The organism is Flavobacterium tiangeerense, assembly GCF_007830355.1.
Lineage (GTDB): Bacteria > Bacteroidota > Bacteroidia > Flavobacteriales > Flavobacteriaceae > Flavobacterium > Flavobacterium tiangeerense.
Genome location: NZ_VLKO01000012.1, coordinates 1 through 57,671, shown reverse-complemented (window position 1 = coordinate 57,671; position 57,671 = coordinate 1). Strand labels below are relative to the sequence as shown.

Sequence of the window (57,671 nt, the reverse complement as noted above, 5' to 3'; positions counted from 1 at the left end):
TCTATTTGAATTTTTTCTTTGCTAATGGTGTCACTGGGTTTCGTTTTAATTTGGTTTAAGAATTTTAAATATAATTCATGAGAAATATTTACGTAAGCCTGAATGAATTTCATGCGGGTGAGTTGCTTCTCACTAGTGCTGTGTTCTTTTTCCAGTTCTTGGTATAACTGAAGTACAAGTTTGATGAGGTCATTTTCTAAAAAATCAAATTTTAATTTTACGAAATTTTCTGAATCCTGAAAAAGTTCCTCCTTCATGGCTTGCAGTTGTTTGTTATTTCTGCTTTGCCAATAATTAAGATTTGTTTTAAGATAGTCTATGTTTTCACCCAATATATAAGCATATAAGGATTCATTTATGTCTTGGTTTTTTGAAAAATCAAATACTGCTTCATATTTTGTTAATGGTATTTTTTTTAAAACAGCTTCGTCTGCTAGTGTTTTTGTTACCGAAGAAGAGATCTCTTTTTCGAAGTCTTTAGCTGTCCAAGTCAGAAAATCATCCTCAAGACTAGTAGTATTAGTTCTATTGTATATCAAATAGGAGTTTTTATTTTTATAAGCTATTAAACACTTCGCATACACTAGGTTCAAAATTGCTTTTGAAGGTATAGTTGCAGTATTTATTTCGGCTTTAAGATTGCGAATGATTTGGCTTTGTGCATCTTCTTCAAGAACTTGCAGGTATTTTGATTTGTAAAAAAAACATTTAATGATTTGAACTTCATTATTCTCTTTTTTTGCTTTTTTGTAAATCGCATCAACAAGTTTACTTGCTGTTTTTATTTTGCCTTTATTTTCTTGGACTAGGATTTGTGACCAATTCTTTTCATACTGCTGCGAGAAGGCGGTTACTGTCATAAAAAATAAAATTAAGATGTATTTTTTCATGGTAAATAGCTATGTCTATTGAAGTTTTATCTTGGTTGAATTGCGCTACAAATTACACTTTTTTTGAATGCAATTTATAAAGAGTTTTACTAGTTTTTTTGGGAATACTAGGCATAAAAAAACAGCAACTGTTTTATTTTAAGTTGCTGTTTTGTGAGATACTGTTTTTTTCTATTTATGCTGTAAAGAAACGAAGTAGAAAAATATCTTTTTTATTTGGTGCTAAACACCGAATGTATTACCCATGCTGGGCCAATTAATAAAAATTGTAAATCCTTGATAAAGGATGGTTTTTTACCTTCGATTTTGTGTCCATAAAACTGACCAATCCATCCTACGGTGAATACACTTATAGAAAACCAAACTAGTGGTACGTATTGGGATACTAAATAATTTCCGATGAGACAAATAGCAGTAAAGAAGGTCATTTTTATTCCCATTATTAAGGAAAGCCTAAAATAGAAAAACAAAACAAATAGCAATATAACAAAAGCCCAATTGGCAAGTGCTGGATGTAGTGAGGCAAGGGGAGATAAAGCGCCACTTGGGATGCTCATGAACAAACCTACCACCGAAAAAAAGATAAGAGGTACACAGATATAATGAATCTTTTTATTGGTCAGGTTCTTGTGGCTTACGCTATATTCTTCAAACCATTCTGCTAATGTTTTCATAATTTATTTTTTACTAAAGTAATAAATAAATTAGATTTTGCTTAAATATTTTATTTTTTCAGTTTAGCTTTCGGATTGACTTAACTATTTAAAGCAGTGCTGAATGAGGGATAGAAAGGGGAATCCTTTTTTGCATTTTTTTCGCAAAAAAGATTGTACTGTATAGCCCGACCCGCTTTTTTTGCGGGGCATTCCCCAAAATTAATTTTAATCTCGATAGGTATCAAAAAGGTATTGAAGCGTTTCAGGAATATTATTGGCCTGCATTTCGGGATAGGTAATTTTGAGGTTTAACCAGTTTGAAATTATAGTATCAAATTCTTTATCAACGGTATACACTACCGGAACCCCAAGTTTTTTTAGTGCTGCGGCGTTACATTCCTGCTCGTAATGATTGCGAATTGGTATACTCAATACTTTCTTCTTGAGGTATAGTGCTTCGGCTGGAGTTTCAAAACCTCCGCCCGTAATAATTCCGTCACAAGTGATGAGGCTCTTATTGAATTGTTTTTGGTTTACAGGATAATAGGTAATATTTTGAATGGTGTGTTTGTGAGTTACGCTACTAAGGAACCAATGAAATGTTACATCGTGTAACTTTTGAAACGCTTTTTCGAGACAGTCTTGGTCAAAAGATGGTAAGTAAACGGTGATGTGTTGTAAATTTTGGGGATTGGCTTCAATTATTTTGTCCTTGATTATGGGAGGCCTTATGAAGCTGTCGTAGTTTTCAAAGTGCAAGCCAATGTTCTTAGGAGCTTTAGCGTAATGCTGTAAAATGAGTTCGCCCATGATGTTTTTTTTATCGGGTCTGGGAGTGTTTTTAGAGAGGAAACTGGCTTGATGTCCCAATTGAACTGAATGGACGTTTTGCATTTTACAAGCTAGAGATGTGATGGCGTCAAAATCATTGATTACCACATCGTAGTCTTTAAGTGGTAGTGCATCAGCGTCTTTGTAGATTTGGCGGGGTTTGATATTTTTTGTAATATTCCAGTAATCGAGTCCACCGCACTTGCTGTAGTATAAGCTGCAGCCATTGCTTTTATATCGAATAGGTATTTTAAGATCTAAGCTGGCATTGTTACCGCTCAAGAAAAAATCTACTGTTCCGTGTTGAAGTAAATAAGGATATAATTGTGTAGCTCTACTAATGTGGCCGTTTCCTGTGGCTTGAATGGCATAAAATATTTTCATATTGTTTTTTTGGTTGCGAAAAATAGAGTCTTTTTACTAATTCATTTATACTAAGTTGACTTTGTGGCAAGAACTTTGTTTGTGAAATAGCAGTGTAAATAACATTGCATGTAAACTCTAGCTAAAGTAAGAGCAGCATGTTATGGGAAAGTTTTTTTAAGTTTTCTATTTCATTATACTTTTAGTTGCAATGTTGGCTCATAATCTTTTCACATCCTTATATAAATTTCTTATTTTTGAAAAATGAAACAAATTCTTTATTCTTTTTTATTGCTGCCAATGATGATGTGGTCTCAATCCAATTTTGAAAAAGCAGAGAAACTTTTCAAGGAAGAAAAATACAGTCAGGCAGAAGTTCTTTTTGAAGGCATTTTGAAAACCAATCCTGCTGATACTAAGGTTATAGAATACCTAGGCGATATTGCGGGTCAATCTAAATCATGGGACAAAGCTATAGTATATTATAAAAAGCTCAAAGTGCTAAAGCCATCAGAGGCAGATTATTATTATAAATATGGTGGTGCGCTTGGTATGAAAGCCAAGACCGTGAATAAGTTTAAAGCGCTTGGAATGATTGATGAGGTTAAATCTTCATTTGAAAAAGCCATTGTATTAAACCCAAAGCATATTGACTCCCGATGGGCATTGATAGAATTGTATATTCAGTTGCCTGGAATTGTTGGCGGAAGCGAGTCTAAAGCAATTAAATATTCAAATGAATTAGCAAAATTATCACCTGTAGACGGCTACCTTTCAAGAGGGCATATAGAAGAATATTTTAAGAGATACACCGCTGCAGAAAATCAATATAAAAAAGCCATTCAGGCGGGTAGTACAAAAGTAGGTTCCCAAAAATTAGACAATTTATACAAACATAAATTAAAGAAAACATAATAATCTCACTCCGTTATTTGGCTGTGGCCAATGAGTAAATAAAATTCAGAAAAATATAAATATGGAAACTAAACATCCAAATTCTAACCCATCGGTATTAAGTTCAAATACATCTAACCATCTTCATTTTATAGCAATAGGAGGTAGCGCCATGCATAACTTGGCACTTACTTTGTACAACAAAGGATATAAAGTTACAGGTAGTGATGATGCAGTTTTTGAGCCTTCTAAATCAAGGTTAGAAAAAAAAGGATTACTTCCGCAAGAGATGGGTTGGTTTCCCGAAAAGATCACCCAAGATATAGAAGCAATTATTTTGGGTATGCATGCCAAAGCTGATAATCCTGAATTACTACAAGCGCAAGCTTTAGGGTTGAAAATATATTCTTATCCAGAATTTTTATACGAGCAGTCAAAAAACAAAACCCGCGTAGTGATTGGTGGTTCTCACGGAAAGACAACTATTACCTCAATGATCTTACACGTAATGCATTATCATAACATTGCTGTAGATTATATGGTAGGAGCACAACTCGAAGGTTTTGATACGATGGTACATCTGACCGAAGAAAATGATTTCATGGTACTTGAAGGAGACGAGTATTTGTCATCACCTATAGATAGGCGTCCTAAATTTCATTTGTATCAGCCTAATATTGCGCTAATTTCAGGTATTGCTTGGGATCACATAAATGTTTTTCCGACTTACGAAAATTACGTAGAGCAATTTGAAATTTTTATTGATAAAATTACTAACGGTGGCATATTAGTATACAACGAAGACGATGCCGAAGTGAAGCGCGTTGCTGAGGCTGCAACTAATCCGATCCGTAAATTAGCCTATGCTACACCTCAATATACAGTGAGCGATGGAGTAACACTTCTTGAAACTCCAGAAGGGGATATGCCAATTGAAGTTTTTGGCGCGCACAATTTAAATAATTTGGCTGGTGCCAAATGGATTTGCCAAAACATGGGCGTTGATGAAGCTGATTTTTACGAGGCAATTGCTAGTTTTAAAGGTGCGAGTAAACGACTAGAGAAAATAGCCGAAGGAAAAGGAAAAGTGGCCTACAAAGATTTTGCACACTCACCTAGCAAAGTAGCTGCCACAACTAAAGCGGTAAAGGAGCAATACCCAAATCGTAAATTAGTAGCTTGTTTAGAATTGCACACCTACAGTAGCTTGAATGCTGAGTTCTTAAAAGAGTATGAAGGAGCATTAGAATATGCTGATGTAGCAGTTGTTTTTTACTCCCCTGATGCTGTAAAAATCAAACAACTTGAAGAAGTAACTTATGATCAAATAGCCAAAGCTTTTAACAGAGAAGATTTGATTATTTATACCAATCCACAAGATTTTAAAGACTATTTGTTTAACCTTGATTTAGACAATTCGGCGTTGTTGTTGATGAGTTCCGGTAATTATGGCGGATTAAATTTTGATGAGGTCAAAAATCTAATGCAGTAATAAACTTTAAGGCGCCATTATTATGGTGCCTTTTATTTTTCATATTGATAGTGTCCTACTATTTTGTATTTAAATAAACAGTCTTCTAGTACTTGACCTGATCCTACGTTATGTACAAGTAGTGGACGCATGCCGTCACTCGTTTTTTTATGAGTTACAATACCTATGTGAGGAAGTTTTCCGTTAATTATCCAAGTTACAATAGCACCTGTTTTATAATCTTGAGCTTTATCTGATACTAGTAGCTTTCTACCTTTTCTTTCAAAGAAAACTTCTAAGTTTGGAACTCTTCTGTGATCTATATTTGTATCAGTCCCCTTCATGCCCCATTTTTTTAAGTTGGGATATTTCGAAAAATGATTTTTCATATCCTCATGTACTTCTTTTTGTAAATCAATATTTAATTTTCGGTAGGCTCTAATGACTACATCCGTACAAACTCCTTTGTTTTTAGGTACATCGCCTTTAGGATAGGGTATGGATTTATACGTTGGATCATAAATTACATTGGGGTTTATAATGGATAAAGCTGCTTTTGAAAGTCGTGTTTCAAACGGAATATTTGGTCTGCCTTACTGTGCCTTTAATTCATAAGGCATTAAAATGCTAATAATTAGTAAGAAATAAATAGCTTTCATATTTTTATCTTTAATTAAAATAACGTTATTTTTACTTTTGTATTACGCTTAATTTTAAAAAGTTACGACTTGGAACAAACTAATTTTCCCATCACAAATTGGTCCGAAGATGATAGACCACGTGAAAAATTGATGCTCAAAGGTAAAAGTGCTCTTAGCGATGCGGAGTTGATAGCTATATTGATAGGATCGGGTAGTCGGAATGAGTCCGCAGTTGATTTAAGCAAACGAATTTTATCCAGTGTTGACAATAATTTAAATGCATTAGGGAAATTATCCTTAGCACAATTAACCACTTTTAAGGGAATTGGTGAGGCAAAAGCAATTGCAATTATTGCGGCTCTTGAATTGGGTCGACGACGTAGAGCAGAGGATACTGTGGAGTTAAAAAAAGTAACCTCAAGTAAAGTGATTTTTGAAATCATGCAACCCGTAATAGGAGAGCTACCACATGAGGAGTTTTGGATTATTTTTTTGAATAACTCTAATAAAATTATTGCCAAATCTCAACTGAGTAAAGGAGGTATTACCGGGACACTAGTTGATGTGCGAATCGTTTTTAAAACAGCCTTAGAAAATGGTGCAACAGCTTTAATTTTATGCCATAACCATCCTTCAGGAACACTTGTGCCCAGTGATGCAGATAAACACATCACCAAAAAATTAAAGCAGGCCGGAGAAAGTTTAGAAATAAAAGTACTAGATCATCTTATAGTGACTGAAAACAGTTATTTTAGCTTTGCCGATGAAGGCATAATTTAATTACAAATTATGAAACAAAAATTAACGGATGTTTTTTTTGATCTGGACCATACATTGTGGGATTTTGATAAAAATTCAGAACTTACTTTCAATACTATTTTTAAAAACAATCACCCTGATGTTGATCCTAAGCTATTCATTGATAAATATGTACCAATAAATCAAGATTGTTGGAAATTATATCAGTTTGACAAAATTACTCATGAGGAATTGCGTTACAATAGATTGAAACATTCTTTTGATGCTATTGATTACTCCATTTCGGATGCTCAAATCAATAAAATCTCCGATGAATACATCAGACTTTTACCAGATAGTAATCATCTGTTTGACGGAACATTTGAAATTTTGGAGTATTTAAAGCCAAAATACAATTTGCATATCATAACAAACGGTTTTGCAGAAGTTCAATCCAGAAAAATGTACAATGCAAAAATTGAAAGTTATTTTCAAACAGTAACAAACTCTGAAATGGCTGGTGTTAAAAAACCAAATCCAGGCATATTTAATTTTGCACTTCAACGTGCTAACGCTGCTGTTACATCCAGTGTCATGATAGGAGATAGTTTTGAAGCTGATGTTCAAGGGGCACTTAATGCAGGATTAGATGCTATTTTTTTTAATGAAAATAGTATGGAAGTCGGCGGCGATATTAAACAAATTAACCATTTATTAGAACTCAAAAAATATTTATAATAATGAAAAAATCACTCCTATTTTTGTTTATGCTCCTTGTTAACTTTTCGTTTGCACAGTCCATTAATAACTACAAAGCTGTAATTGTACCTCTTAAGTTCGATTTTCTTAAAGTGGAGAATCAATATCGAATGAATACGCTAACAAAGTACAATTTTGAGAAAGCTGGTTTTGTAGCATTTTATAAAAAGGCGGAACTGCCGCAAGAGTATTATAATCGTTGTGATTTGCTCTTTGCAGATGTTGTTAAGGAAAATGGTTTTTTAACCACAAAATTGGTTGTCGTTTTAAAGGATTGCAATGATAAAATTATTTTTCAATCCGTAATGGGATCTAGTAGAGAGAAAGAGTATCAAGTAGCCTACGCTGAAGCACTCAACAAAGCTTTTGTATCAATACTTAATTTGAAATATAAGTATAATGGAACTAAAGCTATTGCTCAAGATCAAGTCGTTGAGCCAGCCTCAAAAGATCGTGTGATGATTCAAAAAAACACGAATGAAGTTGTAACAACAATGAGTCAATCTATAGGGGCAGATTTGTTGTATGCACAAGCAACATCAACTGGTTTTCAATTAATTGATAGTAGTCCAAAAGTAGTAATGAAATTGCTTAAAACTTCTCAGAAGAACTCATTTATAGCTATTAAGGGTGATATTCAAGGTTCTTTAATTTTAAAAGAGAACCAATGGTATTTTGAATATTATAAAAGCGATGTCTTAGTTTCAGAAAAAATCAATGTAAAATTCTAGAAAACAAAAGTACTTCCTATTCATAGAAAAGCCTTGATTCGTCAAGGCTTTTCTGTGAAGTTTAATATCCATATTTATCTTTCCAGCGGTTTTTTAAAAATTCCCTAATGGTATTTTCTCTTGAATTATTCCCTGGTACATAAATAGGTGTTTTTGTAATAGTATCTGGAAGAAATTCTTGTTCGGCAAAATTGTTTGTGTAATCATGTGCATATTTGTATTCTTCACCATATCCTAGTTCTTTCATGAGTTTGGTTGGTGCATTGCGCAAATGAATAGGTACTGGTAAATCTCCCGTTTGTTTCACGAGTTGTTGTGCAGTACCTATAGCCAAGTAGGATGCATTGCTTTTAGGTGATGTGGCAAGGTACACTGCACATTGACTCAAAATGATTCGGCTTTCCGGATAACCTATCGTAGCCACAGCTTGAAAAGTGTTGTTGGCCATGATAAAAGCAGTAGGATTTGCGTTTCCAATATCTTCGCTACTTAATATGAGCATTCTTCGGGCTATAAATTTTACATCTTCACCACCTTCAATCATTCGGGCTAGCCAATACACAGCTCCATTAGGATCGCTACCACGAATCGATTTTATAAATGCCGATACAATATCATAGTGCTGTTCTCCTGTTTTGTCATAAAGCACCGTATTTTGTTGTACAACTTCAAATACACGATCGTTAGTAATGATAATTTTGTCATCAAGAGATGCATTCACAACCAGTTCAAAAACATTCAATAATTTTCTGCCATCCCCGCCCGAAAGCCTTAATAAAGCTTCGGTTTCTTTGAGCTCAATATTTTTTTGAGACATCAATACATCTTTTTTCATGGCACGTTCCAGCAAGGTCTCCAAATCTATTTTTGTAAACGGATTTAATACATAGACTTGACATCTTGACAGTAACGCGGGAATTACCTCAAAACTGGGGTTTTCAGTTGTAGCGCCTATTAGGGTTACCCAGCCTTTCTCTACCGCAGCGAGTAAGGAATCCTGCTGCGATTTACTAAAGCGGTGAATCTCGTCAATAAATAAAATAGGATTTTTGGCTGTAAACAATCCGCCACTCTGTTTTGCCTTTTCAATAACTTCTCTGATGTCCTTAACCCCAGAATTAATAGCGCTTAATATATAAAACGGACGTTTAGATTCCTGAGCGATAATTTGTGATAAGGTTGTTTTTCCAGTGCCTGGTGGTCCCCAAAAAATTAATGATGGGATTATTCCTTTAGCAATTTGCTGTGTCAATGATCCATTTGGCCCTACAAGATGAGACTGACTCACATAATCATCCAGTTTTTGAGGGCGTATTCGTTCTGCAAGTGGTGCTTCCATTTTCTTAATTTGGTTGACTGTAACTAGCTTTTTATGGGTGTAAAATTACAGCTTTATTTGGAGCTTTTTCCAGCTGTACATTCTATCTTTTACATCTTGTAAAAAACAAGATATAAAAGGATGCCATTTCCATCTGGGCTAGGGCGTGTTGCTTTATGAAATAACAGCTTTATCATGACAAAATTACATCTTATGTTTTTTGGTTGCATTTTTGTACTTTAATCGTATTCGTTAATATGAATTAGCTTTTTAGATCAATCGAGTCAACATCTATGGACAAACATTTTAAGTTTACAAACTCAGTTCTATTATTTCCATTTTTTAGTGTAGTACTATTGTGGTTTGTTTATTGGTTGCAAATAAAATTTGACTTTGATTTTTATCAAAACGGTATCTATCCCCGAACCTTTTCAGGACTTCAAGGTGTCTTTTTAAGTCCATTCATTCATGGTGATGTAGAGCATTTGTACAATAATAGTATACCGCTGTTTATCTTGCTTGCAGCTTTGCAATTTTTTTATGCAAAAGAGTCTGTTCCTGTTGTTGTATTTGGAATCCTTCTATCAGGAATGATAACATGGTGCATCGGTAGGGAAAGTTATCACATAGGTGCGAGCGGATTAATTTACGTGTTGTTTAGTTTTATTTTTTTCAAAGGAATCCAAACCAAAAATCAAAGACTTGTTGCCCTATCACTTACAGTCATTGTTATTTATGGTGGATTAGTATGGTATGTTTTTCCAAGTCCCGAGATTGTAACTGAAAAGTCAATTTCTTGGGAAGGTCATTTGGGTGGTCTTATTTCAGGAATTGTATTGTCTTTCCTTTGTGATACCCCTCAGTTAAAGAAGCCCATAAAATACGATTGGGAACACCCGGATTATGATGCTTCGCAAGATAAATTCATGCAACGGTTTGATGAAAAAGGAAATTTTGTCAATTTACCCGTTGCGGTTCCTATCGAGCAATCTCCAATCTATGAGTATTATACGTCTAGTGTACCCGTGCAATATGAGTTGATTCCAAAAAAAAATGAGTTAAAACTATAGTTTCAACTCATTTAAATTTTAAAAATATTTATTGCGTTAAGATCGTTGTCTAACAGCTTCATATAAAAAGGCACCACACGCTACGGAAACATTTAAGGAACCAATTGTTCCAAACATTGGTAGCTTTGCTTTTTCATCTACAATTTTCAATACAGATGGATTTACACCTCTGTCTTCTGATCCCATAATAATTGCAACAGGTTCGTTCAAAGAGATGTCATATATGTTTTGCTCCGTCTTTTCAGTGGCAGCAACTGTTTTAATTCCATTGGCTTGCAATAAAAATATAGCATCCTTGATGTGTTCCACTTTACAAATTGGAATATTAAAAACTGCTCCCGCAGATGTTTTTACAGTATCTCCATTCACAGGTGCCGATCCAGCCTTTTGAACAATGATTCCATTTACCCCTGTACATTCAGCAGTTCTAATTATGGCACCAAAATTTCTAGCATCTGAAATTTGATCCAGAATCAAAAACAATGGCTTTTTACCGTTTTCAAGCACTGTATCTATTAAACTTTCCAAATCAAAAAATGAAATAGGAGAGATAGTAGCTACAGCTCCTTGGTGATTATTTGGAGTTAATCTATTTAGCTTTTCAACGGGTACGTAGGAGAAATTGATGTTTCCGCGTTTCATCACTTTCATCAAGTCTTTCATCAGTTCACTACTTGCCTCCTTTTGAATATATACTTTGTCTACTGTTGCGCCAGATTGTATAGCTTCGATAATCGCTCTAATCCCAAATATTTGATGTTCTTTTTCCATGGTGCAAATATATAAAAAAAAACCACCCCAAAAAATGGGATGGTTTTAGTAAAATTTATTAGGTTTAAAGATTATTTATCCCAAATTAATTTAGTAGTAAGTAAATCTCCACCAATTCTTTGAGCAGCTTCAGATACATTAGCACCGTTAAGTTGACTTAAATTAGCAGGATATGTAAAACGAGAAGGCATTGCGCTTAATCCTCTTAATGCTTCAAATTTATAAGTTGTTGAATTATCATCAGGATTTGGTTTGTTTAATGGGTAAGTTTGTCCTGGCTGCAATAAAGTAGTTGGGAATCCAGTTCTTCTGTACTCTGCATATGCTTCGTATGGTTGCATAAAGAGTGCAATGTATTTTTGTGTTAATACATTAGCTTGATTAGCTGGAGCTAAAGTTGCTAAATAAGCTGTGATTTTCACTGGAGAAACACCCCAACGTTCCATAGATGCTCTTACACCGTTTTGGTAGTTAGTGTTATTCCAACCATTTTGTTCAGCTAATAAGAATTCAACTTCTGCATATTCCATTAAAATTTCAGTATAGTCCTGTTTTAGAACGTTTGAACTCCAAAAAGAAGTGCCTCCTTGCTGTGATGCTGTTAGTGAACTTGTAATACCATAAGGCATACCAACATACTGAGTCAAGTCATCTGTTTCTGTATAACTAAAAGTTTTTACAGCTGTCTTAGATGCTGTTATTGGAGCGGCATATTTTTGTAATCTTGGGTCAACTCCAAAAGTGCCTAGGTTTCCTTTCAATAGATCAACTAAAGTGTTAGATATAGCAAAATCAGTTCTGTTAGATAAATAAAAATCTCTGTAAAAAGCACTTGGATTAATATCATCTTTTTGAAATGTCAAGCCTACGTTGTCAGCATTCGAAGTCATAACTCCAGCAGCTATAGCCTCTGTAGCATTTGCTTCTGCTCCAGGAACAACACCTTTAACTCTAGTTGCAATACGTAAACGTAATGAATTTGCAAATTTTCTCAATTTAACTGGACTTTTAAACAGGTTGTCACCTTGTGTAAAAACTGGCTCAGAAGTAACAATCATTGCTGAAGCCTCTTTCAGTTCTTTCATTAAGTCAGCATAAATTTTTACTTGAGTTGCAAATTTTGGTTTGATATTTCCACCATTTAATTGTAATGCTTGAAAATCAGGGTCATTATTTCCATAAGAATAGTATGGTACATCTCCGTATGCATCTACTAACTGTAAGAAAGTATATGCTAGCATTACTCTCGCAGCTGCAATTTGGTTATTGTTGTTACCATACGCTGAATTGATGACTTTCGTTTCGGGATTGGTGTTGAGGTCAATAACCGTTTTTAAATCTACTGCAGCAGTGTAATAATCCGTATACAAACTTTGATTTGTTCCTTCTCTAAATTGAAATCTATCCTCTTCAGTATAGTTTCTTTGAGCAGAGTATTGAATCCAAGGTAATGCCATTCTTCCTGATGAAAAACTACCACGAGAATTTGTCATTAAAGCGGATACAGCACTATTAAATACACCGTATGCGGGTACATTAGCAATGTCTGGATTGTTTGGACTAACGTTTGTTTCTTCCAAATTATCAGTACAGCTTACTGTCGTAGTAAGTACTGTAGCGACGGATAATAATGATATAAATATTTTTTTCATTTTATTTTTTGTTTTAGAATTTAAATTCTAGGTTCATACCGTATGTTCTAGTCGATGGTAATGAACCTCCTTCAAGACCTTGTGTGTTTCCACTACCGTATGATGCCATCTCAGGATCCATTCCATCCCAATCAAGTCCCCAAGTGAATAAGTTTCTTGCAAAAAGAGATAGTCTAATATCAGAGAATACTCCTCTGTGTTTTTTAGGAAGACTATAACCTAAAGTCACTTCTCTTAATTTAACGTAGCTAGCATCAAATACGTTCAATGCATCTAATCCATAATGTTGTTGTGCCCAAGCTTGTCCAGGTAAAACAGATGTATTAGGTGTACCGTCTTCGTATACAGCATCTACAACAATACCATTTTCTCTTATTCCATTAGCTGCAGTAGCTTCTAATACTCCAGAATATGTACCCCACATGTGTGTTGTAGAAAAATAGCTTCCTCCCTTTTGTATATCAATTAAGAAACCTAAACTTATGTCTTTATATTTGAAAGAGTTTCTAATACCCATGTTGTAATCAGGTGTTATATCCCCTAATGATTTTCTTGCTGTTGGTATGTAGTACCCATCAGCATCTACAACTTTTTTTCCATTAGCGTCATAAGTAAAGTCTGTTCCGTAAATTTGACCATATTGTTGTCCTGTAACCGCTAATAAAGTAGCTTGAAATGGAGCAGTTCCAATAATTAATTCATTTACACCAGGTAATAATTCAACTAATTTATTGTTGTTTTTTGCAAAATTCCAAGTAATATCCCATTTGAAATCAGTAGTTCTTATAGGATTTAAATTTACAGTTGCCTCAATACCTTTGTTTTGTAATTTTCCAGCATTGAATAACTTAAAGTTGAAACCAGTTGATGGGTCAATTTGTACTGGGGTAATAAGATCAGTTGTAGCAACATCATAATAGGTTAAGTCAATTCCAACTCTTCTATCGAATAAACTCAATTCAAGACCAATTTCTTTTGTAGTTTTTAATTCAGGTACTAAAAGTGGATTGTTAGCTGTTCCTGGTTGACTGTATCTTGGCTGTCCTTGGAATGGAGTTAAAACATCTGCATAATTGTCTAGTCTGTATGGAGTTGTAGCATTTCCTGCTTGTGCCCATCCACCGCGAATTTTACCGTAGTTTAACCACTTGTAATCTGTAAGTAATTCAGAGAAGATAAAACTTCCATTAACAGAAGCGTAGTTTACTGGCTCGAAAACAGTACTAAACCAATCTTGTCTGTCTGTAGCTTCAATAAATAACATATTGTTATATCCTAGCACAACAGATCCGTAAGCACTATTTGTTAATGTTTTTTCATCGTAATTAGTAGCTAAAGCAGGACTTTTACTATTTGATAAGTTGTACTGATTTGGTAATGATAGTCCACCTACAGTAGCACCTGTTAATCTAGAGAAATTATAACTTCTTCTGTTTGCTCCAGCAAATGTGTTGATGCTAAATTTACCAAAAGTTTTGTCATAATGCAAACGACCTTCGTAGTTAAAATCAGTAAGGGTTCTAGTAGATGTAGTGTAGCTTGGTGTAGCTTGAGATCCAATAGCCACTCTTTCGTTGATATTTAAAGAGTAAGTATCTCCGTAAACGTTACCTACTGCATATAAATCTTTAGTGATGTTGTAAGTTATTTTTCCGTTCCCGTAAAATCTATTTCTTTTATCTCCCGAAGTATTTTCGTTTATGATCCAGTATGGATTGTCTGAATAATTTGGTGTTGCATTATTCCAAGCAATTCTATTCCAAGATCTTTGTTGGCCGTTAGGTAATTTATAGTCTTTCAAATCATTATAATCCAATTGTCTTTGTGACCATTGGTAGAATTTTTGAGCAAGACCATTGTCTCCGTATCCAACTTCTGGTCTGTTAAAACCTCTAGTTTGTACGTAAGTCATCATACCTTCAACTTTTAATTTATCACTTAGTTGAGTATTTGCATTAACAGAAAAAGTATTTCTTGTTAATGAAGAGTTTGGAACGATACCTTCCGTTTTTTGATTTGCGTAAGAAAATCTAACACCAGTATCTTGTGTTGATTTTGTAAACGATATAGCGTTGTTTCTTGTTATTCCTGTTCTAAAGAAAGAATCTACATCATTATTTGGTGAAAGCCATGGTTTTTCTACTAAATAATCTTCAGCAAATTCTGGATCAAATGCATTCCACGGCAAGTGAAGTAAATTGGCATCATATTTTGGTCCCCAACTTTCGTCAGTTTTATAATCTGCTAAATTGTAAGTTTTTCCGTTTATTACTTGCTTCACAAATGTAGATGAACTACCACCACCATATTGTTTCTGTAATTTTGGGCTTATGTAAGCTTCCTCAAAAGTTATTCCAGAGTTGAAAGAAACTTCAGCTCTTCCACCTTTTTTGCCAGATTTTGTAGTGTATAAAATAGCACCGTTTCCAGCTCTATTCCCGTAAAGCGCTGCTGCAGGTCCACCTTTTAAGACAGTAACAGACTCTATATCATCAGGGTTGATGTCTGCTGATGCATCTCCGTAATCTCTACCTCCAGCTCCTCTTTCTGTATTTGCTGTATTGTAGTTTCCATTATCTAAAGGGATTCCATCAATTACAATTAAAGGTTTATTTTCTCCTGTTACAGATCCAATACCTCTCATAACAATTCTTGTTGACCCACCCATTGTTGAAGGTGCAGTAATTTGTAGACCAGCTACGTTACCTGATAATGCAGATACAGCATTATTTGAACCACCTTCATTAATTGTAGCTCCTTTTAATTCTTGAGTTGCATAACTCAAAGATTCTTTTTTTCTTGTAATACCAAGAGCCGTAACTACTACTCCTTCTAGTTCAACTGAGTCATCTTTAAGATTTACATTTAAACTTGTTGAACCTGCTGATAATTCTTGAGTTTTCATTCCAATGTAGCTAAATACCAAGATTTGGCTTGGTGTCGCCTTGATTGAATACTTACCATCATAATCAGTTTGCGTTCCAGTTTTAGTTCCTTTCACTAATACACTCACACCTGGTAAAGGCATTCCTGCATTATCAGAAACAGTTCCCGAAACAGATCTTTCTTGGGCAAATGTAATTTGCGCCACTAATACTACAAGGAGTACTAGTAATCCATTAAACTTTAGTTTCATTTTTTAATATTTTGAATTAGTTTGACAAACATCTTAATATTTTCTTAACATTCCTAATGTAAAATCGTTTTAAAATGTTAAATTTAGAATTTGATGTTGTAATTTAAATGTAGGATTCCGTTTTCAGTTTTAATTCTCTGAGAATTTAAAGCGCCACTTGCCAGTGCAATGCGTAATAATCCGTTTTTTGTTTGTGCACCAAAACCTAGTCCGATGCCTATTAGTTGGTTGTTTCTTAATGCTTTAGGGGTGGTTCTTTTGAAGTAAGCGAGATCCGCGATGGTATGGACATAAAATTTACTATTCAATGCATAACGATATTCTGTTAAAAATGCAGATGTCCAAAATGCAGCAAGACTATTTTCTCGAAAACCTCGAACACTATTAAATCCTCCAAAGCGATGCAACTCATTTTCTAAATATTGAGAACTAGCCAGGTAATGATTTTGATTGTTGATATAGAAGGAGTTCTTGGAGTTAATTTCAAAAAGGAGAATGTTTTTTATCTCTATTTGAATTTGTTTGGTCGGTTTTGGATCTGTTTCTATCTCTGCTATTCTCTTGCCTGCTCCAAGTAAAGCAATAAAACCAAAACGTGGTATAAACCTATTTTTTCTGATGAAGAGATCTTTATTTTCATAACCTATTGTTAGGAAATTGTTGTTAAATCCCGCTATGTTTGAGTTACCGTCTTGGATTACGCTGGACTGTGTGGAATGGTATCCTAACTTTATTTCAGAATTGTTTTTCAATCTATAATTTAACCCTAAAGTTGTTTTTGTATTTTGAAATGTACTGTCTTGCCTGAAAATTTGTAAGTCTGTTTGGATTCCTATCGGAGAATTAAAAAGATAGGGTAAAGCTAAACTCGCTTTGAAAGTTTTTTGATCATTGCCGTCGCTTTTCCAAAAAATTTGTATTTGTTCTCCCTTAGTTAAAATGTTTTCAAGTTGAATGTCCAAGTAACCATTTAAGGTAAAACGATTTTCATTATTGCTAAAGCCGATAAACCCATCAAAGGTATTCGAATTTTTCTTTTCTAGATACACATATACCTTGGTCGTATCTTTGGTTACTAAAAATTCAGGGTATTTTATTTGATTGACAAAGTTGAGTTTATTAAAATCAGAATGGATTTGTTCAAGACTTTTTAAATTAAATAGTTTGTTTTTATATTTTCGGTTTATTTGAGTGAGATGACCTCTTGGAAATTTATTTTTTCCTTCCTGTTTTATGACTATTGCATTGATGTTTCGGGTGGAGTTTTTTTGAATGTCTAATTCTGCAAGTAAAAGAGATTGCTTTCTTTTTATACTGATGAGTTTTACTTTTGCAAAAGCATATCCGGTATCTTCTAGAAGGTGTAGTGTATGATCTAGAAACGTCTCGATTTCTGAATAATGTATTTCAATTGTTTTTTTTTGTAGTTTTAATAGTGTCACTGTTTCTAGATCCGGAATGGTGACGATAATTTTTTTTATTTGTTGTCCTAAATCAATTTTATTTTGAAAAGTAGAGTCGTTAATTTTATTTAGTTGAAATGTTTTTACTTCAATATAACCTATAAAAGAAGCTTTTTTGAGAAAGCCTTCTACTTCATCATTTATAGAACTTACATTTTTATGTTTGGTTTGGTAATTTAAGGAGTCTATTTTTTTGGTTTCTTCTTTTGAATTTCCAATGATTTGTAATCGAAACTCTTGAGCGTAACATGTGCTTTCTAATATTAGAAATAAAAATAAAAGAAGTGTTTTTTTTTTATTGCTCATTGTGCAAATTTAGTGATACAAATATGAGATCTTTGTAATGATTTTCAAAGTTCTAAATAATCTAATTGAAAATTAATAGTTTAACGTTTGTAGAGTAAAAAATATTTTCTACATTTGCAACCCCGTAAAAAGCGGGAATTTAATATAATAAGAAATTTTTAGTATTAATTATGCCAACAATTCAACAATTAGTAAGAACAGGAAGAACTCAGATAACTAAGAAGAGTAAATCGGTTGCTTTAGATTCTTGTCCTCAAAGAAGAGGGGTTTGTACGCGTGTTTACACTACAACACCTAAAAAACCAAACTCTGCAATGCGTAAAGTAGCGCGTGTACGTTTGACAAATGGTAATGAAGTGAATGCGTACATCCCTGGTGAAGGACACAATTTACAAGAGCACTCGATAGTATTAGTTAGGGGTGGAAGGGTAAAAGATTTACCAGGAGTTAGATATCACATCGTTCGTGGTGCACTTGATACGTCAGGAGTAGCAGGAAGAACGCAAAGAAGATCTAAGTACGGAGCTAAACGCCCAAAGGAAGTAAAAAAGTAATTTAAAAAGTTAATTGCTTGTAACTGAGTTAGAATTTTTAATTCTATATCTAAGTTATGTGTTAATGACAAAAAATTAAAAAAAAGACATGAGAAAAAGAGCGGCAAAGAAAAGACCACTTTTACCAGATCCAAGGTTTAATGACCAACTGGTAACACGTTTTGTGAACAACTTAATGTGGGATGGAAAAAAATCTACAGCGTTTAAAGTATTTTATGATGCAATTGATATTATTGAATCTAAAAAACAAGATGCTGAAAAACCATCATTAGAAATCTGGAAAGATGCGTTAACTAATGTTATGCCTCACGTAGAAGTACGTAGTCGTAGAGTAGGTGGAGCTACATTTCAAATTCCAATGCAAATTCGTCCAGATAGAAAAATTTCTATGGCGATGAAATGGTTAATTCTTTATTCAAGAAGAAGAAACGAAAAGTCAATGGCACAAAGATTAGCATCAGAGTGTTTAGCTGCTGCTAAAGAAGAAGGAGCTGCTGTTAAGAAAAGAATGGATACTCACAAAATGGCTGAAGCTAACAAAGCTTTCTCTCACTTTAGATTTTAATCCGTAAGAAATGGCTAGAGAACTTAAATATACAAGAAACATAGGTATTGCTGCTCATATTGATGCTGGTAAAACAACAACAACTGAGCGTATATTATTCTATACAGGAAAATCACACAAAATTGGTGAAGTACACGATGGTGCTGCAACAATGGACTGGATGGCACAAGAGCAAGAAAGAGGTATTACTATTACTTCTGCAGCTACAACTTGTGAATGGAATTTTCCAACTACTCAAGGTAAAATTTTACCTGAGACCTTGCCTTATCACTTTAATATCATTGATACCCCAGGACACGTTGACTTTACAGTTGAAGTAAATCGTTCTTTACGTGTACTTGATGGTTTAGTATTCTTGTTTAGTGCTGTTGATGGTGTTGAACCTCAATCAGAAACGAACTGGAGATTAGCAGATCAATATAGAGTTCCTCGTATTGGTTTTGTTAATAAAATGGATAGACAAGGATCTAACTTTTTGATGGTATGTCAACAAGTAAGAGACATGTTAAAATCTAATGCTGTTGCGATTACTTTGCCAATTGGTGAAGAAAATGATTTCAAAGGTGTTGTAGATTTAGTAAGAAACCAAGCTATTGTTTGGGATGATGCTGGAATGGGAGCAACTTATGAAGTTGTTGATATTCCTGCTGATATGGTAGACGAAGTTAAAGAGTACAGAGACATTCTTATTGAGGCAGTTGCTGATTATGATGAAAACTTACTTGATAAGTATATGGAAGATCCAGATTCTATCACGGAAGAAGAAATCAACATCGCTTTAAGAGCAGCTGTAATGGATATGGCGATTATCCCTATGATTGCTGGTTCATCTTTCAAGAATAAAGGAGTTCAATTCATGTTAGATGCAGTATGTAAATACTTACCATCTCCAATGGATAAAGAAGGTATTGAAGGTATTCACCCTGATGATGCTGAACTTTTAGAAGAAGATCAAACTAAAATCTTGCGTAAGCCAGATGTTAAAGAGCCATTTGCGGCTTTAGCATTTAAAATTGCTACTGACCCATTCGTAGGTCGTTTAGCTTTCTTCCGTGCTTATTCAGGACGTTTAGATGCAGGTTCTTACGTTTTGAACACGCGTTCAGGTAATAAGGAAAGAATTTCTCGTATCTACCAAATGCACGCAAACAAACAAAACCCAATCGAGTATATCGAGGCAGGAGATATTGGAGCGGCAGTTGGCTTTAAAGATATCAAAACTGGAGATACATTGTGTGATGAAAAACACCCAATTATTCTTGAGTCAATGAAATTTCCTGCGCCAGTAATTGGTATTGCTATTGAGCCTAAAACTAAGGCTGACGTAGATAAAATGGGTATGGCTTTAGCTAAATTAGCTGAAGAGGATCCAACGTTTACTGTTAGAACTGATGAAGCTTCTGGGCAAACGATTATTTCTGGTATGGGTGAGCTTCACTTAGATATCTTGGTAGATCGTATGAAACGTGAATTTAAAGTTGAAGTAAACCAAGGTGAGCCTCAAGTTGAATACAAAGAAGCGTTTACTAAAAAAGCACAACACAGAGAGACTTACAAAAAACAATCTGGAGGTCGTGGTAAATTCGGTGATATCGTATTTATTCTTGAGCCTGCTGATGAAGTTGATGGTAAAGCTCCAGTTGGATTACAGTTTGTTAATGCTGTGAAAGGTGGTAACGTTCCAAAAGAGTATATACCTTCAGTTGAAAAAGGTTTCCGTGAGGCAATGAAAACTGGTCCTTTAGCAGGATATCAAGTTGATAGTTTAAAGGTTACTTTATTAGACGGATCTTTCCACCCTGTGGATTCTGATGCGCTTTCTTTTGAGTTAGCAGCAAGAATGGGTTATAGAGAGGTAGCGAAAGCTGCTGGTGCTGTAATTTTAGAGCCAATCATGAAAATGGAGGTTATTACACCAGAAGAAAACATGGGAGATATCGTTGGTGATATTAACCGTCGTAGAGGTCAGGTGAGTGACATGGGAGATAGAAATGGTGCTAAAACTATTAAGGCTGATGTGCCTTTATCAGAGATGTTTGGATATGTTACAACATTAAGAACATTATCTTCTGGTAGAGCAACTTCTACAATGGAATTCTCTCATTATGCAGAGACACCTTCTAATATTTCAGAAGCAGTAATTAAAAAAGCAAAAGGAAACGCTTAATCTTTAAGAAAATGAGTCAAAAAATCAGAATAAAATTAAAATCTTACGATCACATGTTGGTAGACAAGTCTGCTGAAAAGATTGTAAAAACAGTAAAAACTACTGGTGCTGTTGTAACTGGTCCTATTCCGTTGCCAACTCACAAAAAATTGTTTACAGTATTGCGTTCACCGCACGTAAACAAAAAAGCTAGAGAGCAGTTTGAAGTAATGTCTTACAAGAGATTGATTGATATTTACTCTTCTTCATCAAAAACTATTGATGCTTTAATGAAACTTGAATTGCCAAGTGGAGTAGAAGTAGAGATAAAAGTATAATTATTTTATATTTTAACAAAAAAAGCGAAACAGAAATGTTTCGCTTTTTTTATGTTTAATTATGTTTTTTTTTATTATATTTCTTTTGGCATTAAATTTCGTAATACCTTGTTATTCGGGTGTTTTCATTTGTTTTCTGTCATTGATTGTGTGTTTCTTTTGACTGACAAATACTGCTTTTTACACTTGATTTTTTATTGTAAAATTTTTTGTTTTCTGTTTTTAGCTTTCTTTAATTGTGATAATGAGGGATTTAATTTTTGTAACTGTTTGGTATATTCGATTTTAATGTATACTTTTGCACTCCCTGTTTGAGAACAGCTGTTGTTTTTAAATTGAAGGGAGTTTTAGTAATTAATAATTAATATTTATGTCTGGGTTAATTGGTAGAAAAATCGGCATGACTAGTATTTTCGACGAAAACGGGAAGAATATTCCTTGTACGGTAATCGAAGCGGGTCCATGTGTTGTTACCCAAGTCAGAACCAAAGGTGTTGACGGGTATGAAGCGTTGCAACTAGGTTTCGATGACAAAAACGAGAAACATTCCACAAAAGCGGCTTTAGGTCACTTTAAAAAAGCTGGAACTGTAGCTAAGAAAAAAGTCGTTGAATTCCAAGATTTTGCAACTGAACAAAAATTAGGAGATCTTATTGATGTTTCTATTTTTGCTGAAGGTGAATTTGTAGATGTACAAGGTGTATCTAAAGGTAAAGGTTTCCAAGGGGTTGTAAAACGTCACGGTTTTGGTGGTGTTGGTCAAGCAACTCACGGTCAACACAACCGTTTAAGAGCGCCAGGTTCTGTGGGAGCTTCTTCTTATCCATCTAGAGTATTCAAAGGAATGCGTATGGCTGGACGTATGGGAGGAGACAATGTAAAAGTTCAAAACCTTAGAGTTTTAAAAGTGGTGGCTGAAAAGAACCTACTTGTTATTAAAGGATGTGTTCCTGGTCATAACAACTCTTATGTAATCATTCAGAAGTAATGGAAGCAAAAGTATTAGATTTCAACGGAAAAGATACTGGAAGAAAAGTGCAACTTTCTGATTCAGTATTTGGTATAGAGCCAAACAATCACGCAGTATATCTTGATGTAAAGCAATATCTTGCTAATCAAAGACAAGGAACGCACAAAGCTAAAGAAAGAGCTGAAGTTGCGGGAAGTACTCGTAAGATAAAAAAGCAAAAAGGTACAGGTACAGCCCGTGCTGGTAGTGCAAAAAACCCTTTATTTAAAGGTGGAGGAACTGTTTTTGGTCCAAGACCAAGAAGTTATTCTTTCAAATTGAATAAAAACTTAAAGCGTTTAGCAAGAAAATCTGCTTTTTCTATTAAAGCTAAAGAGTCAAACATTATCGTTCTTGAAGACTTTAATTTTGAAACTCCAAACACTAAAAATTTCATCAACGTTTTGAAAGCTTTAGAGTTAGAGAATAAAAAATCCCTTTTTGTATTGGGTGATTCAAATAAAAATGTATATTTGTCGTCACGTAATTTAAAAAGCTCTAGCGTTGTAAGTAGCTTAGAATTAAGTACTTACGCTATATTAAACGCTAATAATTTAGTGCTTTTAGAGAGTTCTTTGGAGATAATTGAAGAAAATTTAAGTAAATAATAGGATATGAGCATCATTATTAAGCCTATAGTAACGGAAAAAGTAACCAAAGAAAGTGAAGTTTTAAACCGCTTCGGATTCGTTGTTGACAGAAAAGCAAACAAAGTTCAAATTAAGAAAGCTGTTGAGGCTGCTTATGGTGTAACTATTGTTAGTGTTAACACAATGAATGTGAGACCAGATAGAACTACTAAATACACTAAAAGTGGTTTAATCAGTGGAAAGACAAATGCAATTAAAAAAGCGATTGTTCAAGTACAAGAAGGAGAAACAATTGATTTTTACAACAATATCTAAGATAAAATGTCAGTAAGAAAATTAAAACCTATTACCCCAGGTCAGCGATTTAGAGTTGTGAATGGTTATGACGCCATTACAACTGATAAGCCGGAACGCTCTTTGATAGCGCCGATAAAAAACTCTGGTGGTAGAAATAGTCAAGGAAAGATGACCATGCGTTATACGGGTGGTGGTCACAAGCAGAGATATCGTATTATTGATTTTAAACGTACTAAAGAAGGAATTCCTGCTACGGTTAAATCAATCGAATATGATCCAAACAGAACTGCATTTATCGCTTTATTAGCTTATGCTGATGGTGAGAAAACTTATATTATCGCTCAAAACGGATTGAAAGTTGGTCAGAAACTTGTTTCTGGTCCAGAATCTCAACCTGAGATTGGTAATACTTTACCTTTAAGTAGAGTTCCACTAGGGACTGTAATTTCTTGTATTGAATTGAGACCAGGTCAAGGTGCAGTTATTGCACGTTCTGCTGGAACTTTTGCTCAATTAATGGCAAGAGATGGTAAGTACGCTACAATCAAAATGCCTTCAGGTGAAACAAGATTGATCTTGTTAACGTGTTCTGCAACTATTGGAGCTGTATCTAACTCTGATCATCAATTAGTTGTTTCTGGTAAAGCTGGTAGAACTAGATGGTTAGGTAGAAGACCTAGAACAAGACCTGTAGCAATGAACCCTGTAGATCACCCAATGGGAGGTGGTGAAGGACGTTCTTCTGGTGGACATCCACGTTCAAGAAATGGAATACCAGCAAAAGGTTATAGAACACGTTCTAAGAAAAACCCGAGTAACAAGTATATCGTAGAACGTAGAAAGAAATAATAAGATATGGCACGTTCATTAAAAAAAGGACCTTTTGTTCATTATAAATTAGACAAGAAAGTTCAAGAAAATATTGCAGGTGGAAATAAAGGAGTGGTTAAGACTTGGTCGAGAGCTTCTATGATTACTCCAGATTTTGTTGGACAAACTATCGCAGTTCACAACGGTCGTCAATTTGTACCGGTTTATGTAACTGAAAACATGGTAGGTCACAAATTAGGAGAATTTTCACCAACTAGATCTTTTAGAGGTCATGCTGGAGCAAAAAATAAAGGTAAAAAATAAGAAGCAATGGGAGTTCGTAAAAGAGAAACAGCAGATGCAAGAAAAGAGGCAAATAAGTCTTTGGCCTTCGCAAAGTTAAATAACTGCCCTACTTCACCTAGAAAAATGCGCTTAGTAGCAGATCTAGTAAGAGGTCAGAAGGTAGAAAGAGCACTTAACATACTAAGATTTAGTTCTAAAGAAGCTTCAAGAAAATTAGAAAAATTGGTTTTATCTGTAATTGCTAACTGGCAAGCAAAAAACCCTGAAGCTAATATGGAAGAAGCTGGTTTATTTGTTAAGGAAATCCGTGTAGATGGTGGAATGATGTTGAAAAGACTTCGTCCAGCTCCACAAGGAAGAGCACATAGAATAAGAAAACGTTCTAATCACGTTACAATCGTGTTAGGGGCTATCAATAACACACAAAGCAATTCTTAAGCAGCATGGGACAAAAGACAAATCCAATTGGAAACAGACTTGGTATCATCAGAGGATGGGACTCAAACTGGTATGGTGGAAATGATTACGGTGATAAACTTGCCGAAGATCACAAAATCAGAAAGTATATCCATGCTCGTTTATCAAAAGCTAGTGTATCTAAAGTAATAATCGAGAGAACTTTAAAACTTGTAACCGTTACTATCACTACTGCTAGACCTGGTATTATTATCGGTAAAGGTGGACAAGAGGTAGACAAGTTGAAAGAAGAACTTAAGAAAATTACTGACAAAGAGGTTCAAATTAACATTTTTGAAATTAAAAGACCTGAGCTTGACGCGTATCTAGTTGCTACAAGCATCTGTCGTCAAATCGAAAGCAGAATTTCTTACAGACGTGCAATCAAAATGGCTATTGCTGCTTCTATGCGTATGAACGCAGAAGGTATCAAAGTTTTGATTTCTGGTCGTTTGAATGGTGCTGAGATGGCTCGTTCAGAGGGTTTCAAAGAAGGTAGAATTCCTCTATCAACTTTCAGAGCTGATATTGATTATGCTTTGGCTGAAGCTCATACTACTTATGGTAGAATGGGTATCAAAGTATGGATCATGAAAGGTGAAGTTTATGGAAAGAGAGATCTTTCTCCACTAGCCGGAATGGACAAAAAACAATCTGGTGCTGGAGGTAAAGGTGGTGATTCTCCAAGAGGAGATAGAAAACCTTTTAACAAAGGTGGAAAACCAGACGCTCGTAAACGAAAGTAATTTTTAAATTAAAGAAAAATGTTACAGCCTAAAAGAACAAAATACCGTAAGGTACAGAAAGGTAAAATGAAAGGGAACTCTCAAAGAGGGCATGAACTTTCTAATGGAATGTTTGGTATTAAATCTGTACATGAAGATGGAATGTTTTTAACTTCTCGTCAAATAGAAGCGGCTCGTATTGCTGCCACTCGTTTCATGAAAAGAGAGGGACAATTATGGATCAAAATATTTCCAGACAAACCAATCACAAAGAAACCTCTTGAGGTACGTATGGGTAAAGGTAAAGGTGCAGTTGAATACTGGGCAGCCGTTGTTAAACCCGGAAGAATTATGTTTGAAGTTGGAGGAGTACCTTTGTCAGTTGCTAAAGAGGCGTTACGTCTAGCAGCACAAAAGCTTCCAGTAAAAACTAAATTTGTTGTTGCAAGAGATTTCGAAGCATAATTTATACTATATTATGAAACAATCAGAAATAAAAAATCTTTCTGCAGCTGAGTTGCAAGAGAAACTTAGCCAGGCTAAGAAAACATATGCTGATCTTAAAATGGCTCACGCTATTTCACCAATTGAGAATCCACTTCAAATTAGAGGTGTGAGAAGAACTGTTGCAAGATTAGCTACTGAACTTACTAAAAGACAATAACTGTAGTCTGCTGAAAGATGGAAGAAAAAAGAAATTTAAGAAAAGAGAGAATTGGTGTAGTAACTTCAGACAAAATGGATAAATCTATTGTTGTTGCTGAAGTTCGTAAAGTAAAACACCCATTATACGGTAAGTTCGTGTTGAAAACTAAAAAGTATCACGCACACGACGAAATGAACGACTGTAACGTTGGAGATACTGTAAGGATAAGCGAGACTCGTCCTTTAAGTAAAACAAAATGTTGGAGGTTAGTTGAAATCTTAGAAAGAGCTAAATAATTATGGTACAACAAGAATCAAGACTAAAAGTAGCAGATAACACTGGAGCAAAGGAAGTTTTAACTATCCGTGTTTTAGGAGGTACCAAAAGAAGGTATGCCTCTGTTGGTGACAAGATTGTAGTTTCTATCAAAGATACTGCTCCAAACGGAAGCGTTAAAAAAGGAGCTGTTTCAACTGCAGTTGTTGTACGTACCAAAAAAGAAGTAAGAAGAGCCGATGGTTCATACATTAGATTTGATGATAACGCTTGCGTATTATTGAATGCTGCTGGTGAAATGAGAGGAACTCGTGTTTTTGGTCCGGTAGCAAGAGAACTTCGTGAAAAACAATTCATGAAAATTGTATCATTAGCACCAGAAGTGCTTTAATTCGTTTTAAGATGATAAAGCTAAAAATAAAATCAGGTGACATCGTTAGAGTAATTGCTGGAGACCATAAAGGTGCTGAAGGTAAAGTAGTAAGCGTTGATCGTGAAAAGAACAAAGCAATTGTTGAAGGTGTTAATATGGTTTCTAAGCATACGAAACCAAGTGCAAAAAGCCCTCAAGGTGGTATTGTAAAGAAAGAAGCTCCAATACAAATATCTAACATCTCTTTAATTGATCCTAAAACTAAGGAAGCAACAAGAGTAGGTATTAGAGTAGAAGGAGATAAGAAAGTAAGATTTTCAAAAAAATCTAATCAAGTACTATAGTAATGGCGTATATACCTAGACTAAAAGAAGAATATAAGAGCAGAGTAATTGCTGCTCTTAAAGAGGAATTCGGATACGTAAACGTAATGCAAGTTCCTAAATTGGACAAAATCGTTTTAAGTAAAGGAGTTGGTGCAGCTGTATCTGATAAAAAACTTATTGACTATGCAGTTGATGAGTTGACAAAGATCACTGGACAGAAAGCAGTTTCAACTATCTCTAAGAAAGACGTTGCGTCTTTTAAATTGAGAAAAGGAATGCCAATTGGTGCTAAAGTTACTTTGCGTGGAGAAAGAATGTATGAGTTTCTTGATAGACTTATTACTTCTGCATTACCTCGCGTAAGAGATTTCAGCGGAATTAAGGCTACAGGTTTTGATGGTAGAGGAAATTATAACCTTGGTGTTTTAGAACAAATTATTTTTCCAGAAATTGATATTGACAAAGTTAATAAAATCTCTGGTATGGATATTACCTTCGTAACTACCGCAAAGACTGACAAAGAAGCTAAGTCGTTATTAACAGAATTAGGTTTACCTTTTAAAAAGAACTAAGACATGGCTAAAGAATCAATGAAAGCCCGTGAGGTTAAGAGAGAAAAAACGGTTGCAAAGTATGCAGAGAAAAGAAAAGCTTTGTTAGAAGCTGGAGATTTCGTAGGTTTGCAAAAGTTACCAAAAAATGCTTCACCTGTTCGTTTACACAATCGTTGTAAATTAACTGGAAGACCAAGAGGTTATATGCGTCAATTTGGTATTTCACGTGTTACATTTCGTGAAATGGCAAATAACGGATTAATTCCTGGTGTGAAAAAAGCATCTTGGTAATAGCATAGTTTTGCTTTCAGATACAGACTTAACATTTGTTTAGTCTGTATCTTTAATATTTATAAATTGGTTTTAGGTTCAACAAATCGTTTGTTGAAAACCAAGACCGCAAATTAATACACATGTATACAGATCCTATTGCTGATTATTTGACAAGAGTTCGTAACGCTGTGGCCGCAAACCACAAAGTTGTTGAAATTCCTGCATCTAATCTAAAAAAAGAAATAACTAAGATCTTATTTGATCAAGGTTATATTTTGAGTTACAAATTTGAAGACAACGCTGTTCAGGGGTCTATCAAAATCGCTTTGAAGTATGATAAAGATACTAAAGAGTCTGTAATCAAAGATATTCAGAGAATTAGTAAACCAGGTTTACGTAAATATTCAAGTTCTGCTAATATACCAAGAATCTTAAATGGTTTAGGTATTGCTATTGTTTCTACTTCAAAAGGTTTGATGACTGGTAAACAAGCAAAGCAATTGAATGTAGGTGGTGAAGTAATTTGTTACGTATACTAATTTAAAGACTATAATAAGATGTCAAGAATAGGTAAAAATCCTATAATAGTTCCTGCAGGTGTTACTGTTGAAGTAGCAAACGGAATTATTACAGTTAAGGGAAAAAACGGTCAACTAACTCAGGAGTTTTCGGACGTTACTGTAACAGTTGAAGATGGTCAAGTTCAAGTTGACAGGTCATCTGATCATAAAGATCAAAGAGCAAAACATGGTTTGTATCGTTCACTTATCAACAACATGATAGTTGGTGTTACAGATGGTTTTACTAAATCGTTAGAACTTGTTGGAGTTGGTTATAGAGCTTCAAATCAAGGTCAAAAATTAGATTTAGCTCTTGGTTTTTCACACAATATTATTTTAGAGATTGCTCCTGAAGTTACTTTAGAAACTATATCTGAGAAAGGTAAAAACCCAATTGTAAAGTTAACATCATTTGATAAACAACTTTTAGGTCAAGTAGCTGCGAAAATTAGAGGTTTCCGTAAGCCAGAGCCATACAAAGGAAAAGGAGTTAAATTCGTGGGTGAAGTATTAAGAAGAAAAGCAGGTAAATCAGCTTAAAAAATAAGATTATGTCATTAACAAAACCTGAAAGAAGACAAAGAATTAGATTCAGAATTAGAAAGACAATTAGTGGTACTGCTACTAATCCAAGACTATCTGTTTTTAGAAGTAATAAAGAAATTTACGCTCAATTAATTGATGACGTAAACGGAGTTACTTTGCTAGCAGCTTCTTCAAGAGAAAAAGAAATAGGTAAGGGTACGAATATTGAAGTTGCTACAGCAGTTGGGAAATTGGTTGCTGAAAAAGCTTTAAAAGCTGGGATAGAAGTTGTAACTTTTGATAGAGGAGGTTACTTATATCACGGGCGTATTAAATCATTAGCAGAAGGCGCGAGAGCGGCTGGACTTAAATTCTAATATAGTATGTCTAATAGTAAATACAAAAATGTAGAGTTGGTAAAACCTAGTGGTCTTGAATTAAAAGATCGTTTGGTGAGTGTAAATCGTGTTACTAAAGTTACAAAGGGTGGTAGAGCTTTTGGTTTTTCTGCTATTGTAGTTGTAGGTGATGAAAACGGTGTTGTTGGTCACGGTTTAGGTAAGTCTAAAGATGTTTCTGAGGCTATTGCTAAAGCAGTAGAAGATGCTAAGAAAAATCTAGTAAAGATCCCTTTAAATGGTCAATCTGTACCTCACGAACAAAAAGGTAAATTTGGTGGTGCACGCGTATTTTTAATTCCTGCATCTCATGGTACTGGAGTTATTGCTGGTGGAGCTGTTCGTTCAGTTTTAGAATCAGTTGGTATACATGATGTACTTTCAAAATCACAAGGATCTTCAAATCCACACAACGTGGTAAAAGCAACTTTTGATGCTTTATTACAAATGAGAAGTGCTTATACTGTTGCAAAACAAAGAGGTGTTTCTTTAGAGAAAGTTTTTAAAGGTTAATACAAGGAAATTATGGCTAAATTATTAGTAAAACAAGTTAGAAGCAAAATCAACTGTCCACTTTCACAAAAAAGAGGATTGGAAGCTTTAGGTCTACGTAAAATGGGACAAGTTGTAGCGCATGATTCAAATCCTACAATCCTTGGTATGATAAATAAAGTTAAACACTTAGTTTCTGTTGAAGAAGCTAAATAACAAATACTGTTATGAATTTAAGTAACTTACAACCTGCTGAAGGTTCTACGCACAATCAAAATAAAAGATTAGGTAGAGGAGAAGGTTCTGGAAAAGGTGGTACCTCTGCAAGAGGACATAAAGGAGCAAAATCTCGTTCTGGTTATTCTAAAAAGATTGGTTTTGAAGGAGGGCAAATGCCACTTCAAAGACGTGTACCTAAGTTTGGTTTTACAAACATCAATCGTAAAGATTACGAAGGTGTCAATCTTGATACTCTTCAACTTTTAGTTGAAAATGGTATTGTTCAAGATACTGTTGATATGTCAGTTTATGTTGCTAACCGTTTGGCTACCAAAAATGAAATCGTTAAGATTTTAGGTAGAGGTGAATTGAAAGCAAAATTAAAAGTAACCGCTCACAAATTTACTGCTACTGCAAAAGCTGCTATCGAAGCTGCTGGTGGAGAAGCTATAGTAATGTAATTTTCTGTATAATATGAAGAAATTTATTGAATCAATAGGTAATGTTTGGAAAATTGAAGAACTAAAAAATAGAATTCTAATTACTTTCGGTCTTCTTTTAGTTTATCGTTTTGGTGCTCAAGTGACCTTACCAGGTATTGATGCAACTCAATTGGCTAATTTAGCCGGACAGACCAAAGAAGGAATTGGTTCAATTCTTGACATGTTTACTGGTGGTGCATTTTCTCAAGCTTCTGTTTTTGCACTTGGGATTATGCCATACATTTCTGCATCTATTGTAGTGCAGCTTATGGGAATTGCTATTCCTTATTTGCAAAAGCTTCAAAGTGATGGAGAGAGTGGTAGAAAAAAAATAAATCAAATCACACGTTGGTTGACAATTGGAATTACTTTAGTTCAAGGACCTACCTACATCTATAACTTATACAGAACTCTTCCTGGTAATGCTTTTTTATTAGGTTTTAATTCTTTTGAGTTTTTATTCTCTTCTGTTGTAATTCTTGTTACCGGTACCATTTTTGCAATGTGGCTTGGTGAAAAAATTACTGACAAAGGAATTGGAAATGGTATTTCATTATTGATTATGGTAGGAATACTTGCTAGATTGCCTCAAGCTTTTATGCAAGAATTCACTTCAAGAGTTTCAAATAACAATGGAGGACCAATGTTATTGGTTATTGAAATTATTCTTTGGTTGTTGGTGATTATTAGCTGTGTACTTTTGGTTATGGCCGTAAGAAGAATCCCTGTTCAATATGCTAGGCGTACAACGTCTGGAGATTTTGAACAAGATATGATGAATGGTAATAGACAGTGGATTCCTTTAAAGCTTAATGCTTCTGGGGTTATGCCAATTATTTTTGCGCAAGCAATTATGTTTATTCCTGCAGCACTAGCTGGTTTATCAGATTCAGATACTTCACAGTCAATAGTTGGAGCATTCAGTAATATGTTTGGTTTTTGGTATAATTTTGTATTTGCAACTTTAATCATTGTATTTACATTTTTTTACACTGCTATTACAGTTCCAACAAATAAAATGTCTGATGATTTAAAGAGAAGTGGTGGTTTTATTCCTGGTGTTAAGCCTGGTGTTGAAACTTCTGACTACCTTGATAAAGTGATGTCTTTAATTACATTCCCTGGATCAATATTTCTTGCTTTGATCGCTGTGTTCCCTGCGATAGTTGTAAGCTTGATGGATGTTCAACAATCATGGGCAATGTTTTTTGGAGGTACTTCATTAATTATTATGGTTGGTGTTGCCATTGACACTGTTCAACAAATCAATTCATACCTGTTGAATAAGCATTATGATGGATTAATGAAAAGTGGTAAAAATAGAAAAGCAGTAGCTTAATTTATGGCAAAACAATCAGCAATAGAACAAGACGGTTCAATCATTGAAGCATTATCAAATGCAATGTTCCGTGTAGAGTTAGAGAATGGACATATTGTAATTGCACATATTTCTGGTAAAATGCGTATGCATTACATTAAATTATTACCTGGTGATAAGGTTAAACTAGAAATGAGCCCTTACGATTTGTCAAAAGCGAGAATTACTTATAGATATTAAAGGATATTCAAAAATGAAAGTTAGAGCTTCAGTAAAAAAGAGAAGTCCCGAGTGCAAAATTGTACGAAGAAAAGGGAGATTGTACGTAATAAACAAAAAGAATCCTAGATTTAAACAAAGACAAGGATAATTATGGCAAGAATAGCAGGGGTAGATATCCCAAAAAATAAGAGAGGTGTTATTGCACTAACCTATATCTTTGGATTAGGTAGAAGTAGAGCTGTTGAGATTTTAGAAAAAGCTCAAGTTAGCCAGGACAAAAAAGTTCAAGATTGGAATGATGACGAGATCGGAGCAATTCGTGATGCTGTATCTTCTTTCAAAATTGAGGGTGAATTGCGTTCAGAAGTTTCTTTAAACATCAAACGTTTAATGGATATTGGATGTTATAGAGGTATTCGTCATAGAACTGGTCTTCCCTTAAGAGGACAAAGAACTAAGAACAACTCTAGAACAAGAAAAGGTAAAAGAAAAACTGTTGCTAACAAGAAAAAAGCAACTAAATAATAAGTAATATGGCTAAAGCAACAGCAAAAAAACGTAAAGTTATCGTTGAATCAACGGGTGAAGCTCATATTTCTGCTACCTTCAATAACATTATCATTTCTTTGACTAATAAAAAAGGTGAAGTTATTTCATGGTCTTCAGCTGGTAAAATGGGTTTCAGAGGTTCTAAAAAGAACACTCCGTACGCAGCTCAAATGGCAGCAGAAGATTGTAGTAAAGTAGCTCTTGAAGCTGGACTTAAAAAAGTTAAAGTTTATGTAAAAGGACCAGGAAACGGACGTGAGTCTGCTATTCGTTCTTTACACAATGGTGGTATTGAAGTTACTGAAATTATTGATGTTACTCCAATGCCTCACAACGGATGTCGTCCTCCTAAAAGACGTAGAGTATAATACTCAAATAATAATTATAGTATAACCTAGATTGAATTTCGATTATCGAAGGATTTGACCTGAATTCATAATCTCAATCTTAAACAATTTAAAATGGCAAGATATACTGGTCCTAGTACAAGAATAGCTCGTAAATTTGGCGAAGCAATTTTCGGTGATGATAAAGCATTCGAAAAAAGAAATTACCCTCCTGGACAACACGGGATGGCTAAAAAAAGAGGAAAAAAGTCTGAGTATGCTGTTCAGTTAATGGAAAAGCAAAAAGCTAAATATTCTTATGGAATTTTAGAAAAACAATTCAGAAACTTATTCGAAAAAGCATCAGCTACTAAAGGAGTTACTGGTGAAGTTTTATTACAATTATGTGAAGCAAGATTAGATAACGTTGTTTTTAGAATGGGTATTGCTCCTTCTAGAAGAGGTGCTCGTCAAATAGTTTCTCACAGACACGTTACTGTAAATGGTGAAGTTGTAAATATTCCTTCTTACCACCTTAAGCCTGGTGATAAAGTTGCTGTTCGTGAAAAATCTAAATCATTAGAGGCTATCGAACGTTCTTTATCTAATTCAAGTCATGTTTATGAATGGATTACATGGAATAGTGATCTTAAAGAAGGTACTTTTGTATCTGTTCCTGCAAGACTTCAAATTCCAGAAAACATTAAAGAACAATTAATCGTAGAGTTGTACAACAAATAATAATTGACTTAGTCGAAATTTATGGCAATATTTAATTTTCAGAAGCCCGATAAAGTTATCATGATCGATTCAACCGATTTTGAAGGTAAATTTGAATTTAGACCTTTAGAACCAGGATACGGATTGACCGTTGGTAATGCACTTAGAAGAGTTTTGCTTTCTGCATTAGAAGGTTATGCAATTACATCTGTTCGCATTGAAGGTGTAGATCATGAGTTTTCTACTATTTCAGGAGTTGTTGAAGACGTTACCGAAATTATACTTAATCTTAAGCAAGTACGTTTCAAACGTCAAATAGAAGATATAGATAATGAATCAGTTACTATTTCTGTTTCAGGTAAAGATCAGTTAACTGCTGGTGATTTTCAAAAATTTATTTCAGGTTTTCAAGTTCTAAATCCAGATCTTGTAATTTGTAATTTAGATAGCAAAATCAAACTTAATTTCGATTTAACTATTGAAAAAGGTAGAGGCTATGTTCCAGCTGAAGAAAACAAGAAGCAGAATGCTGCAATAGGTACTATTTTTACAGACTCCATTTTTACGCCTGTTAAAAATGTTAAGTATGCTATTGAAAACTTCCGTGTAGAGCAAAAAACGGATTACGAAAAATTAGTTTTTGAAATTAAAACTGATGGTTCTATTAATCCTAAAGATGCGCTTACTGAAGCAGCTAAAGTTTTGATTCATCACTTTATGTTGTTTTCTGATGAAAGAATTACACTCGAGGCTGACGAAATTGCACAAACAGAATCTTATGATGAAGAGTCATTACACATGAGACAGTTGCTTAAAACTAAGCTTGTTGATATGGATCTTTCTGTTAGAGCATTAAATTGCTTGAAAGCGGCTGAAGTTGATACACTTGGTGATTTAGTATCTTTCAATAAAAATGATTTAATGAAATTCCGAAATTTTGGTAAAAAATCTTTAACTGAACTTGATGAACTTGTTGCAGTTAAAAATTTGAACTTCGGTATGGACTTAGCAAAATACAAATTAGATAAAGAATAAACCACTTCGTATTTTGCTCTCCAAAGAGGATTGTAGCAAGATGAAGGTTTAAAAAAAACACGTCATGAGACACGGAAAAAAATTCAATCACTTAAGCAGACAGACAGCTCATAGAAAATCTATGTTAGCTAATATGGCTTGTTCTCTTATTGAGCACAAACGTATTAATACTACTGTTGCTAAAGCAAAAGCGCTTAAACAATTTGTTGAGCCATTAATAACAAAATCTAAAGCGGATACGACTCACAATCGTCGTATTGTTTTTGCTTACTTACGTAGTAAATATGCTGTAACTGATTTATTCAGAGATGTAGCTGCTAAGGTAGGAGACCGTCCAGGTGGATACACACGTATCATTAAAGTTGGAAATCGTTTGGGAGATAATGCTGATATGGCAATGATCGAGCTTGTTGATTTTAATGAACTTTACAATGGTGGTAAAAAAGAAGTGAAAAAAGCTAAAAGCCGTCGTGGTGGAAAAGCTAAAAAAGCTGATGAGGCTACTGAAGCTCCTGTTGCTGAAACGGATTCTACTACTGATACTGCTGAGTAATTATGAAAATAATGATTCAATAAAATCAAGGATAAACTATTTATAGTTTATCCTTTTTTTTTATCCTTTTTATAATTTTATAATTGATGTTATAAAGGGGTGAATAGTTGTACTTCTTCATGAAGTATTTATTATCAATACATGCTAACTTAGGTTAGTATATTACACAAACACTATACTAATGAAATACACAACACGACAATCTGCAATCCTTTTACTAAGTGATGGAACTATTTTTCATGGGAAATCAATCGGGATTAGCGGAACTACTTTTGGAGAAGTTTGCTTTAATACGGGCATGACTGGATATCAAGAGATTTTTACTGATCCATCATATTTTGGACAGTTAATGGTTACTACCAATGCTCACATTGGTAATTATGGTGTAAATGAAAACGAAGTAGAATCAGAATCTATTAAAATATCTGGTTTGATTTGCAAGAATTTCAGTTTCAACTATTCTCGAGCAGATGCTTCAGAAAGTTTGGAAGATTATTTCAAGAAGCAAAACCTGATTTGTATTTCGGATGTGGATACAAGAGCTTTAGTTAACTATATCAGAGATAATGGTGCCATGAATGCTGTCATTTGTACAGATGGAACAGCGGTTGAAGATTTAAAAGTAGCTTTGGCTAATGTCCCTGATATGAAAGGATTAGAGTTGGCTTCTAGAGTGTCTACTACTGTCCCTTACTTTTATGGAGACGAAAATTCAAAATATAAAATTGCTGCTTTAGATTTAGGTATTAAGAAAAATATTCTACGCAATTTTGCTAAAAGAGATTGCTATATCAAAGTGTTTCCATATGATGCCACTTTTGAGGATTTAAAGTCTTTCAATCCTGACGGTTATTTCCTTTCTAATGGACCTGGAGATCCGGAACCATTAGCAAGTGCTATTAAAGTTGCGAAAGATATTTTGGAGGCAAATGCTCCATTATTCGGGATATGTTTGGGACACCAAATAATTGGTTTAGCGAATGGGATTTCGACTTATAAAATGTTTAATGGGCATAGAGGGATCAATCATCCTGTTAAAAACTTAGTTACTGGAAAAGGTGAAATTACTTCGCAAAATCATGGTTTTGCAGTTAGTAAAGAAGATCTTGATGCTAACGATGCGCTTGAAATTACACATGTACATCTTAACGACGGAACAGTTGCAGGAATGCGTATGAGAAACAAAAATTGTTTTTCAGTTCAATACCATCCTGAGGCTAGCCCGGGACCACATGATTCTTCTTATTTATTTGATCAATTTATTGATAGCTTAAAGGGATAAATTTATTTTTATTTCGAATTAAAAAACGGGTTTGACATTTATAAAGTCAAACCCGTTTCTTGTTTCGTACTTTCAGTGAGAGATTAAAAATACAAGCAATTGACTTGACATGCTGTTTAAGTTGTTAAATTGATTCTTTGGAAATCAAATTATAACGTTTTCGTTAATAACATTCATTATTTTCATAAAATCATTCCAAAACTTAGAATATATTTGTAATGTAAAATTTAAAAAATTCAGTTTATGAGTATTATTATAAAAATTCACGCGAGACAAATTTTTGATTCAAGAGGGAACCCTACTATTGAGGTAGATGTAATTACAGATAATGGTGTATTGGGTAGAGCTGCAGTTCCATCAGGAGCTTCAACCGGAGAGCATGAAGCTGTTGAGTTACGAGATGGTGGTAAAGCGTATCTTGGAAAAGGAGTTATGAATGCAGTGAAGAATGTAAATACTGTAATTGCTGAAGAACTTGTTGGTGTATCTGTATTTGAACAAAATCAGATTGATCAAATGATGATTGACTTAGACGGAACTCCTAATAAATCTAGTTTGGGTGCCAATGCTATTCTTGGTGTTTCTTTGGCTGTAGCTAAAGCAGCGGCAAATGAACTTGGATTGCCATTATATCGTTACGTGGGTGGTGTTTCGGCGAATACGTTGCCGGTACCAATGATGAATATTATAAACGGTGGATCGCACTCTGATGCACCTATTGCATTTCAAGAGTTTATGATTTTCCCGGTGAAAGCAACTACTTTTTCACAAGCCATGCAAATGGGAACGGAGATTTTTCATAGTTTGAAAAAGGTTTTACATGATAGAGGTCTTTCAACAGCAGTAGGGGATGAAGGTGGTTTTGCACCAAATCTTGCTGGCGGAACAGAGGATGCTTTGGATACCATTAAAAAAGCAGTTGAAGCTGCGGGTTATTCTTTTGGCGATGAAATCATGATCGCTTTAGATTGTGCTGCTGCAGAATTTTATGTAAACGGAAAATACGATTACTCAAAGTTTGAAGGAGAGGCTGGTAAAGTAAGAACATCTGCTGAGCAAGTTGAATATTTAGCCGAATTGGTTGCTAAATATCCAATTATATCTATTGAAGATGGTATGGATGAAAACGACTGGGACGGTTGGAAATTGCTTACCGAAAAAATAGGCGACAAAGTGCAACTGGTAGGTGACGATTTGTTTGTTACCAATGTAGAGCGCTTGTCAACAGGTATTGAAAAAGGTATTGCGAATTCAATATTGATTAAAGTAAACCAAATTGGGACTTTAACAGAAACGATTGCTGCTGTAAATATGGCTAAGAATGCAGGATATACTTCGGTAATGTCACACCGTTCTGGAGAAACAGAGGATAATACTATTGCTGACTTAGCTGTAGCATTAAACTGTGGACAAATTAAAACAGGATCAGCCTCTAGGTCTGATCGTATGGCAAAGTACAATCAATTGTTGCGCATTGAAGAGGAATTGGGTACATCTGCTTATTTTCCTGGAAAGAATGCTTTTAAAATAAAATAATAGCTTTTTTGCTAAATGATGGAAAGCCATTCACTTTTTGTGAGTGGCTTTTTGTATAATATTTAACAATTTCATTCTGGTATTCTCTTTTTAATTAGTGTTAAATTTCATAGATTTGGGAAATTATTATTTTAAAAGTTTATTTCCAATTATATTATGTCAAAAATAGCCACATTAGAAATTGATGGAAAAAAGTTTGAACTTCCTGTTGTAGTTGGAAGTGAGAATGAAGTAGCCATTGATATTAACAAATTACGTGATTTATCTGGTATCATTACTATTGATCCAGGGTACAAAAATTCAGGATCTTGTAAAAGTGAAATTACTTTTCTTGATGGAGAATTAGGAATTCTTCGTTATAGAGGATATGCCATTGAAGATCTTGCAGATAAAGCTGATTTTCTAGAGGTATCTTATCTTTTAATTTTTGGAGAATTACCAAGTAAAGAACAGTTGGCTCAGTTTGAAACGGATATTAGAAAATATACCTTGGTAAACGAAGAGATGAAAAACATCATCGACGGTTTTCCAAAAACAGCTCACCCAATGGGCGTTTTATCTGCTTTAACTAGTGCTTTGACAGCATTTAACCCTAAATCGGTTAATGTTGATAATGAAAAAGAAATGTATGAGGCAGTTTGCAAAACCATGGGTAAATTCCTTGTGATTGCAACTTGGACGTACAGAAAAAGCATGGGTTATCCTTTGAATTATTATGATAATACAAAAGGATATGTAGAGAATTTCATGCGTTTGATGTTTGAATTGCCTACAGAGCCTTTCAAAGCAAATCCAATTGTTATTGATGCGTTAGACAAATTATTTATTCTTCACGGAGATCACGAGCAAAATTGTTCAACTTCTACGGTAAGAATGGTAGGTTCTTCTCATGCAGGATTGTTTGCTTCTATCTCAGCTGGAGTATCAGCATTATGGGGTCCGTTACATGGAGGGGCTAATCAAGCAGTACTTGAAATGCTAGAAGAAATTCATGCGACAGGTGGTGATGCAGATAAGTATATGGCTAAAGCCAAAGACAAAAATGATCCATTCCGTTTGATGGGATTTGGTCACAGAGTGTATAAAAACTTTGATCCAAGAGCCAAAATCATCAAAAAAGCAGCCAATGAAGTTTTAGCAACTTTAGGAGTTGAAGATCCAATTCTAGCTATTGCTAAAAAACTGGAAGAGTCAGCTCTAGAAGACGAGTATTTCAAATCTAGAAATTTATACCCTAACGTAGATTTTTATTCTGGAATTATTTACAGAGCTTTAGGCATTCCTACAGATATGTTCACGGTAATGTTTGCCATAGGACGTTTGCCAGGATGGATTGCACAATGGAAAGAAATGCGTGAAAATAAAGAGCCTATAGGTAGACCAAGACAAGTATATACAGGTCATCCATTACGCGATTTTGTTACCGCAGATAAAAGATAAAAACACTTTAAAAGCTTCACTATTTAGTGAAGCTTTTTTTATATTTGCTAAAAAGGGAAAACACACATGTTACCAATTAATGTTACAAATGAAACAGCAAGACTCCGTGCTGTAGTACTGGGATCAGCACTTCACAATGGACCAACGCCAACAGCAGACGAGGCTTATGATCCAAAATCACTAGAGCATATTCTAGCAGGTACGTATCCACTAGAGCAAGATATGGTACAGGAAATGGATGCTTTCAAGCAGGTGTTGGAGAAGTATGACGTGCAAGTATATCGACCTGAAATGATTGAGAATTACAACCAAATTTTTTCTAGAGATATTGGTTTTGTAATTGAAAACACCTTTATCAAATCTAATATTTTACCAGACAGGGAGCGAGAGCTCGATGCAATTCAATATATTATTGATCAAATAAATCCAGAAAACGTAGTACGACCACCAGAAGAAGTGCATATCGAAGGCGGAGACGTTGTGTTATGGGATGACTATATTTTCATTGGGACATACAAGGGTAGTGATTACAAAGATTATATTACGGCGCGTACTAATTTGTTAGGGGTGCAATACATCACAGAGTTATTTCCGCATAAAAAGGTGAAAGCTTTTGATTTGGTAAAATCAAAAATTGAAGCTCGAGACAATGCTTTACATTTGGATTGTTGTTTTCAGCCTTTGGGAAATAATAAAGGAATTATCTACAAAAACGGGTTTAGAGAAGAAGCCGATTATATGTTTCTTGTAGATCTTTTTGGTAAAGAAAATCTTTTTCATTTAACCCGAGAAGAAATGTACCACATGAACTCCAATGTTTTTTCAATTGATACTCGTGTTGTAGTTTCGGAACGAAATTTTACGAGACTCAACAATTGGCTTCGAGAAAACGGCTTTACAGTAGAAGAAATTCCGTATGCCGAGATTGCAAAACAAGAAGGCTTGTTGCGATGTTCTACCTTACCTTTAATTAGAGAATAAATATTTGTTTAGAAGTTTAAAGTGGAACAGAATGTAATATTCAACTTTAAACAACTCAACTTTAAACTAAAAATACATGAAACAAACTACCAATTCCATCTTGATGATTAGGCCCGTAGCTTTTAGAATGAACGAGCAAACGGCTGTGAATAATTACTATCAAAAAGTTCTAGATGGCTTATTACCGGCAACAGTAAATGCGAAAGCACAGCAAGAATTTGATGATTTTGTAGCCAAATTGGTTGCTGTAGGTATAGATGTTACCGTAGTCAACGATACGCTAGATCCAGATACGCCAGATAGTATTTTTCCAAACAACTGGATTTCTTTTCATGAAAATGGAGATGTAGCTTTGTATCCAATGTTTGCAGAGAACAGACGTCAAGAACGCCGTGAGGACCTATTAGATTTGTTAGAAGATAAAGGTTTTGTCATACAAAATATAGTAGATTACACATCAGCAGAAGAGGATGGTTTTTTCTTAGAAGGTACGGGTAGTATTCTTTTGGATAGAACCAATTCTAAAGCGTATTGTGCTTTATCTCCTCGTGCAGATGAGGAATTGTTTATTGAGTTCTGTGAAGATTTTGATTATGCTCCAGTTCTTTTTGAAGCGTTTCAAACGGTTGATGGCGAAAGAAAATTGATTTACCATACCAATGTCATGATGTGTTTGGGCGAAACCTTCGCAGTAATTTGTGCGGATTGTATAGACGACAAAAAAGAGCGCAAAATGGTTCTGGATAATTTAAAAGAAAACAATAAAGAGGTTGTCTTAATAACCGAAGACCAAATGAATAGTTTTGCAGGAAACATGCTTGAAGTGCAAGGAGCTGCTGGTAAAAGATTCTTGATAATGAGTGCTGCTGCTCATCAAGCGCTTACAGAGAAGCAAGTGGCGCAACTAGAAAAGCATGCTACAATACTGAGTTCAAGTCTAGATACCATTGAAGCTTGTGGTGGCGGAAGCGCCCGATGTATGATGGCTGAGATTTTCTTGCCAAGAAGCTAAAAAAATTCTTTAAAAAAGAAGCGGATCATTCACTGAATGATCCGCTTCTTTTTTTTATGAAAGATTCACTTTAATGATGTTTATGATAGCGCTTACAATGTATTGTATTCCAATGGCGATTACAATAAAGCCTACAATTCTGGAAATAGCAATAATCCCAGAAGCACCTAATATTTTGGCAAGGTAATGGGCGCTGCGTAAAATGATAAAAATAGTTACTGCAATGGCTAAAATAGCTAGCGTAGAAATGATGATTTCTGTGGTGCTGTTGTGTTCTTGATAAAAAGCAATCAGGAGCGATATGGATCCTGGGCCAGCCAGCATTGGGATGGCAAGTGGGGTTAGGGCAATATCGTTTCGCTGTTGCGCTTCCGTTTCGGCTTTTTTGTTGATTCCTCTTTTTTTGGTAAACTTACCAGAGAGCAACGAAAATCCAGAACTTACAATGATAAGGCCTCCTGCAATGCGAAGGGCATCAATGCTGATTCCAAAAAAAAGCAAAACATATTGTCCTATAAAAAAGGAAACTATCAAGATAATGAAAACGTATATGGCTGTCCATAAAGAAATGCGCGACCGTTCTTTTTTGGGATCATTTTGAGTCAGGCCCACAAAAATAGGAACGGTACCTATAGGGTTCAATACAGAGAAAAGCGCGACAAAAAGATAAATAAAGAGATCCATAATTGTTATTTAATACTACAAAAATACTCATTTTTTGTTTGGGACTGTTAGCGTAATGTTTTTTTATTGCAACGTAACAATTACCATAATCACTACATAAGGTGAACCTTTTTGCTTACTTTTGTCACTCATAAAAGGATGATAAGGATGAAGAATAAAAAAACATTGGTACTGGGTGCCACGACAAAAACGGATCGTTACGCGTTCAAAGCAGTACAGCAGTTAGTTGAAAAAGGACATTCAGTACTAGCAGTAGGACAAAATGCAGGAGAAGTAGCTGGAATTAAAATCCAAACGAAAGCAATTCCACTTAAAAACATAGACACTGTTACGTTATATCTTAACCCAACACGTCAACGCGATTATTACAATTATATAGTTGAGGCACAACCCAAACGTGTCATTTTTAATCCAGGAACAGAGAATCCCGAGTTTTACCAGTTGTTACAATTGAACAATATTAAGGTAGAAGTGGCTTGTACACTAGTTTTATTGGCTACCAATCAGTATTAATATCCGTAAGTTTTATTGATTTTGATTTCCCTAATCGGTTATTAAACCGCTTTTAATCAAAAAAATAGATTCTTAATACGCCTTTGATAGCTTAAAGATTGTCCGCTTCAGGTTTGTCTCTCGATACGATCCGCAATTAAGACGGTTAAAAGAATACTATTTGCGTGAAAAGTATGAAATAACCACTTACTATGTAATTCTTTTTTTGGCTTTAAGCCAATGAGACAATGTCATTAAACTTTAAATAGTTGGATATTGACAAATGGAGTGTAAAGCAAGCTCTTGTATTTTTTTATTTTTTCGCTGTGTATTGATGCAAAAATAAAACCACGATTATAGCTTGGCCAAAGTTTAGGAATCGGGAATAATGGCGCGGAACAAATAAACAAATTGCTACATTTGCAGGTATGGAATTTTCATCAAAACTTTTAGAAAAGGCAGTCAACGAAATGTCGCAACTTCCAGGTATTGGGAAGCGAACGGCATTGCGATTGGTCTTGCATTTGTTAAAACAGCCTAAAGAGCAAACTGGATTTTTGGCGCAAGCCCTAGTATCCATGAGAGGCGATATCAAATACTGTGTGAGTTGTAATAACATTTCGGATAGTGATCTGTGTGAGATTTGCTCTAATACTAGTAGAAACCATGAGGTGATTTGTGTGGTAGAGGATATTAGAGATGTTATGGCTATTGAAAATACCAATCAGTTTAGAGGTATTTACCATGTTTTGGGGGGGAAAATCTCTCCTATTGACGGTGTTGGTCCCAGCCAGTTGCATATTACAGCATTGGTTGAAAAGGTCAAATCGGGCGCCGTGCAGGAAATTATATTTGCCTTGAGCTCTACTATGGAAGGGGATACAACCAATTTTTATATTTTCAAGCAAATTGCATCGAGCAACATCATAGTTTCTACTATTGCTAGAGGGATAGCTGTGGGTGATGAATTAGAATATGCTGATGAAGTGACGTTGGGACGCAGTATTTTACATCGTGTACCTTTTGAGAAATCATTAAAAAATAATTAATAAACGCAATCCCATAAGGAGGCTTTTTATATCGTAAATGAAAAGCTATATTTGTGGATAAAAATAGTAATAATGAACAAATTTGTAGGCTGTTTAATATTGTTAGTCAGTGTTTTGATGACGTCATGCATTTCTACGCAGGATTTAATTTATTTGCAAAAAAAAGATAGATCAGTAGAAGTTCCTATTGCTATGGTGGCTTCAAAGCCTTACCGTTTGCAAGTAAATGATGTGTTGAGCATTTCTATAAAAACCATTGATCCAAAGCTAGCATCTATTTTTACGATTGCAAATGATGGGGGAAAACCAAGTCAGTCTGATGCAGGCTTGTATTTTGATGGATTTACGGTAGATGACCATGGAAACATTCGCATTCCGGTTTTGGGAGAGCTAAATGTTATTGGGCACACCCTTGATGACATTCGACTTCGAATAGAGAAACAACTTTTATCCGACTATTTTACTAAAGAAGCCAATGTTTTTGTAACCGTTAAATTAGCAGGTTTGCGTTTTACTATGAATGGAGAAATAGGTGCTCCAGGTACCAAAATATTATTCCAAGAGCAGGTAAATATTATGGAAGCCATTGCTAATGCAGGAGATATTACCATAACAGGAGACAGGAAGGCTGTTACTGTAATCCGAAAAACGCCTACCGGAGTACAAATGGCTGATATTGATCTTACTGATATTAATGTCATGCAATCTCCTTATTTTTATTTGCAACCCAATGACTATATTTATGTCAAACCGCTCAAACAGAAAACGTGGGGAACCGGGAAAACGGGTATAGAATCTTTAGGAACGATTATCACTTTGTTGTCATTAGCAACAACTACTTTTTTATTGTTAAGAAATTAATTAGGCACAAGATACATGTTAGACATTAAGGATTTTTCAATTTTCGAAAACCAAGTCAGTTTTGATTTTAAAGGCTTTCTGATAAAAATTGGCAGCTATTGGCGTTGGTTTTTAATCAGTTTAGCTATCGCATTGACTATTGCTTATCAAGTCAACATCCGAAAAGAGAAAATCTATGGCATGGAAACCATGATTGCCATTAAAGAAGAAAGTAATCCTCTGTTTACCTCAAATACGAGTTTGGTCTTCAATTGGGGAGGCACCTCAGATCAAGTACAAACCATTGCCACTACATTACAATCCAGATCTCACAATGAGCTCGTAGTAGATCAATTGCAGTACTACATTAGTTATTTAGTTCAAGGGGAATATAATTTTACAGATGCCTATGGAGTGGTTCCTTTTTTTGTACGTATTGACAAAACCAAAGGTCAACTGGCAGGTCAACGAATCAGTATTAAATTTTTGACTGAGAATGAATATGAAATCAAAATTCCTTTTGAAAACACAAGCGTAGGGGTTATTCAATACGATACCCACACGTATGGCAATACTAATGTAGTTGCTGGTGAGTTTGTAAAGCGATATAAAGTAGGACAAAAAGTAGTTTTGCCTTTCCTCAACTGGCAATTGGAACTAAACGAAAATCCAGGAATGTACAAGGGAAATGAATATTTTGTTCAATTCAATGATTTTGACGGAACAGTTTCCGCATACAAAGGAATTAACGTTCAAACCAATGAAAAAGCAGGGTCAATTATTACTTTGAGCATGCAAGGAACTAATAAAGCCCGCTTGGTTGAATATTTGAATGCTACAGTCAAGATGTTAATTAAAAGACAGTTGGATAGTAAAAATAAATTTGCAACAAATACTATTGCTTTTATAGACAGTATCTTGATAGCCATGGAGTCTCAACTTAAAGAAACGGGTAATGAACTAAAGTCGTTTCGAAAAGGAAAAAATATTTACGATGTTGAGGATGGTGGTACTAAATTCTCGGAACAAATCCTGGGATATGATGTTAAGAAAGATGAAATCAATCGTAAGATTGTTTATTACAATTCTCTTAAATCTTATTTAAATAACAGTGTGAATTACGCAAAACTACCAGCACCATCTGTGGCAGGAATTGATGATCCTAACATAGTAGTAAATGTTTCCAAATTAATTGCATTGTCTACGCAAAGGTCTGAAATGGCCTATGCGGTCAAAAGCGAAAAGATTTTTCAAGAGTTTGATAGCCAAATGGACGCTGTAAAAAGGGTGTTGCTCGAAAATATCATCACAGCTAAATCTTCTTTACAGTATGATTTGGCTTTAGTAAGCAGTAAGATCAATGCTACAGAAGGTACTATTAAAAAACTACCCGATGACCAACAAGAACTTATAAAAATAAAAAGAAAGTATGACTTGAGTGACAACATATACAATACTTTTCTACAAAAACGCTCGGAGGCTGATATTGTGAAAGCAGCCAATTTATCAGACATCCATTTTATAGATCCTGCTAAAGATGTGGGTGGTGGATTAGTGGGGCCTAAAACATCTGTAAATTATATTTTGGCACTTTTCCTTGGAATCTTGATTCCGTTAATAGCCGTTTTTTTTATTTTCTTTATTAATGACGCTATTCAAAATAGCGATGATGTTAATAAGATGACCAAGATTCCATTGATAGGAGTGGTTGGGGTCAATAAAGAGAAATCTAACTTGGCAGTTTTCGACAAACCAAAATCAGCATTGTCAGAATCCTTTAGAGCCATTCGATCTTCCTTGCAGTTTTTGTACAAACAACAAAATGTCGATGGTGCTAAAACGTTGATGATTACCTCTTCAATAAGTGGTGAAGGAAAAACGTTTTGTTCCATAAACATCGCCACGGTTTTTGCCTTGAGCGAAAAAAAGACTGTTATAATTGGGTTAGATTTACGTAAACCTAGACTCGCAGTAGAGTTTAATTTGTCAAATGAAGTAGGTGTAGTGAATTATATTATCAAGCAAAAATCAATTCAAGAGATTGTCAATAAAACGCACATACCCTATTTAGACGTAATATTATCCGGACCAATACCACCCAACCCCTCAGAAATGATCATAAGTCAGGGTATGGAGGAATTGATTAACGCTTTAAAGCAAGAATACGATTATATAATATTGGATACGCCACCAGTAGGATTGGTTTCTGATGCGCTTGAATTGGCACAATATTGTGATGTGACTTTATATATCGTTCGTCAAAATTACACTAAAAAAGACATGATTTCTTTATTGAATAACCGCATTAAGCGCGGGGAATTGAACAATACAAGTATCATCTTAAACGGTCAAGAAAACAAAGCTAAATACGGAACAGGCTATGGCTACGGTTATGGCTCTTATGATAAATCTTATTATGAAGAGGAAAAGCCAAAAAGTTGGTTCCAAAAAATAAAAGACATTGCCAAAAAGAACAACGTATAATAGCAGTGAAATAAAATATAGCATGGCAAACGAAGTGCAAAAAAAGATATTGGTTACCGGTGGAGCGGGTTTTATTGGATCTAACTTATGCGAGTATTTTTTAGATAAAAAGTACCAAGTAGTATGTTTGGACAATTTTGCCACGGGACACCTGCATAATTTAAAAAACTGTTTGAATAATCCTAGTTTTCAATTGATAGAAGGTGATATTCGTAACGCAATCACTTGTATGGAAGCCGTAAACGGAGTGGATTATGTGTTGCACCAAGCTGCTTTAGGCTCGGTACCAAGATCATTAAACGATCCTGTTACCAGTAATGAAGTAAATGTTTCTGGTTTTTTGAATATGTTAGTCGCTGCTCGAGATCATAAAGTAAAACGTTTTGTGTATGCAGCCAGCTCGTCTACCTATGGAGACTCAGAAGGCCTTCCAAAAGTAGAGGGAACTATCGGAAAGCCTTTGTCACCTTATGCTATTACTAAATATGTCAACGAATTGTATGCCGAAATATTTAGCAAATCATACGGTTTAGAAACGATAGGCTTGCGTTATTTCAATGTTTTTGGGAGGAAACAAGACCCTAATGGCGCTTATGCTGCTGTGATTCCTAAGTTTGTTATGCAGTTGATGCAACACGAAAGTCCTAAAATAAATGGAGATGGTAACTATTCTAGAGATTTCACGTATATTGATAATGTGATACAAATGAATGAGTTGGCCATGCTCACACAAAATCCAGAAGCCGTTAATACGGTATACAATACTGCTTTCGGGGATAGGAATACGTTGAATAATTTGGTCACTTATTTAAAACAGTATTTATCGGTGTATGATCCTGAAATCGAGAATATAGCAGTGGAATATGGTCCTAACCGCGCAGGAGATATTCCGCACTCTTTGGCTAGCATTGAAAAAGCACAACGATTATTGCACTACAATCCGCAATTTTCATTGCAAAAAGGCTTGCAAGAGGCAGTGGGGTGGTATTGGGAGCATCTAAAATAAGATGGAGTAGAGAAAATAGAATCTTCTCAAACTTCAAAAAAAATAAAAAAGAAAATTAAAATAAGCGCTTAATAGATAAAGAATGGAAATTACAAAAATTTGTTGCATTGGAGCAGGGTATGTAGGTGGTCCTACCATGGCTGTAATTGCACAAAAATGTCCCCATATACAAGTAACCGTTGTGGATTTGAATGAAGAGCGAATTGCCGCTTGGAACGACCCCAATACGGATAATATACCTATTTACGAACCTGGTTTGAGCGAAATAGTTGCTACCGCTCGAGGTAGAAATTTATTTTTTTCTACGGCAGTGGAACAAGCTATTGATGAAGCACAAATCATATTTATCTCTGTAAACACCCCTACCAAAACCTATGGTAAAGGGAAGGGAATGGCGGCTGATTTGAAATACATAGAATTGTGTGCACGACAAATTGCACGCGTAGCTAAAGATAATAAAATTGTTGTCGAAAAATCAACACTTCCGGTTCGAACGGCAGAGGCTATCAAAAGTATTTTAGATCATACCGGAAACGGGGTTCAGTTTCAAATTCTTTCCAACCCTGAGTTTTTAGCGGAAGGTACGGCCGTAACTGATTTATTGCAGCCAGATCGTATCTTAATTGGTGGTGACGCTACTCCAGAAGGGAAAAAGGCAATGGAGGCACTGGTTCAAGTTTACTCTAATTGGGTCCCTTTAGAAAAAATATTAACTACAAATGTATGGTCTTCTGAGTTATCTAAGCTTACTGCCAATGCATTTTTGGCACAGCGAATATCATCTGTAAATGCCATGTCTGAACTCTGTGAGAAAACAGGTGCTGATATTAATGAAGTGGCTAAAGCAATAGGAATGGACAGTAGGATTGGACCTAAATTCTTAAAAGCTTCAGTTGGTTTTGGCGGTTCTTGTTTTCAAAAAGACATTTTGAATTTAGTATACATTGCTAAATCATACGGATTGCATGAGGTAGCCGATTATTGGGAACAAGTAATCATCATGAACGATCATCAAAAAAGACGTTTCTCTAATGGTATTGTACAAACACTGTACAATACGGTTTCTGATAAAAAAATTACTTTTTTGGGTTGGGCTTTCAAGAAAGACACCAATGATACTAGAGAATCGGCAGCGATATTTGTAGCCGATGATTTGATCAATGAGCATGCAAAAATAGCAGTGTACGATCCAAAAGTATCCTCTAAAAAGATACTAGAGGATCTTAATTATTTAGAAACACGCAGTCCTGAGCAAAATACCGAGTGTGTGACTACTTTTTCAAATCCTTATGAGGCTTGTGCAAATGCCCATGCGATAGCTATTCTTACCGAGTGGGATGAATTTGCGAATTATGATTGGCAAAAAATATTTGACGGGATGCAGAAACCAGCATTTATTTTTGATGGACGTAATGTGCTGGATGCAGCACAACTTCGTGCCATTGGATTTGTGTACCAAGGAATCGGCTCCTAAACGGTTGTTTGTTCTTTTGTAGACACCAAGCAGCATAAAGCATCGTTGAACGGTATCAGAAATAGACCTTATTTTAGCTACATTTGTGTACCAAGAAACTAAATTGAAATAGTTTTTAAGGCTTTTTTTTCGAAAGTAATAATAAAAGGGAACTGCCTTTTGAGTTTTTTCTTAAAGGAAAAGCAATGAATGATGCGAAAGCGCAACCCTAAAAAAACATAAAGCCGAGTATGGCAACGCTAAAAAGCGTACTTTTAAATAATAAATAGTTAAGAATAAGTTGAGCGAACATATAAAAATAGCGGTTATTGGTTTGGGGTATGTCGGTCTTCCTTTGGCAAGATTGTTTGCTACCCAGTACTCTGTTGTAGGTTTTGATATCAATCAGTCACGTATAGCAAGTCTGTCTGCGGGCACTGATAGTACTTTAGAAATAGATGATACTACATTGCAACAGGTTTTGCGAACCGCACCAAGTGATGAAAACGGACTGTATTGCACAGCGGATATAGCAGCTATAGCCGATTGTAATTATTTTATCATTACCGTGCCAACTCCCGTAGATAAGAATAATAGACCTGATTTAACACCTTTGTTTAAGTCCAGCGAAACGGTAGGTTCAGTTTTAAAAAAAGGAGATATTGTCATTTATGAATCAACGGTATATCCTGGTGTGACCGAGGAGGAATGTGTTCCTGTATTGGAAAAAAAGTCTGGATTGAAATTCAATGTGGACTTTTTTGCGGGGTATTCTCCAGAACGAATTAATCCAGGCGACAAAGAGCATACGGTTGAAAAAATTCTGAAAGTGACATCAGGTTCGACTCCTGTCATTGGTCAGAAAGTAAATGAATTGTATCAATCGGTGATAACTGCAGGCACACACTTGGCCCCATCCATAAAAGTGGCTGAGGCGGCAAAAGTAATCGAGAATTCCCAGCGGGATATCAACATTGCATTTGTAAATGAGTTGGCAAAAATTTTCAACTTGATGCAAATAGATACTCAAGCAGTGCTAGAAGCAGCAGGAACCAAATGGAATTTTCTACCTTTCAAACCTGGATTGGTAGGCGGGCATTGCATTGGTGTTGATCCGTATTATTTGGCACAACGCGCACAAGAGTTTGGCTACCATCCCGAAATTATTTTGGCAGGACGCCGCTTGAATGACAGTATGGGAGATTATGTGGCCTCGCAAGTGGTGAAGCTCATGATTAAAAAAGGAGTTATTGTCAATGGCGCTAGATTATTGATGTTAGGCATTACTTTTAAAGAGAATTGTCCTGATGTACGCAATACTAAGATTGTGGATGTTATAAAGGCTTTAGCTGATTATGGCATTCAAATTACAATTTATGATCCATGGGCAAACCCTGTTGAGGTGGCAAGAGAATACAATTTAACCACTACAACTACTTTACCAACAGAACGTTTTGATGCTGTGGTATTGGGGGTAGCACATACTGTTTTTATAGATCTGGATTTTTCTTCTTTGCAATGTGAAAAAAGTTTGCTATATGATGTGAAAGGCATTTTAGGAGAGCGAGCTGATGGACGTTTGTAAGGGTTAAAAATCGCTGTAAATGTGAGGTGTTTGAAAGAATAAAGTTTAGTATTATTCGAAAAAAAATAAAGATTACCAATTAAATATACTTTAACTATGAAAAATGCAAATTCAGTTACACATGTAATCCTTACAGGAGGAGTGGGAAGCAGGCTATGGCCTTTATCACGTAAAAGCCAACCCAAACAATATTTGGATTTGTTTGATGGTAAGTCTTTGTTTGAAATGACCGTAGATCGAAACCGGTCTTTGGCTGACACCGTGATGGTCGTTGGAAACACAGATAATTGTCATTTAAGTAAAAAAGTTTTAGATAAATCAGGTACAGCTTATGTAGATATTATTGAAGCTACTCCAAGAAATACTTCTGCCGCAATTGCTTTTGCAGCCTTTGCTTCAGATCCAGATACGATTTTAATCGTTACACCCTCTGATCATATTATTGATGGCACTACAGCTTATGAAAAATCTATTAATGAAGCAGTAGAAAAAGCATCACAGGGATATATTGTTACTTTTGGAATTGTTCCTACTAAACCCGAAACAGGTTACGGCTATATAGAGCGCTCTGGAGATGATGTAATTTCGTTTAGAGAAAAACCCAATAAAGTGTCTGCTAAAGATTTCATCAAGAATGGTAACTTTTTATGGAACAGTGGAATGTTTTGTTTTAAAGCTGCTGTATTTTTAGAAGAGTTGAAATTGTATAATGCAGAAGTATATGAAAAATCCAAGCAAGTTTGGGAAGCCAACAAAGCAGGGCAATTGGATTTAGAATTGTCAATGGCTATTCCTTCTATTAGTGTGGATTATGCGGTGATGGAACGCAGTAAGAAAATTAAAGTGGTTTCGTCTGAGTTTAAATGGTCTGATTTAGGGTCTTTTGAATCTGTTTATGATTATTTGGTTTCAAAAGGACAGGTTGTTGATAGTAATGGGAATATGGTTATTGGAACTGATGTATATACGGCTTTTGTGGGGTTGAAGAATGCAATTTTTGTACATACAGAGAATGCCAATTTGATTTTACAAAAAGAAAGCTCGCAAGAAGTAAAAAATATTTATACAGAATTAGAAAAAAGCAATTCTGATTTATTAGAGTAATAGTTTTCTCTTTATCAAAATGTACCGAAAAGACTTTTTTAAGAAGTTGTTTTCGGTACATTTTTTTAATGCATGTTTATGGAATAATCAAGCGATTAAATTTTTCGTTTTGATTGTGGGGTTGTTTAGTTATGGAGAGCTTTTGTCATGCTGAGGGACGAAGCATCTCTACATATTCTTCATTGTAGCAGACGATTTCGTTTTTCGAGTTTATTCTTTTCTTTTGTCTTGATACAAAAGAAACAAAAGATCAAGCCTGAAAATCAAAAGCGCAAAAACTACCTCAAAGCGTCGCTCCGCAGCCCGAGCCGTTCGGCTTTCAGCCTCAACTCGCGGACTGCTGCCACTTTGCTTTATCGTTGTTTTTTATACTTTCTATTTAAGGGCGCTTTTCCCGAATTCGTATACGTAGCAGTTCTATTTATAAATTGTGACCTGAAACCTTAAACTTTAAACTGAAAATTCTTAAATAAGGACAAATACTGAATACTGTGCACTGAATACGGAACACTTTTCTCCCCTCAACTCGCGGACTGCAGCCACTGCGTTTTTTTCGTTGTTTTTTTACGTTTTTAATTAAGGGCGGTTTTTGCGAATTCGTATATGTAGCAGTTCTATTTATAAGTTGTGAACTGTAAACTGTGAACTGAAACTTTAAACTTTAAACCTGAAACTGAACACGCTGCACTTAGGACTAATTACTGAAAACTGAAAACTGAAAACTTTTTACTTAAACCCCAGATGTGTAAAGAGGTGTTCATAATCCCAGTATTTTCATCTTAAAAAACAACTACAACTGCTGTATTATCGCAATTGGAGTATTATATTTGTCCATTCTTGAATTGTACAATGGATATGGATGTAATGATGAATTGGTATGTACTGTATACCAAACCAAAATCGGAAAAAAAAGTAGCAGAACGTTTGACGGAAATGGGAGTTAATGCCTATTGTCCAATAATTACTAAAATTACGCAATGGTCTGATCGAAAAAAAAAGGTACAGCTACCCTTGTTCAATTCCTATATTTTTGTTCGACTTACAGAAAAAGAGCGAAATAGTGTTTTTGATGTTCCAGGTGTTGTGCGCTACTTGTTCTGGTTAGGGAAACCTGCTATTGTTAAAGACAAAGAGATTGAAACGATTCAGAAGTGGCTTTCAGCCCCAGATACATTTGATGTTGTTATTGACACGTGGAGAAAAGGAGATAAAGTTATTTTAGAATCTGGGCCATTTATAGATCAAGAGGCTACTGTTCAAGAAGTCAAACAAAACCATTATTTGCTGGTGTTGGAATCTTTGGGTTGTGTGCTAAAAGTAGAGAAGAAATAACTTTCTTAATTAAATGACAACAACATAAGACTAATCACTTGTAGCATTTGACATGCAATTCTTTATTATGTAGTGCTGAGGGACGAAGTATCTCTTTATGTTTGTTCTTTTCTTTTGTCTTGATTACTCACGAGTTATTGATTTATTGGTGTTCGTGAATTGACATTTCAAAAGAAACAAAAGATCAAGCCTAAAAATTAAAAACTTAAAAACTACCTCAAAACTACGTTCCGCAGCCCGAGCCGTTTGTGCTTCCTCCTCAACTCGCGGACTGCTGCCACTCCGTTTTTTCGTTGTTTTTTTACGTTTTTAATTTATGGGCGTTTTTTCGAATTCGTATACGTAGCAGTTCTATTTATAAATTGTGAACGTAAACTCTAAACTGAATACTGATGACTTTCGGCTATCAACTCTCCATTCTGTCATGCTGATGTACGAAGCATCTCCACATATTTTTCATTTTAGCAGACGATTTCGTTTTTCTAGGTTACTCTTTTCTTTTGTCTTGATACAAAAGAAACAAAAGATCAAGCCTGAAAATCAAAAGCGCAAAAACTACCTCAAAGCGCCGCACCACAGCCCGAGCCGTTCGGACTACGTCCTCAACTTGCGGACTGCTGCCACTTTGCTTTTTCGTTGTTTTTTTACGTTTTTAATTTAAGGGCGTTTTTTCGAATTCGTATACGTAGCAGTTCTATTTATAAATTGTGAACGTAAACTCTAAACTGAATACTGATGACTATTAACTCTCCATTCTGTCATGCTGAGGTACGAAGCATCTCCACATGTCCTTCATTTTAGCAGACGATTTCGTTTTTCTAAGTTACTCTTTTCTTTTGCCTTGATGCAAAAGAAACAAAAGATCAAGCCTGAAAATCAAAAGCGCAAAAACTACCTCAAAGCGCCGCTCCACAGCCCGAGCCGCTCGGACTGCGTCCTCAACTTGCGGACTGCTGCCACTTTGCTTTATCGTTGTTTTTTATGCTTTTAATTTAAGGGCGGTTTTTCCGAATTCGTATACGTAGTAGTTCTTTTTATAAATTGTGAACGTAAACTCTAAACTGAATACTGATGACTTTCGGCTATCAACTCTCCATTCTGTCATGCTGATGTACGAAGCATCTCCACATATTTTTCATTTTAGCAGACGATTTCGTTTTTCTAGGTTACTCTTTTCTTTTGTCTTGATACAAAAGAAACAAAAGATCAAGCCTGAAAATCAAAAGCGCAAAAACTACCTCAAAGCGCCGCTCCACAGCCCGAGCCGTTCGGACTACGTCCTCAACTTGCGGACTGCTGCCACTTTGCTTTTTCGTTGTTTTTTATGCTTTTTATTTAAGGGAGGTTTTACGTATTGTTAATCACAGGAGGTTAGTTTTTACTAAACGCAATGCGCTATTCATTCTTTACGATTCGCCCCCAATTTTGTCATTCTGACGAAGGAAGAATCCCATCAACACGCTTTCATTGTAGCAGACGGCCTTTTTTTTCATGCCTATTCTTTTCTTTTACCTTGATCACCCCTTCGACTGCGCTCAGGATCTGACGAACAAAAGATCAAGCCTGAAAATCAAAAGCGCAAAAACTACCGCTAAAACTACGTTCCGCAGCCCGAGCCGTTCGGCTTTCAGCCTCAACTCGCGGACTGCTGCCGCTTTGCTTTTTCGTTGTTTTTTATGCTTTTTATTTAAGGGCGGTTTTACGTATTGTTAATCACAGGAGGTTAATTTTTACTAAACGCAATGCGCTATTCATTCTTTACGATTCACCTCCAATTTTGTCATTTTGACGAAAGAAGAATCCCACCAACACGCTTTCATTGTAGCAGACGGCCTTTTTTTTATGCCTAATCTTTTCTTTTACCTTGATTACTCACGAGTTATTAATTTATGGGTGTTCGTGAATTGACATTTCAAAATGAACAAAAGATCAAGCCTGAAAATTAAAAGCTCAAAAACTACCTCTAAAACTCCGCTCCGCAGCCCGAGCCGCTCGGCTTTCAGCCTCAACTTGCGGACTGCTGCCACTGCATTTTTTCGTTGTTTTTTTACGTTTTTAATTTAAGGGCGTTTTTTCGAATTCGTATAAGTAGCAGTTCTATTCGTATAAGTAGCAGTTCTATTCGTAAATTGTAAATTGTGAACTGTAAGTTGCAAACTGTCAGCTGTCAACTGTATACTGTGAACTGAAACTTGAAACTGAACACGCTGCACTTAGGACTAATCTAGTAAACACGCTCTAAATGGTGATTGATAAATGACATTTGGGACATTTAGAAATCGTGGTGTAAAAACGTATAAAAGCTATTGTTTTTTTATGTAATATTTGAAACGTACAAGTATTTTACAAGAATCATCACGTGGTTCCGGTGGGGTCGCTAAAGTTCCTGTAGCAGGTTTTCAGTGTATTTGAATACTTTTGATGCAAGTAACTTAAAATGCTCTAGATTTTTTATGCTGCAAGTGCTAATGTTATTAAGCTGCCTCAAATACTTTTCTTAATCGTCTTTGCGGGAAAACCTATGTTTTATAGGGCTTAACGAGTTTTTTGTAAAATTAAAATACTGTCGTTGAGGGTTTTGTATTTATTTACACTTTTCTTTTTGTTGTTAAAAACAAGCCTCAATTGTGAATAAGTTTGGCTTTTACTTACAGTAAAAGTATATTATGTTTGTAAAGTCAGTTAGATACTTTAGTACGTATACTAAGACAAACTTATTTATTAATTTAATACCAAAAATTATGGCTATTAAATACAAAATTCTTCCAAGGAAGAACCCGAGAGACTTAGTGGCTCCGGAAAAATTTTATGCCGCTGCAGTTGCAGATGGCGATGTTGATTTCGAAAGACTAGCAGAGTTGATTTCGTATCAGAGTACCTTGACGGCTTCTGATTGTTACGCCGTACTCGCTTCTCTAGAACACAACATCATTGGCGAACTGGGTCAAGGTCGCATTGTGAAGTTAGGCCGTTTGGGCAATTTTCAAGTGGGCATTAGCTCCGAAGGAAAGGATGTTGCTGATGAGGTATCAACAGCAGCCATCAAAAAAACGCGTGTGCTCTTCCGTCCAGGCAAGAAAATGCGCAGCATGCTAAAGGATTTATCTTTTAGAAAAGTGGGCTAGAACCCTGTTCAGTAGTAAAAGACTGAGTTTAAGACCTCGAATATTCCAGTATTCGAGGTTTTTTTATGCCCAATAATGTCAAAATAGCGTTCAAATCGTCTTGATGCAAAAAAAAATTCGTCTTGATGAAGTAAAAAGTTCATCAAGACGATGTAAAAATACCGTCAAGTTGATTTTTTAAAAAGTGTTTGAAATCCTTTTTTGGTCTTTTTGGATTAAAAAAACGCTTAATAGTGTGTGTATTTCGGCTGTATCTTGTTAAACAGGAAGATTTTATGTGAGATTATTAATTTAAATAAGGTCAAATGGATGGTCTTTAGCCATAAAAAAAGCTCAAAAATACGGACTAGAACCCTGTTTTTTTGAGCAATGGAGTGAATTTAAGACCTCGAATAATTCCAGTTATTCGTTAAATCAGAGTTCAAATGTAGCGAAAAGTTTCAATATGTGGCGGTGTTTTCCATAAATTTAATATTAAAATAAGTGGTGTTTGTTTATAGATTGTATAGTGGTTTGGAAGAGAAGTGAAGTTTGTAAAGTGTGTTGTGAGGTTGATTTTGATTTTATTTCTGGAGGAGTTATTTTTCAATCTCTTTACATTTCATTTTTCAGGTTCATTCTTTTCTTTTGTCTTGATTACTCACGAGTTATTGATTTATTGGTGTTCGTGAATTGACATTTCAAAAGAAACAAAAATTATTCACGGGTTAATATTGATTTTTTTGTGTTCATGAATCTTCGATTTCAAGCCTGAAAATCAAAAGCGCAAAAACTACCTCAAAGCGTCGCTCCGCAGCCCGAGCTGTTCGGCTTTTAGCCTCATCTCGCGGACTGCTGACACTTTGCTTTATCGTTGTTTTCTATGCTTTTAATTTAAGGGCGGTTTTTCCGAATAGATTTTATGAGGAGTTATTGTTTAAACTTTGAACTAAT

The 57,671-nt window shown here is 35.1% G+C and carries 63 protein-coding genes (1 of these 63 running past the window's edge); 53 read left to right on the top strand and 10 right to left on the bottom strand.

The window, feature by feature from the left end; genetic code table 11:
- From IQ05_RS13905 to IQ05_RS13895, 3 genes are all read right to left on the bottom strand, one after another.
- A protein-coding gene (locus IQ05_RS13905; protein WP_158634596.1) for an alpha-2-macroglobulin family protein crosses the window boundary here: on the bottom strand, positions 1–860 show its 5' portion. Its footprint begins 5,620 nt before the window's first position; only the first 860 of its 6,480 coding nucleotides appear in the window; its start codon is at positions 858–860; its stop codon lies beyond the left edge, outside the window.
- Positions 861–1,102: 242 nt separating this feature from the next.
- Positions 1,103–1,564 (bottom strand): Mpo1 family 2-hydroxy fatty acid dioxygenase, encoded by a 462-nt coding sequence (locus IQ05_RS13900; RefSeq protein ID WP_144893933.1) that lies wholly within the window; start codon positions 1,562–1,564, stop codon positions 1,103–1,105.
- Between the two features lie 207 nt (positions 1,565–1,771).
- Positions 1,772–2,761: a glycosyltransferase family protein gene (locus tag IQ05_RS13895; protein ID WP_144893931.1), complete on the bottom strand. Its 990-nt coding sequence runs from the start codon at positions 2,759–2,761 to the stop codon at positions 1,772–1,774.
- A 243-nt stretch (positions 2,762–3,004) separates the two neighbouring features.
- Here IQ05_RS13895 and IQ05_RS13890 point away from each other — a divergent pair, with 243 nt between their 5' ends.
- Positions 3,005–3,655, top strand: a complete 651-nt coding sequence (locus IQ05_RS13890; RefSeq protein ID WP_144893929.1) for a tetratricopeptide repeat protein — start codon at positions 3,005–3,007, stop codon at positions 3,653–3,655.
- Between the two features lie 61 nt (positions 3,656–3,716).
- Complete coding sequence (locus IQ05_RS13885; protein WP_262711543.1) at positions 3,717–5,126, top strand: UDP-N-acetylmuramate--L-alanine ligase; 1,410 nt, start codon at positions 3,717–3,719, stop codon at positions 5,124–5,126.
- 32 nt (positions 5,127–5,158) lie between these two features.
- On the opposite strand, the gene IQ05_RS13880 is transcribed toward IQ05_RS13885, so the two are convergent.
- Positions 5,159–5,686, bottom strand: a complete 528-nt coding sequence (locus tag IQ05_RS13880; protein ID WP_144893926.1) for a DUF1287 domain-containing protein — start codon at positions 5,684–5,686, stop codon at positions 5,159–5,161.
- Positions 5,687–5,833: 147 nt separating this feature from the next.
- Between IQ05_RS13880 and radC the strand changes: the two genes are divergently transcribed.
- The 3 genes from radC to IQ05_RS13865 are packed head-to-tail and all read left to right on the top strand — an operon-like array spanning position 5,834 to position 7,974.
- Positions 5,834–6,526, top strand: coding sequence for a RadC family protein (radC, locus tag IQ05_RS13875; RefSeq protein ID WP_086452773.1), 693 nt, complete (start codon positions 5,834–5,836; stop codon positions 6,524–6,526).
- 9 nt (positions 6,527–6,535) lie between these two features.
- Positions 6,536–7,222, top strand: a complete 687-nt coding sequence (locus IQ05_RS13870; protein ID WP_144893924.1) for a YjjG family noncanonical pyrimidine nucleotidase — start codon at positions 6,536–6,538, stop codon at positions 7,220–7,222.
- 2 nt (positions 7,223–7,224) lie between these two features.
- Positions 7,225–7,974 (top strand): hypothetical protein, encoded by a 750-nt coding sequence (locus IQ05_RS13865; protein WP_144893922.1) that lies wholly within the window; start codon positions 7,225–7,227, stop codon positions 7,972–7,974.
- 61 nt (positions 7,975–8,035) lie between these two features.
- Here IQ05_RS13865 and IQ05_RS13860 read toward each other — a convergent pair whose 3' ends face one another.
- A complete protein-coding gene (locus tag IQ05_RS13860; RefSeq protein WP_144893920.1) occupies positions 8,036–9,313 on the bottom strand; it encodes a replication-associated recombination protein A in 1,278 nt (425 codons plus the stop codon).
- A gap of 272 nt (positions 9,314–9,585) precedes the next feature.
- On the opposite strand from IQ05_RS13860, the gene IQ05_RS13855 reads away from it, so the two are divergent.
- Entirely contained in the window at positions 9,586–10,362 is a 777-nt protein-coding gene (locus tag IQ05_RS13855; RefSeq protein WP_144893918.1) for a rhomboid family intramembrane serine protease, read from the top strand.
- A 36-nt stretch (positions 10,363–10,398) separates the two neighbouring features.
- On the opposite strand, the gene rlmB is transcribed toward IQ05_RS13855, so the two are convergent.
- The 4 genes from rlmB to IQ05_RS13835 all read right to left on the bottom strand — a co-directional run bounded on the left by rlmB (position 10,399) and on the right by IQ05_RS13835 (position 17,690).
- Entirely contained in the window at positions 10,399–11,133 is a 735-nt protein-coding gene (gene rlmB, locus IQ05_RS13850; protein WP_144893916.1) for a 23S rRNA (guanosine(2251)-2'-O)-methyltransferase RlmB, read from the bottom strand.
- A 71-nt stretch (positions 11,134–11,204) separates the two neighbouring features.
- The gene (locus IQ05_RS13845; RefSeq protein WP_144893914.1) at positions 11,205–12,785 is read right to left on the bottom strand and encodes a SusD/RagB family nutrient-binding outer membrane lipoprotein; all 1,581 of its coding nucleotides are present in this window, start codon (positions 12,783–12,785) and stop codon (positions 11,205–11,207) included.
- Between the two features lie 13 nt (positions 12,786–12,798).
- Positions 12,799–15,921, bottom strand: a complete 3,123-nt coding sequence (locus IQ05_RS13840) for a SusC/RagA family TonB-linked outer membrane protein (protein WP_144893912.1) — start codon at positions 15,919–15,921, stop codon at positions 12,799–12,801.
- A gap of 83 nt (positions 15,922–16,004) precedes the next feature.
- Positions 16,005–17,690, bottom strand: coding sequence for a BamA/TamA family outer membrane protein (locus IQ05_RS13835; RefSeq protein WP_144893910.1), 1,686 nt, complete (start codon positions 17,688–17,690; stop codon positions 16,005–16,007).
- Positions 17,691–17,860: 170 nt separating this feature from the next.
- Here IQ05_RS13835 and rpsL point away from each other — a divergent pair, with 170 nt between their 5' ends.
- From rpsL to ctlX, 37 genes are all read left to right on the top strand, one after another.
- A complete protein-coding gene (gene rpsL / locus IQ05_RS13830; protein WP_144893908.1) occupies positions 17,861–18,244 on the top strand; it encodes a 30S ribosomal protein S12 in 384 nt (127 codons plus the stop codon).
- Between the two features lie 88 nt (positions 18,245–18,332).
- Complete coding sequence (gene rpsG, locus IQ05_RS13825; protein ID WP_035668130.1) at positions 18,333–18,809, top strand: 30S ribosomal protein S7; 477 nt, start codon at positions 18,333–18,335, stop codon at positions 18,807–18,809.
- A 10-nt stretch (positions 18,810–18,819) separates the two neighbouring features.
- On the top strand, positions 18,820–20,976 hold the full coding sequence (fusA, locus tag IQ05_RS13820) for an elongation factor G (protein ID WP_144893906.1): 2,157 nt from the start codon (positions 18,820–18,822) through the stop codon (positions 20,974–20,976).
- An 11-nt stretch (positions 20,977–20,987) separates the two neighbouring features.
- On the top strand, positions 20,988–21,293 hold the full coding sequence (rpsJ, locus tag IQ05_RS13815; RefSeq protein ID WP_007803605.1) for a 30S ribosomal protein S10: 306 nt from the start codon (positions 20,988–20,990) through the stop codon (positions 21,291–21,293).
- A 370-nt stretch (positions 21,294–21,663) separates the two neighbouring features.
- Positions 21,664–22,281: a 50S ribosomal protein L3 gene (gene rplC / locus IQ05_RS13810; RefSeq protein WP_072945403.1), complete on the top strand. Its 618-nt coding sequence runs from the start codon at positions 21,664–21,666 to the stop codon at positions 22,279–22,281.
- A complete protein-coding gene (rplD, locus tag IQ05_RS13805) occupies positions 22,281–22,910 on the top strand; it encodes a 50S ribosomal protein L4 (protein ID WP_144893904.1) in 630 nt (209 codons plus the stop codon). The genes rplC and rplD overlap by 1 nt, the downstream gene beginning before the upstream one ends.
- A gap of 6 nt (positions 22,911–22,916) precedes the next feature.
- The gene (gene rplW / locus IQ05_RS13800; RefSeq protein WP_073370568.1) at positions 22,917–23,207 is read left to right on the top strand and encodes a 50S ribosomal protein L23; all 291 of its coding nucleotides are present in this window, start codon (positions 22,917–22,919) and stop codon (positions 23,205–23,207) included.
- Positions 23,208–23,213: 6 nt separating this feature from the next.
- The gene (gene rplB, locus IQ05_RS13795; RefSeq protein ID WP_144893902.1) at positions 23,214–24,038 is read left to right on the top strand and encodes a 50S ribosomal protein L2; all 825 of its coding nucleotides are present in this window, start codon (positions 23,214–23,216) and stop codon (positions 24,036–24,038) included.
- A 6-nt stretch (positions 24,039–24,044) separates the two neighbouring features.
- The gene (gene rpsS, locus IQ05_RS13790) at positions 24,045–24,323 is read left to right on the top strand and encodes a 30S ribosomal protein S19 (RefSeq protein ID WP_007136562.1); all 279 of its coding nucleotides are present in this window, start codon (positions 24,045–24,047) and stop codon (positions 24,321–24,323) included.
- Positions 24,324–24,329: 6 nt separating this feature from the next.
- Positions 24,330–24,743: a 50S ribosomal protein L22 gene (gene rplV, locus IQ05_RS13785; RefSeq protein WP_035668120.1), complete on the top strand. Its 414-nt coding sequence runs from the start codon at positions 24,330–24,332 to the stop codon at positions 24,741–24,743.
- Between the two features lie 5 nt (positions 24,744–24,748).
- Positions 24,749–25,507: a 30S ribosomal protein S3 gene (gene rpsC, locus IQ05_RS13780; RefSeq protein WP_035668118.1), complete on the top strand. Its 759-nt coding sequence runs from the start codon at positions 24,749–24,751 to the stop codon at positions 25,505–25,507.
- An 18-nt stretch (positions 25,508–25,525) separates the two neighbouring features.
- Entirely contained in the window at positions 25,526–25,951 is a 426-nt protein-coding gene (gene rplP, locus IQ05_RS13775) for a 50S ribosomal protein L16 (protein ID WP_007803637.1), read from the top strand.
- Between the two features lie 13 nt (positions 25,952–25,964).
- Positions 25,965–26,150, top strand: coding sequence for a 50S ribosomal protein L29 (rpmC, locus tag IQ05_RS13770; RefSeq protein WP_144893900.1), 186 nt, complete (start codon positions 25,965–25,967; stop codon positions 26,148–26,150).
- Between the two features lie 17 nt (positions 26,151–26,167).
- On the top strand, positions 26,168–26,428 hold the full coding sequence (rpsQ, locus tag IQ05_RS13765) for a 30S ribosomal protein S17 (protein ID WP_086452759.1): 261 nt from the start codon (positions 26,168–26,170) through the stop codon (positions 26,426–26,428).
- 2 nt (positions 26,429–26,430) lie between these two features.
- Positions 26,431–26,799: a 50S ribosomal protein L14 gene (rplN, locus tag IQ05_RS13760; RefSeq protein ID WP_026717863.1), complete on the top strand. Its 369-nt coding sequence runs from the start codon at positions 26,431–26,433 to the stop codon at positions 26,797–26,799.
- Between the two features lie 11 nt (positions 26,800–26,810).
- A complete protein-coding gene (gene rplX, locus IQ05_RS13755; RefSeq protein WP_144893898.1) occupies positions 26,811–27,125 on the top strand; it encodes a 50S ribosomal protein L24 in 315 nt (104 codons plus the stop codon).
- Positions 27,126–27,127: 2 nt separating this feature from the next.
- Positions 27,128–27,679: a 50S ribosomal protein L5 gene (rplE, locus tag IQ05_RS13750; protein WP_086452757.1), complete on the top strand. Its 552-nt coding sequence runs from the start codon at positions 27,128–27,130 to the stop codon at positions 27,677–27,679.
- A gap of 3 nt (positions 27,680–27,682) precedes the next feature.
- A complete protein-coding gene (gene rpsN / locus IQ05_RS13745; protein ID WP_026707007.1) occupies positions 27,683–27,952 on the top strand; it encodes a 30S ribosomal protein S14 in 270 nt (89 codons plus the stop codon).
- Between the two features lie 122 nt (positions 27,953–28,074).
- On the top strand, positions 28,075–28,473 hold the full coding sequence (rpsH, locus tag IQ05_RS13740; protein ID WP_086452756.1) for a 30S ribosomal protein S8: 399 nt from the start codon (positions 28,075–28,077) through the stop codon (positions 28,471–28,473).
- Positions 28,474–28,491: 18 nt separating this feature from the next.
- On the top strand, positions 28,492–29,034 hold the full coding sequence (gene rplF / locus IQ05_RS13735; RefSeq protein WP_086452755.1) for a 50S ribosomal protein L6: 543 nt from the start codon (positions 28,492–28,494) through the stop codon (positions 29,032–29,034).
- 11 nt (positions 29,035–29,045) lie between these two features.
- Positions 29,046–29,396, top strand: coding sequence for a 50S ribosomal protein L18 (gene rplR / locus IQ05_RS13730; protein ID WP_086452754.1), 351 nt, complete (start codon positions 29,046–29,048; stop codon positions 29,394–29,396).
- Positions 29,397–29,402: 6 nt separating this feature from the next.
- The gene (gene rpsE, locus IQ05_RS13725; RefSeq protein WP_035668102.1) at positions 29,403–29,930 is read left to right on the top strand and encodes a 30S ribosomal protein S5; all 528 of its coding nucleotides are present in this window, start codon (positions 29,403–29,405) and stop codon (positions 29,928–29,930) included.
- A 12-nt stretch (positions 29,931–29,942) separates the two neighbouring features.
- Positions 29,943–30,125: a 50S ribosomal protein L30 gene (rpmD, locus tag IQ05_RS13720; protein WP_086452753.1), complete on the top strand. Its 183-nt coding sequence runs from the start codon at positions 29,943–29,945 to the stop codon at positions 30,123–30,125.
- 11 nt (positions 30,126–30,136) lie between these two features.
- Positions 30,137–30,589 (top strand): 50S ribosomal protein L15, encoded by a 453-nt coding sequence (gene rplO, locus IQ05_RS13715; RefSeq protein ID WP_086452752.1) that lies wholly within the window; start codon positions 30,137–30,139, stop codon positions 30,587–30,589.
- A gap of 13 nt (positions 30,590–30,602) precedes the next feature.
- Entirely contained in the window at positions 30,603–31,949 is a 1,347-nt protein-coding gene (gene secY, locus IQ05_RS13710) for a preprotein translocase subunit SecY (protein WP_144893896.1), read from the top strand.
- Positions 31,950–31,952: 3 nt separating this feature from the next.
- Positions 31,953–32,168: a translation initiation factor IF-1 gene (gene infA, locus IQ05_RS13705; protein ID WP_007136545.1), complete on the top strand. Its 216-nt coding sequence runs from the start codon at positions 31,953–31,955 to the stop codon at positions 32,166–32,168.
- A 13-nt stretch (positions 32,169–32,181) separates the two neighbouring features.
- Positions 32,182–32,298, top strand: coding sequence for a type B 50S ribosomal protein L36 (gene ykgO / locus IQ05_RS13700; protein ID WP_008992256.1), 117 nt, complete (start codon positions 32,182–32,184; stop codon positions 32,296–32,298).
- Positions 32,299–32,300: 2 nt separating this feature from the next.
- Positions 32,301–32,675 carry a 30S ribosomal protein S13 gene (gene rpsM / locus IQ05_RS13695; protein WP_144893894.1) on the top strand — a complete coding sequence of 125 codons (375 nt, stop codon included), beginning with the start codon at positions 32,301–32,303 and terminating at the stop codon, positions 32,673–32,675.
- 8 nt (positions 32,676–32,683) lie between these two features.
- The gene (gene rpsK / locus IQ05_RS13690) at positions 32,684–33,067 is read left to right on the top strand and encodes a 30S ribosomal protein S11 (protein ID WP_024981527.1); all 384 of its coding nucleotides are present in this window, start codon (positions 32,684–32,686) and stop codon (positions 33,065–33,067) included.
- 93 nt (positions 33,068–33,160) lie between these two features.
- Positions 33,161–33,766: a 30S ribosomal protein S4 gene (gene rpsD, locus IQ05_RS13685; RefSeq protein ID WP_086452749.1), complete on the top strand. Its 606-nt coding sequence runs from the start codon at positions 33,161–33,163 to the stop codon at positions 33,764–33,766.
- Between the two features lie 21 nt (positions 33,767–33,787).
- Positions 33,788–34,780 (top strand): DNA-directed RNA polymerase subunit alpha, encoded by a 993-nt coding sequence (locus tag IQ05_RS13680; protein WP_086452748.1) that lies wholly within the window; start codon positions 33,788–33,790, stop codon positions 34,778–34,780.
- Between the two features lie 64 nt (positions 34,781–34,844).
- Complete coding sequence (gene rplQ / locus IQ05_RS13675) at positions 34,845–35,333, top strand: 50S ribosomal protein L17 (RefSeq protein ID WP_144893892.1); 489 nt, start codon at positions 34,845–34,847, stop codon at positions 35,331–35,333.
- Positions 35,334–35,514: 181 nt separating this feature from the next.
- Positions 35,515–36,615 (top strand): glutamine-hydrolyzing carbamoyl-phosphate synthase small subunit, encoded by a 1,101-nt coding sequence (gene carA / locus IQ05_RS13670; protein ID WP_144893890.1) that lies wholly within the window; start codon positions 35,515–35,517, stop codon positions 36,613–36,615.
- Positions 36,616–36,858: 243 nt separating this feature from the next.
- Positions 36,859–38,151: a phosphopyruvate hydratase gene (gene eno / locus IQ05_RS13665; protein WP_144893888.1), complete on the top strand. Its 1,293-nt coding sequence runs from the start codon at positions 36,859–36,861 to the stop codon at positions 38,149–38,151.
- A 156-nt stretch (positions 38,152–38,307) separates the two neighbouring features.
- Positions 38,308–39,591: a citrate synthase gene (locus IQ05_RS13660; RefSeq protein ID WP_144893886.1), complete on the top strand. Its 1,284-nt coding sequence runs from the start codon at positions 38,308–38,310 to the stop codon at positions 39,589–39,591.
- Positions 39,592–39,657: 66 nt separating this feature from the next.
- Positions 39,658–40,572, top strand: coding sequence for a dimethylarginine dimethylaminohydrolase family protein (locus IQ05_RS13655; RefSeq protein WP_144893884.1), 915 nt, complete (start codon positions 39,658–39,660; stop codon positions 40,570–40,572).
- A gap of 76 nt (positions 40,573–40,648) precedes the next feature.
- Positions 40,649–41,584: a citrulline utilization hydrolase CtlX gene (gene ctlX / locus IQ05_RS13650; RefSeq protein ID WP_144893882.1), complete on the top strand. Its 936-nt coding sequence runs from the start codon at positions 40,649–40,651 to the stop codon at positions 41,582–41,584.
- Between the two features lie 54 nt (positions 41,585–41,638).
- Here the strand turns inward: ctlX and IQ05_RS13645 are convergent, their stop codons facing one another.
- The gene (locus IQ05_RS13645; protein ID WP_144893880.1) at positions 41,639–42,268 is read right to left on the bottom strand and encodes a MarC family NAAT transporter; all 630 of its coding nucleotides are present in this window, start codon (positions 42,266–42,268) and stop codon (positions 41,639–41,641) included.
- 147 nt (positions 42,269–42,415) lie between these two features.
- Between IQ05_RS13645 and IQ05_RS13640 the strand changes: the two genes are divergently transcribed.
- The 10 genes from IQ05_RS13640 (at position 42,416) to IQ05_RS13595 (ending at position 56,738) form a co-directional block, all read left to right on the top strand.
- A complete protein-coding gene (locus IQ05_RS13640; protein WP_086452740.1) occupies positions 42,416–42,781 on the top strand; it encodes a CoA-binding protein in 366 nt (121 codons plus the stop codon).
- A 407-nt stretch (positions 42,782–43,188) separates the two neighbouring features.
- Positions 43,189–43,809 (top strand): recombination mediator RecR, encoded by a 621-nt coding sequence (gene recR, locus IQ05_RS13635; protein ID WP_144893878.1) that lies wholly within the window; start codon positions 43,189–43,191, stop codon positions 43,807–43,809.
- A 72-nt stretch (positions 43,810–43,881) separates the two neighbouring features.
- The gene (locus IQ05_RS13630; RefSeq protein WP_144893876.1) at positions 43,882–44,670 is read left to right on the top strand and encodes a polysaccharide biosynthesis/export family protein; all 789 of its coding nucleotides are present in this window, start codon (positions 43,882–43,884) and stop codon (positions 44,668–44,670) included.
- Positions 44,671–44,685: 15 nt separating this feature from the next.
- Entirely contained in the window at positions 44,686–47,133 is a 2,448-nt protein-coding gene (locus IQ05_RS13625; RefSeq protein WP_144893874.1) for a polysaccharide biosynthesis tyrosine autokinase, read from the top strand.
- A 22-nt stretch (positions 47,134–47,155) separates the two neighbouring features.
- Positions 47,156–48,139, top strand: a complete 984-nt coding sequence (locus IQ05_RS13620; protein WP_144893872.1) for an SDR family oxidoreductase — start codon at positions 47,156–47,158, stop codon at positions 48,137–48,139.
- Between the two features lie 82 nt (positions 48,140–48,221).
- Positions 48,222–49,613, top strand: coding sequence for a UDP-glucose 6-dehydrogenase (locus IQ05_RS13615; RefSeq protein WP_086452735.1), 1,392 nt, complete (start codon positions 48,222–48,224; stop codon positions 49,611–49,613).
- 280 nt (positions 49,614–49,893) lie between these two features.
- Complete coding sequence (locus IQ05_RS13610; protein WP_167496948.1) at positions 49,894–51,177, top strand: nucleotide sugar dehydrogenase; 1,284 nt, start codon at positions 49,894–49,896, stop codon at positions 51,175–51,177.
- 96 nt (positions 51,178–51,273) lie between these two features.
- Complete coding sequence (locus IQ05_RS13605; RefSeq protein ID WP_144893870.1) at positions 51,274–52,281, top strand: mannose-1-phosphate guanylyltransferase; 1,008 nt, start codon at positions 51,274–51,276, stop codon at positions 52,279–52,281.
- Between the two features lie 837 nt (positions 52,282–53,118).
- Positions 53,119–53,613: a UpxY family transcription antiterminator gene (locus tag IQ05_RS13600; protein WP_317133645.1), complete on the top strand. Its 495-nt coding sequence runs from the start codon at positions 53,119–53,121 to the stop codon at positions 53,611–53,613.
- A gap of 2,741 nt (positions 53,614–56,354) precedes the next feature.
- Positions 56,355–56,738, top strand: coding sequence for an HU family DNA-binding protein (locus IQ05_RS13595; RefSeq protein ID WP_086452733.1), 384 nt, complete (start codon positions 56,355–56,357; stop codon positions 56,736–56,738).
- The last annotated feature ends 933 nt before the right edge of the window (positions 56,739–57,671 follow it).

Excerpts from the sequence above, each read along its gene's own strand:
- rpmD (WP_086452753.1), top strand. The coding sequence starts at position 29,943 with ATGGCTAAATTATTAGTAAAACAAGTTAGAAGCAAAATCAACTGTCCA.
- IQ05_RS13900 (WP_144893933.1), bottom strand. The coding sequence starts at position 1,564 with ATGAAAACATTAGCAGAATGGTTTGAAGAATATAGCGTAAGCCACAAG.
- rpsQ (WP_086452759.1), top strand. The coding sequence starts at position 26,168 with ATGGAAGAAAAAAGAAATTTAAGAAAAGAGAGAATTGGTGTAGTAACT.
- rpmC (WP_144893900.1), top strand. The coding sequence starts at position 25,965 with ATGAAACAATCAGAAATAAAAAATCTTTCTGCAGCTGAGTTGCAAGAG.
- rpsJ (WP_007803605.1), top strand. The coding sequence starts at position 20,988 with ATGAGTCAAAAAATCAGAATAAAATTAAAATCTTACGATCACATGTTG.
- rplR (WP_086452754.1), top strand. The coding sequence starts at position 29,046 with ATGTCATTAACAAAACCTGAAAGAAGACAAAGAATTAGATTCAGAATT.
- ykgO (WP_008992256.1), top strand. The coding sequence starts at position 32,182 with ATGAAAGTTAGAGCTTCAGTAAAAAAGAGAAGTCCCGAGTGCAAAATT.
- IQ05_RS13865 (WP_144893922.1), top strand. The coding sequence starts at position 7,225 with ATGAAAAAATCACTCCTATTTTTGTTTATGCTCCTTGTTAACTTTTCG.
- rpsC (WP_035668118.1), top strand. The coding sequence starts at position 24,749 with ATGGGACAAAAGACAAATCCAATTGGAAACAGACTTGGTATCATCAGA.
- IQ05_RS13845 (WP_144893914.1), bottom strand. The coding sequence starts at position 12,785 with ATGAAAAAAATATTTATATCATTATTATCCGTCGCTACAGTACTTACT.
- IQ05_RS13890 (WP_144893929.1), top strand. The coding sequence starts at position 3,005 with ATGAAACAAATTCTTTATTCTTTTTTATTGCTGCCAATGATGATGTGG.
- IQ05_RS13840 (WP_144893912.1), bottom strand. The coding sequence starts at position 15,921 with ATGAAACTAAAGTTTAATGGATTACTAGTACTCCTTGTAGTATTAGTG.
- IQ05_RS13625 (WP_144893874.1), top strand. The coding sequence starts at position 44,686 with ATGTTAGACATTAAGGATTTTTCAATTTTCGAAAACCAAGTCAGTTTT.
- IQ05_RS13835 (WP_144893910.1), bottom strand. The coding sequence starts at position 17,690 with ATGAGCAATAAAAAAAAAACACTTCTTTTATTTTTATTTCTAATATTA.
- rplV (WP_035668120.1), top strand. The coding sequence starts at position 24,330 with ATGGGAGTTCGTAAAAGAGAAACAGCAGATGCAAGAAAAGAGGCAAAT.
- rplP (WP_007803637.1), top strand. The coding sequence starts at position 25,526 with ATGTTACAGCCTAAAAGAACAAAATACCGTAAGGTACAGAAAGGTAAA.
- IQ05_RS13680 (WP_086452748.1), top strand. The coding sequence starts at position 33,788 with ATGGCAATATTTAATTTTCAGAAGCCCGATAAAGTTATCATGATCGAT.
- IQ05_RS13595 (WP_086452733.1), top strand. The coding sequence starts at position 56,355 with ATGGCTATTAAATACAAAATTCTTCCAAGGAAGAACCCGAGAGACTTA.
- rplW (WP_073370568.1), top strand. The coding sequence starts at position 22,917 with ATGAGCATCATTATTAAGCCTATAGTAACGGAAAAAGTAACCAAAGAA.
- IQ05_RS13660 (WP_144893886.1), top strand. The coding sequence starts at position 38,308 with ATGTCAAAAATAGCCACATTAGAAATTGATGGAAAAAAGTTTGAACTT.
- rplO (WP_086452752.1), top strand. The coding sequence starts at position 30,137 with ATGAATTTAAGTAACTTACAACCTGCTGAAGGTTCTACGCACAATCAA.
- fusA (WP_144893906.1), top strand. The coding sequence starts at position 18,820 with ATGGCTAGAGAACTTAAATATACAAGAAACATAGGTATTGCTGCTCAT.
- eno (WP_144893888.1), top strand. The coding sequence starts at position 36,859 with ATGAGTATTATTATAAAAATTCACGCGAGACAAATTTTTGATTCAAGA.
- IQ05_RS13655 (WP_144893884.1), top strand. The coding sequence starts at position 39,658 with ATGTTACCAATTAATGTTACAAATGAAACAGCAAGACTCCGTGCTGTA.
- recR (WP_144893878.1), top strand. The coding sequence starts at position 43,189 with ATGGAATTTTCATCAAAACTTTTAGAAAAGGCAGTCAACGAAATGTCG.
- IQ05_RS13630 (WP_144893876.1), top strand. The coding sequence starts at position 43,882 with ATGAACAAATTTGTAGGCTGTTTAATATTGTTAGTCAGTGTTTTGATG.
- IQ05_RS13860 (WP_144893920.1), bottom strand. The coding sequence starts at position 9,313 with ATGGAAGCACCACTTGCAGAACGAATACGCCCTCAAAAACTGGATGAT.
- IQ05_RS13645 (WP_144893880.1), bottom strand. The coding sequence starts at position 42,268 with ATGGATCTCTTTATTTATCTTTTTGTCGCGCTTTTCTCTGTATTGAAC.
- rpsK (WP_024981527.1), top strand. The coding sequence starts at position 32,684 with ATGGCTAAAGCAACAGCAAAAAAACGTAAAGTTATCGTTGAATCAACG.
- rplX (WP_144893898.1), top strand. The coding sequence starts at position 26,811 with ATGATAAAGCTAAAAATAAAATCAGGTGACATCGTTAGAGTAATTGCT.
- rplB (WP_144893902.1), top strand. The coding sequence starts at position 23,214 with ATGTCAGTAAGAAAATTAAAACCTATTACCCCAGGTCAGCGATTTAGA.
- IQ05_RS13885 (WP_262711543.1), top strand. The coding sequence starts at position 3,717 with ATGGAAACTAAACATCCAAATTCTAACCCATCGGTATTAAGTTCAAAT.
- IQ05_RS13615 (WP_086452735.1), top strand. The coding sequence starts at position 48,222 with ATGGAAATTACAAAAATTTGTTGCATTGGAGCAGGGTATGTAGGTGGT.
- rplN (WP_026717863.1), top strand. The coding sequence starts at position 26,431 with ATGGTACAACAAGAATCAAGACTAAAAGTAGCAGATAACACTGGAGCA.
- rplD (WP_144893904.1), top strand. The coding sequence starts at position 22,281 with ATGGAAGCAAAAGTATTAGATTTCAACGGAAAAGATACTGGAAGAAAA.
- IQ05_RS13855 (WP_144893918.1), top strand. The coding sequence starts at position 9,586 with ATGGACAAACATTTTAAGTTTACAAACTCAGTTCTATTATTTCCATTT.
- rpsE (WP_035668102.1), top strand. The coding sequence starts at position 29,403 with ATGTCTAATAGTAAATACAAAAATGTAGAGTTGGTAAAACCTAGTGGT.
- rpsG (WP_035668130.1), top strand. The coding sequence starts at position 18,333 with ATGAGAAAAAGAGCGGCAAAGAAAAGACCACTTTTACCAGATCCAAGG.
- IQ05_RS13620 (WP_144893872.1), top strand. The coding sequence starts at position 47,156 with ATGGCAAACGAAGTGCAAAAAAAGATATTGGTTACCGGTGGAGCGGGT.
- IQ05_RS13870 (WP_144893924.1), top strand. The coding sequence starts at position 6,536 with ATGAAACAAAAATTAACGGATGTTTTTTTTGATCTGGACCATACATTG.
- IQ05_RS13640 (WP_086452740.1), top strand. The coding sequence starts at position 42,416 with ATGAAGAATAAAAAAACATTGGTACTGGGTGCCACGACAAAAACGGAT.
- rpsL (WP_144893908.1), top strand. The coding sequence starts at position 17,861 with ATGCCAACAATTCAACAATTAGTAAGAACAGGAAGAACTCAGATAACT.
- ctlX (WP_144893882.1), top strand. The coding sequence starts at position 40,649 with ATGAAACAAACTACCAATTCCATCTTGATGATTAGGCCCGTAGCTTTT.
- rplF (WP_086452755.1), top strand. The coding sequence starts at position 28,492 with ATGTCAAGAATAGGTAAAAATCCTATAATAGTTCCTGCAGGTGTTACT.
- carA (WP_144893890.1), top strand. The coding sequence starts at position 35,515 with ATGAAATACACAACACGACAATCTGCAATCCTTTTACTAAGTGATGGA.
- rplQ (WP_144893892.1), top strand. The coding sequence starts at position 34,845 with ATGAGACACGGAAAAAAATTCAATCACTTAAGCAGACAGACAGCTCAT.
- rpsM (WP_144893894.1), top strand. The coding sequence starts at position 32,301 with ATGGCAAGAATAGCAGGGGTAGATATCCCAAAAAATAAGAGAGGTGTT.
- secY (WP_144893896.1), top strand. The coding sequence starts at position 30,603 with ATGAAGAAATTTATTGAATCAATAGGTAATGTTTGGAAAATTGAAGAA.
- rlmB (WP_144893916.1), bottom strand. The coding sequence starts at position 11,133 with ATGGAAAAAGAACATCAAATATTTGGGATTAGAGCGATTATCGAAGCT.
- rpsS (WP_007136562.1), top strand. The coding sequence starts at position 24,045 with ATGGCACGTTCATTAAAAAAAGGACCTTTTGTTCATTATAAATTAGAC.
- rpsN (WP_026707007.1), top strand. The coding sequence starts at position 27,683 with ATGGCTAAAGAATCAATGAAAGCCCGTGAGGTTAAGAGAGAAAAAACG.
- IQ05_RS13895 (WP_144893931.1), bottom strand. The coding sequence starts at position 2,761 with ATGAAAATATTTTATGCCATTCAAGCCACAGGAAACGGCCACATTAGT.
- rpsD (WP_086452749.1), top strand. The coding sequence starts at position 33,161 with ATGGCAAGATATACTGGTCCTAGTACAAGAATAGCTCGTAAATTTGGC.
- rpsH (WP_086452756.1), top strand. The coding sequence starts at position 28,075 with ATGTATACAGATCCTATTGCTGATTATTTGACAAGAGTTCGTAACGCT.
- IQ05_RS13605 (WP_144893870.1), top strand. The coding sequence starts at position 51,274 with ATGAAAAATGCAAATTCAGTTACACATGTAATCCTTACAGGAGGAGTG.
- infA (WP_007136545.1), top strand. The coding sequence starts at position 31,953 with ATGGCAAAACAATCAGCAATAGAACAAGACGGTTCAATCATTGAAGCA.
- rplE (WP_086452757.1), top strand. The coding sequence starts at position 27,128 with ATGGCGTATATACCTAGACTAAAAGAAGAATATAAGAGCAGAGTAATT.
- rplC (WP_072945403.1), top strand. The coding sequence starts at position 21,664 with ATGTCTGGGTTAATTGGTAGAAAAATCGGCATGACTAGTATTTTCGAC.